The sequence below is a fragment of the Streptomyces durmitorensis genome (genome assembly GCF_023498005.1).
GTDB classification, from domain to species: domain Bacteria; phylum Actinomycetota; class Actinomycetes; order Streptomycetales; family Streptomycetaceae; genus Streptomyces; species Streptomyces durmitorensis.
In genome coordinates this window covers 2208811-2266481 of sequence record NZ_CP097289.1, presented here as the reverse complement: position 1 = coordinate 2266481, position 57671 = coordinate 2208811, and the positions used below count along the sequence as shown (strand labels likewise).

The window sequence follows — 57671 nt, the reverse complement described above, 5'->3', positions numbered from 1 at the left end:
AGCCCAAGGGCGCATCGCCCCTGCTGAACGTCGACTACAAGGACGGCAGCCTGAACTCCGGCATCCCCGGCCTGACGACGACCCACGCCAAGGCGAAGGACGCGTCATCCGTCGTCAAGTCCGGGGACGACCACGCCATCGCGCACAAGGTGACACTCGGCGACCCCGACTACGTCTCCGACGGAGCCCCGCGCAGTGAGAGCGCCACGAACGATGTCCCCGAGGGGAAGATCGAAGTGGGCGACGAGCACCGGTACGAGTTCGACGTCCTGCTGAAGGACTGGAAGACGTACGAATCGGGCGACTCGGACAGCGGCGACATCATCTTCCAGGGGAAGCACGCCGGTGGAAACAAGCCGTCCTTCTACCTGATGACGAAGCGGAACAGCATCGCTTTCCGGTCGCCGCTCCTCAACCTGCAGGCCACGGTGGTCGACGACTTCACGTCGCACGTCAACCAGTGGATGTCCTTCCGGGTGGACGTGAGTTGGACGAAGGACAAGACCGGCTATTACAAGATCTCCACCAAGATGCCGGGCGAATCGGACTTCACGCTGCGCAAGACGTACGACGACGTGCAGACCTTCCACCCCGAGAACCCGACCGAGTTCGGCTACCTCAAGTGGGGTCTCTACCGCCCCGACGAGTCGATCGAGAACGGAGACGTTCCGACGCGGGTCATCTATCACGACAACATCCGCATCGAGGACCTCTCGTGACGTAGCGCCCACCCAGGGCCGCGGCTTCCCGGGCCTCCGCACCAGCCGCTGCTGCGGAGGCAGGGGAGCGGACCCCCCGTCTGCACTCCCGTTCCGCACCGTCATCACGTCATCCACACACCGCCCCGTGTTGAGTCCGTGCTGCCGGGAAAGGCGCATGGGGTCCCTCGTGATCCCAGACCGACGAATCGGAGTGCTCGACCCTTGGCAACCATCGACCCCACGACGCCCCAGGTCCTCGGCGTCGGCCGTCCGCCGGCGCTCGCGGCCCCGGAGTTCCTGACCGACCACATCGGCACCGTGATCGGCATTCCGCTGCGCATCGCGATCATCGTCGTCGGGGCCATGATCTTCCGGGCAGTCGCCAAGAAGGCCATCACCCGTGTCGTGCAGCGCATCCTGGAGCCGGCCGAGTCGGCTGAGTCGGCCGGATCATCCGGATCATCGGGATCGGCAGGGGAAGCGGACGAGCCGCGCCGCAGCAACCGAGGCCCTGCCGTGCTGCACCGTGACCGCGCGCGGGCGAACGAACGGCGTCAGCAGCGAGCCCGCACTATCGGTTCGGTGCTCAGCAGCATCGTCACCATCGTGATCGCCGTCGTCACCACGGCCATGATCCTCGATCAGGTCGGCATAGCCCTCGGCCCGCTGCTCGCCAGTGCGGGCGTGGTCGGCCTCGCCATCGGCTTCGGCGCCCAGAGCCTCGTCGCCGACTACCTGGCCGGAATGCTGATCATGCTCGAGGACCAGTACGGCGTCGGCGACTCCGTCGACCTCGGAGAGGCCATCGGCGAGGTCGAGCACGTCGGCCTGCGGCTCACCCAGATCCGCGACCTCAACGGCGGTCTCTGGCACATCCGCAACGGAGAGATCTTGCGCGTCCGCAACGACAGCCAGGAATGGGCGCGCGCCGTCCTGGACATCTCCGTCGCGTACGAGTCCCACCTCGACACCGTGTACGAAGTCCTGGAGCGGACCGGTCACGACATGCGCCAGGACCCGCAGTTCAAGGGGGTCTTCCTCGAAGACCCGTCGGTCTGGGGGGTGCAGTCCCTCGACGCGGACGGAGTGGTCGTCCGCATGGCCGTCAAGACCGTCCCCCTCCAGCAGTGGAGCGTGACCCGAGAACTGCGCCGCCGCGCCAAGGAGGCGCTCGACGCCGCGGGCATCGACATCCCCTACCCGCAGCGCACCGTGTGGCTCCGCACCGAGGGCGACGCGAAGGCTCCCGCACCGCGCTGACCGGGAGTCCCAGCTCACCCCTGTCCGGGGGTGCCCGACACCGTCCTCCCTAGTAGGGTCGGGGGCCGCGTGATGCCTGACGGCCGCCCCTGGCCTCCCGGCCCTTGAGAGGGCCGTGCGTACGTGGCCTTCCCGGCCCCACCCGGGAAGGGCGCACCGCACGCGTGCGTACGGGAACTCCGTGCGCGCCGGGTACCGGGATGCGGCTCCTGACATCGCGCGGGCAGTGCAGCGGACCCCCGGGTCCGTACCCCCCACACAAAGAGTCGCGCGTGCGCGGCCGCAGATCAGGAGCACCAGTGCAGGGCATCCCCCACATAGCCAGCACACCCCATGACGGGCGATGGTCGTCCGTACCCCCTGCCCACGGGGCGCAGCAGTACACGGCGCCGCACATGGCGCAGTACACGGGACGGGACATGCCGCAGCGCATGCCCCACCGCACGCCGCAGGGCATGCCGCACCGGGCGGCGGAGCCTCGCGTGCCCCCGGTGGCGCGGCTTCCCCAGGCCGTCGACCCCCAACCCCCCATCTTCATCGACCAGTCGGGCTGGCGCAGGTGGACGCTGCAAGGCCTGGCGCTGGTCGTGGGTTGCACCTGCCTCGGGTATCTGGCGTTCGTCGGCACGGTGGTCAGCGACCTCTGGCAGCCCGTCGGCACGCAGCCGCCAAGCACGAACGGACCGGTCTCCACCCGCGGGGACGGGGACGGGGACGCGGACGCGGGCCGTGAGGATCACCGTCCCCCGGCGGCCGACAGAGCCGCCCCGCCGGCCGGAGGCCTCAAGCAGTGACCCGGCGCACCGCTGTCCGCCGCCCGCCGCGCGGACACTGGTTCGTCCTCCTGCTCGTCCTCCTGGTGGTAGCCGTCGCCCTCCTCTTCGAGGGCTGGACGACCCACCAGGTCGACGCCGCGCGCACCAAGCCGCCGTGCACGCGGCCGATCCCGCGCGAGGCGGACGACGGGAAGCCGCTGCTGCGGTTCGGCCCGAAGGGGGTCACCACCGCGGCCATGCCGCCGGGGACCGTCGCCCTCACCTTCGACGGCGGGCCCGACCCGGAGTGGACGCCGCGCCTGCTCGACCTGCTGCGCAGACACCACGCGCACGCGACGTTCTTCGTCTACGGGAAGGACGCGGCCCGGCACCCGGAGCTGATGCGGCGGATGCTGCGCGAGGGCCACGAGATCGGCTCGTACACCTACAGCGGCGGCGACCTCGGTGTCGCATCTCCGCTGCGCGCGCGCCTCGAACTGTCCCTCACCCAGAGCGCTCTCGCGGGTGCGTCCGGCATCAGTACCACCCTGCTGCGGCTGCCGCACACCACGGCCGCGGACACCCTCTGCGGACCGCAGTGGCCGGCCGCGCAGCGCGCGGCGGACCAGGGGTATCTGGTGGTCGCATCGGACCACAAGGACCGCAAGCCGTGGCGCGGCGTCGTGACGCAGCACAGCCAGACCGACCTCGGCTACCGCGAGGCAGAGGAGTTGCTGCAGGACCGCCGCGTGAAGTCATTCACCACCGTCAGCGGTGGCCTCGGACGCCCCTCCTTCGTCGAAAAGGTCCCGGTCGCCCAGGAGATCAAGGGCGAGGGCCTGATCTGGTCGCAGCGGCTCGGGCACGCGTTCCTCACCCTGATGGTGTGGACGCTGACCCTCACGGGCGTGCTCGGCGTCCTGCGGATGCTCCTGTTCATGGTGTTCGCCCGGCTCCACGTGCGCAGGCTGCACCGGTACCAGCCGGGTGCGCCACGCCTTCGCGAGGTGCGGGACCCGGTGACGGTCCTGGTGCCCGCGTACAACGAAGAGGCCGGCATCGCCTCCACCGTGTACTCGCTGCTCGCCTCCACCCACCCGCACCTGCAGATCATCGTCATCGACGACGGCTCGACCGACGCGACGGCCGACATCGCCGAGGACATCGACGACCCGCGGGTGGCGGTCATCCGCCAGCCCAACGGCGGCAAACCGAGCGCCCTCAACACCGGCCTTGCGCATGCCCGTCACGACATCGTCGTGATGGTCGACGCGGACACCATCTTCGAGCCCGAGGCCCTCGCCCGGCTGATCCAGCCGCTCGCCCACCCGGCGGTCGGCGCGGTCAGCGGCAACACCAAGGTCGGCAACCGGCGCCGCCTGCTGGGCAAATGGCAGCACCTGGAGTACGTACTCGGCTTCAACCTCGACCGGCGGATGTTCGAGGTCCTGGAGTGCATGCCGACGGTGCCGGGGGCGATCGGCGCCTTCCGCAGGGACGCGCTGATGGGCGTCGGCGGTGTGAGCGACGAGACGCTGGCCGAGGACACCGACCTCACGATGGCGCTCTGGCGGGCGGGCTGGCGCGTCGTGTACGAGGAGTCGGCGGTCGCCTGGACCGAAGTGCCCAGCACGGTGCGGCAGTTGTGGCGCCAGCGCTACCGCTGGTGCTACGGCACCCTCCAGTCGATGTGGAAGCACCGTCAGGCGGTGGTCGGGGTCGGCCCCGCCGGACGCTTCGGCCGCCGTGTGCTGCTCTACGTCACGCTGTTCCAGATCGTGCTGCCGCTGTGCGCACCGGTCGTGGACATGTTCGCCCTGTTCGGGGCGTTGTTCCGCGACCCGGTGGAGGCCGCCCTCGTCTGGTTCGGTTTCCTCGCCGTCCAGTTGGTCACCGCCGCGTACGCGCTGCGGCTCGACCGCGAACGGCTGCGCGTGCTGTGGGTGCTTCCGCTCCAGCAGTTCGTCTACCGGCAGTTGATGTACTTGGTGGTCATCCACTCGGTGATCACGGCGCTGCTCGGCACCCGCCTGAAGTGGCACAGCATGAAGCGCACCGGAACCGCCGACCCGTACCTGCTCGAAGCGCCGACGGGAGAGATGTCTGTCGGGGCTCCCGGCGGGGCTTCGGGAGATCCGCTCGACGAGCTGCCGCGCCCGCGCGAGCTGGACCCGGCACGTGACCAAGGGAGCCGACCATGACAGACCCGGTGCGGGTGACGGGCGAGCCGTGGCGCCCGGAGCCGGACGCGGTCCAAGGCGCGTACGGGGACCAGGGCGCGTACGGGGACCAGGGCCCGGAACCGGCCGCCGATCAGGGCGCATACGTGGCGACCCCGGAAGGCTCGGGCTCCACCACCCGTGAGCGGTTCGCCGAACGCCCCAGCTCCCGCTACGGGCCCCGGCGCGCCCACGCCCGGCAGTCGAAGAAGCGCAGGAGGCTGCGGCGGGTGGTGCTCGTCCTGCTGGGCGCCGTGATCGTCGCGGCGGGCGGCACGTACGGCTACGCCGAGACGCGGCTCCAGCGGGAGGTCGACCTCGGCGCGTACGGGGACCGCCCGCCGCCCGGCGAGGGCACCAACTACCTGATCGTGGGCTCGGACAGCCGCGACGGACTCTCCCAGGACGACGTGCAGGACCTGCGGGCCGGCGGGGGCGGCGGGCGGCGCACCGACTCGATGATGCTGCTGCACACCGGGGCCAACGGAACCAGCATGGTCAGCCTGCCGCGCGACTCCTGGATCACCGTGCCCGGCCGCCTGGACACACTGACGGGCAAGACCAAGCGCCCCGAGGGCGACAAACTCAACGCCGCCTTCGCCTACGGCGGCCCCGAACTGCTCGTGCACACCGTCGAGAAGAACACCGGACTGCGCATCGACCACTATGCGGAGATCGGCTTCGCGGGGTTCGTGAACATCGTCGACGCCATCGGCGGCGTACGGATGTGCCTCGACCGGGACATCAAGGACAAGAAGTCGGGCGCGGACCTGCGCAAGGGCTGCCACACCCTGAACGGCAAGCAGGCGCTCGCCTTCGTCCGCCAGCGGCACCAGGAGAGGGAGGGCGACCTGGGCCGCTCCAAGAACCAGCAGAAGTTCCTGTCGACCCTCGCCCACCAGGCCGCACGCCCCGACACGCTCTTCGACCCACGGGAGATAGGCCCGGCCATGCAGGCCGGGCTCGACACGCTCATCGTCGACAAGGGCATGAGCCTGCGCGACCTCAGCGCGATGTTCCGCGCGGTACAGAGCGTCGCGGGCGGCAAGGGCAAGCAGATCAACGTGCCCGTGTCCGGCATCGGCGTCCCCACATCGAAGGGCAACGTACTGAAGTGGGACGCCAAGAGGTCGGCCCGCCTCTTCGACGACTTGCGGCACGATCGGCGGGTGACGGAGACGGGGGAGACGGGCCGGTAGCGCGGCCGCTCTCAGGTAACGATCACTCCGCTGATCCGGGGTTCTTGCGCTGGTTGGCGTTGAAGCGCGCCTTCTTCTCCCGGTTCCCGCACGTGTTCATGTCGCACCATCTGCGGGTGCGGCTTCGGCTGGTGTCGAAGAAGGCGGCTCGGCAGGTCGGCGAAGCGCACAAGGCCAGTTTTCCGTCGCGCTCGCCTGAGATGACGCTGATCGCGTCGGCGGCGATCACGCCGAGGGCATCTTCCACCCCGGAAGCCGAGCCGAGCCGCCATCGCCGCTCGCCCTCGGGCGTCAGGATGGCCGCGGCCCGGCCCTGAGCGCTGCGGTCATTGATGACTTGGACCGCGGACGCGGGGAGGGCGTCCTGGGTCGCGGCCGCTGTCGCGGCGGCGTGGATCGCCTCCCTCAGTTCCCGAGCGAGGTCGAGCTGGGCGGTGGTGCAGGAGTCCACGTCGAGGCCGTTCACCGCCAGCCAGTCGACGAGGCGCTGCGGCACAGGAATGCGCTCCACGGTGTCGCCGTGACGCTCCGACAGAGTCCCCGTGAAGCTCGTCGCCAGCACGCTGCCGAGGCGGAAGTCAGGGAACCCAGTGCGCATGGAACCACCATAGCTGGTTGCACCGAGACGGGGCGGCGTAGTAGAACCGTCTTAGCCGGTTCTCGAAAGCTCACGGCCGGTTCCGCGATGGCCAGGAGGTCTCATGCCCCGTCCAACCAGCGACGTCCAAGCATTCGAAGCCCACGCGACTGACGCCGAGCTCGACGATCTGCGCGCGCGACTGGCCGCGGCGCGACTGCCGGAGGCCGAGACGGTCCATCGCGCCGCGCCCGGCCCCCGCCGGTGGGGCCAGGGCGTTCCTCTTGCCGACCTCGTCGACGTCGTGAACTACTGGCGCACGGGGTACAACTGGCGGTCGTTCGAAGAGCGCCTTGACCGGATCGGCCAGTTCCGTACGACCATTGATGATCTGGGAATCCACTTCCTGCACCGCCGATCCGCGCGCGCGGATGCCACGCCTCTGCTCCTGACGCACGGCTGGCCGGGCAGCATTGCCGAGTTCATCGACGTAGTGGACGAGCTGGCAGATCCGGAAGACGCAGACGCGCCCGCGTTCCACGTCGTGGTCCCGTCGCTGCCGGGCTTTGGCTACAGCGACAAGCCGGCCACCACCGGGTGGGGAACCGAAAAGATCGCGGCCGCATGGGTGGAGCTGATGGGAAGGCTCGGCTACAGCAAGTTCGCAGCCCACGGCGGCGACTGGGGAGGCAATATCACCACGGTTCTCGGCGGCAGGTTCCCGGCGCACGTTCTCGGCATCCACACCTTGTTCGCGGAGGCACCGCCCGGATTGACGACGGACGGGCTGACGGCGGTCGAGCGCAAATGGACCGAGGAAACCCACGATTTCTGGCACCACCGCGCGGCGTACGCGAAGCAGCAGGCGACCCGGCCGCAGACCATCGGCTACTCGCTCGTCGACTCACCGGTCGGGCTTCTCGCCTGGATCCTCGACAAGTTCGCCGAGTGGTCGGACACCGAGGACAGCCCGTTCGAGACGATTTCCATGGACAGAATCCTCGACGACGTCACCCTGTACTGGCTGACGCGGACCGGCGCATCGGCGGCCCGCATCTACTACGAGAGCCACAACTCCCTGGACCCCGAACTTCGGGTCGACGTCCCGTCGGCCATCACCATGTACCCCCGCGACATCGAGAAGTGTCCGCGCCCCTGGGCACAGGAGCGGTACCGCCGGATCGTCCGATGGAGGTCGCCCGAGAACGGGGGCCATTTCCCGTCGCTGGAGGTTCCCGAGTATTTCGTCAAGGATCTGCAAGAGGGCCTCGCGGCCGTACTGGCGTGCCGCTGAGGCTTGAAGATGAAGTACAGGCTCACGCAGACCACCGCCATCAGCAGGATCGCGAAGGGATAGCTGAACGCCCAGTTCAACTCCGGCATCGCGTCGAAGTTCATTCCGTAGACCGTGCCGACGAGGGTCGGCGCGAAGAGGATGGCGGCCCACGAGGAGATCTTCTTGAAGTCGTCGTCCGTGTGGGGCTGACCTGCAGCGATTGACCGAAACCCTGCTTTGGCCTGGGGTGCCGCTGGGCTACAAAGCACAAGGTCGAGCTGCGCTGCACCCCGACCTAGACCTCTTGGGCCAACTCCATCGAGGCCCACTTCGGACCGCTGAGGCAGTTCACCATCGCCAACTCCAACCACCCCAACCACCCCATGCAGAGATGAGCCCTGCACACAGCCACAGCGCATCATCGGTCCGCTCGTGGCCAAGCGCGGACGACCGAAGCGTTGTGAAGATGATCTCGGCTGGGCAGACCCGGAGCCCCGAACGGGGCCGGTTCAGGAGAAGGACGGCGCCAGAGGAGAGTGACTCAGGGGGCGGACGGCTCGATCTCCCCCGCGAAGACGATGACCTGGTCGATGAGGCTCCGCCGCAGATGGACGACGTCCGTTCCCGCCAGGCGGGGGCCTCCATCCGGCGTCGTGAAGACCCACTGGTACCGGGCCCACTCGTCCGGCATGTCCACCGCCGAACAGCGCACCATCGTGCCGGTCCCCGCGGGGTGGCGCCGAATGTCCAGCACGAACCGCTCGACCGCCTCGATCCCCTCACTGCGGCCCAACGGCCCCCAGAAGACCACGTCCGAGGTGAGGGCCTGGGAGAGCAGCCCAGTCACATAGCTGTCGTCCGAGGCGTTGAACGCGGAGATGAACGTGTCGATCGCGGATCGCGCGGTCTCTTCCTGCATGCACCAGTAATACCAGTTGCCTCGCGGACCGCGCTCGTCCCGTGAGCCGTCTCCCGACCACGGTGAACCATCCCGGTCACAGCACTAGCAGCGATCGCCACTGCCCGCTGTCCGAGGGGGCTGGCCACTGCGGCGGTAGAGCGTGCCCGTCTACGTGTCTCATCGGGGCAGCGGTCGGGCCGGACGGCACATGTGGGTGGGAGCGGACGACTGCGAGATTTGGCGGGAGTTGGACGGGGAGAAGGAGCCGCTTCCCGTCGCGCCGGAGCAGGAGGAGGACGACAGGATCAGTGAAGCCCGGCCCATCCGAGATCTGGGACAGCCCACGGGTGGTTTGACCCTGCCACGGATGCCGCTGCAGCGGTCTGTGAAGCCGATGCTGATCACGTCCGTCGAGCGGGCTGCTGCCTCGGCCGCGGTGTGCCGTGCCGAACCTAACGGCCGATAGCTGAGGAGGCTTCGGCTGAGAGGGGCTTGATCGAGGGTCTGGACCCAGCCCGATGGGTTGTGGATGAAGATCGTCGGGTCGGAGGTGTTCTCGTAGCCGCTGCCGGGCGAGCTGCAGGACGGCTCATGTGGATGCCACACGCCCGCCCCGACAGAGAAGGGCCGGAACCGCGTGAAACCCCGCGAAATGTAAAACTATCCCTAATCAGCGGGGGGGGGGTGCCCCCAATGGGCCCATCGCCATAACGCGGGCCTGGGCGGTCGGGCGGCTGCGGTGCACGAGCCGGTGGCGGCAGCGGCGGCCTGGGCACCGGCAGATCGATCAGGTCTCCTACCTCGGCCACCTGTTGGAGCGTCCGTGCCAGTGAATGCAGTGCCTGACGGGTGGCGTCCAGCTGGCTCCGCAGCTCGTCGGCCTCGGGCCAGGCCCGCTCGTAACTCACTGGATCCGTGCCCTCCGGCCGCAACGCCTCGTACGCCGAGAGGCGTGGATGCCACACCGTCAGCAGGGGCCGCAGCACGCGGTTGAGCGTCACCATCGCAAGGACCCCGAACGTGAGTCGGCCCGGTGGCACCGGCGGGGCAACGGCCGGGCCGTGCTCGTGGAGGATGCCGCGGGTGACGTCATAGAGCGAGTACAGCGATGTGAGCGCCTCGCGCAGTACACCCTCGTCCCGCTCCAGCGGAACTACCGCGACCCGGCTGGCCAGTTGGAAGTACAGCTCCCAGGCGGCCGTGCGCTCGGCGTCCGCCGGCTCCCACAGGCCCGTCACCTCGCCGACGAACGGAATCGTCAGTTTCGCCGTGACCTGTGAAGGTCCCGTACGCCCCCGCCGCGGCGCCTCGCCGGACTGCGTCATGATCGCCTCCCCGGTTCCCCACAGTAGGGTATGACACCGTGTGGGACGTCTTCCTCAGTTACAGCCGCCAAGACGCCGGGCACGTCCGTCGGCTCCACGAGGAGCTCATCGCGGCCGGGCTGACGGTGTTCACGGACGAGTCCGCGGTCGCCGGGTTCGCCGGCATCAGCGACACCATCCGCCGCGCCCTCGCCGACTCCCGCGTCCTCCTTGCGTACTACTCCACCGGTTACCCCGAGCGCCCGGCCTGCCAGTGGGAGCTGACCGCCGCATTCCTTGCGGGGCTCAGCGAAGGCGATCCGCGCCGCAGAGTCCTGGTGGTCAACCCCGAGCCGGACACCGCACACATCCACCCTGTGGAGCTGCGCGACACCCGGCACGGCGTACCGGAGACCCTCGTCGCGGACGTTCTCGCTCACCTGCGGCAGGTGCCCGATCCCATGCTGCTGGGCTCCGCGCCCCCGCGCGTGCACGGCCAGCTGCCCGCTGCCATCGGGGAGTTCACCGGCAGGCTGCCCGAACTGTGGCGCCTGCACAGCGCCCTGCATGTCCAGGAGGCGCCCCTCGTCACGGGCCGCACCTCGGCCCGACCTGTGCAGCTGCGCGGCATGCCGGGCATCGGTAAAACTCGGCTCGCGCGGGAGTACGCGCTGAGGTTCGGCGCCGCGTTCCCCGGCGGCGTGCACTGGGCACGCGCCGACACGCCCCAGCCGCCGCAGACGCCCGACGGCCCCTGTCTGTACGTCGTGGACGACGTGCCCCATGGCCTGTCACCCCGCGCCGTCACGGAGCTCACCTCCCCGCACCCCCTGGTTCGTACCCTGCTGATCACCCGTAGTCGCGCCTACGGAGGACATGGCGAACATCTCGACCTGGAACCGCTCCCCGAACTGGCCGCCGCCGTCCTCGCAGGCGCACCCGAGATCGCCGAGGCTGCGGCTGGGCACCCCGGGGCACTCGGACTCCTAGGCCGTGCGGTGGGCGCCGGCCAGGATGCCGCAGCCCTGGCCAGTCGGTTGTACGAACCGGGCCGTTCACTGCTCGACCTCCTCGCCGGCGACGAGCTCACGGCGGATCATGTGCGCGACGCACTGGCCGCACCCGCCGAGGCCCAGGACGTGCTGCGCTGCGCCCTGGCCCTGTCCCCCCTGCCGGTTACCGCCGAAACCGCGGCCACCGTCCTCGCCGTGGCCGATCGGCTGCCGCGGGCCGTAGCCCAGCGCCGCGCGAGCGCCGGCCTGGCCGAGCTGACCGCCCGCGGACTGCTCACGCCCTTGCCGCACCACCTGCATCCGGTCACGGCCCATTCCTGGCTCCACCACGAAGGCGACTCGGCCCGCGCCGAGACACTGCGCCGTGCGGTCCTCTCCAGCCTCGGAGCCACGGCCGCTACGCTGGATGGTCCCGGACTCCCGGTTCCCGGTGTACGGAAGGAGAGCATGCCGATGACGGTCAGCGAGGCCGAGCGGATGGCCGCCTTCGACCTGCAGGTCGAGCTGGTGAGCCGCATCGGCGTACAGCAACTCCCCGACGGCAGCGGCAGCCTGCGTGAGGCGCTCACCTCCCTGAACAGCCTGTTTCCGTTCACTCGCGACACGTTGCACCGCTATAACATCGGCCTGGAACCGAGTACGGCCCCCTCCGTCCAGTCGGTGGCGGACCATCTTCTGAACGAGATCCTCCGCCCTTTCATGACCCGCTGGCACCCCCTCCTCAAGGCTTGGGAGGCCCACCGTCTGCCCCAAACCAGCCCGCTGGACCACGAGGGCGCTTGGGATCACGCTGACACGTTCCGCACGGACCTGAACGCCTTGCGGGAGCCGCTCCGAGTGGCGACGGCTTCGCTGGCCGGGATCTCAGGGGCGGAGTTCGGGATCTCAGCCGAGGTCTGACGCTGTTCCGCAGGGGCAGTTGGGTAACGAGGGCCCGGCTGCCGCCTGGGAATTGATGCCTCCGGCATACCGGTGCTCTGTCGGCGCCCCCCAGGGGGCTCCGCAGCGCTCTCGATTTCATTCGCTTACGTGAAATCGATCAAGCGTCGCGGGTTTCCGCTACAGCCAGTCCCGCCGCTTGAAGATGAAGTACAGGCTTACGCACACCACGGCCATCAGCAGGATCGCGAAGGGATACCCCGCCGCCCATTTCAGCTCGGGCATCGTCTCGAAGTTCATGCCGTAGATCGTTCCCACCAGCGTGGGGGCGAAGAGGATGGCTGCCCACGACGAGATCTTCTTGATCTCCTCGTTCTGCTCGAATCCCGCCTCCGCCAACGCCCGCATCTCCGCGTTCTGCTGCTGCGTGACGAGGGTGGAGTTGACCGTGAGGATGTCGGTGAGGGCCTGGCGGAAGCCGTCGACGCGTTCGCTGGTGTGCGTGACGTGGTCGGCCACGTCGCGTAGGTAGCGCTGGAGTTCCTCGTCGGTGCGGTACTTCGCGAAGCCCGCCATCAAGGAGTGCAGCATGGCCACCAGGGGGCGGGTCGCACGTTGGAACTCGACCATTTCGCGGGAGAGTTCGTAGATGCGGCGTGAGGCCTCCGGGTCGCCGCTGAAGACCTCGGTCTCGATCTCGTCGATGTCGTTCTGGACGCCGGCCACGACCGGGGCGTACCCGTCGACCACCGCGTCCAGGATCGCGTACAGGACCGCTTCCGGGCCCAGCTTGAGGAGTTCGGGGCTCTCCTCCATGCGGCGGCGTACGCCGGTCAGGTCCGGGGCGGCGCCGTGGCGCACCGTGATGACGAAGTCGGGGCCCACGAACACGTGCAGCTCGCCGAAGTCGACCTCCTCGGAGGCGTCCAGGTAGCGGGCCGCGCGCAGGACGACGAAGAGGGTCTCCCCGTACCGCTCCAGCTTCGGCCGCTGGTGGGCCTCCATCGCGTCCTCGACGGCGAGCTCGTGCAGGTCGAACTCGGCGGCCAGGGAAAGGAGTTCGGACTCCGTCGGCCGGGCGAGGCCGATCCACGCCATGCCGTCGTGCTGCTCGCGCAGCTCCCGGAAGGTTTCGGCGAGGGTGGCGGGCGTCGCGACGCGGACCCCGTCGCGGTAGAGCGCGGCCTGGACGACGCTCGCGGCTTCCACCGGTGCGGGGGAGGGGGGAGCCGGCGCCGCCTCGGGGCTTCCGGAGTCGCCGTTCCCTGAGGTCGAAGCGGGCTTGGCCGGGGCGGTGCGCCGCCAGCCGTGCCTCTTCGCGCTCGGTACGGGCCGGGCCCGACGCTCCGCCATGCTGGCTGCCTCCGATGTCTGATGGTGCCGGGTGGTGTCCGGTGGTGCCTGGTTGTGTCTGGTGGGTCCTGGCGCTGTCGAACGTGCGTCTTGGTTGCTGATGGCTTCGAAGCAGGATATACGTCCCAAAAGTCGCGGGCGTGGCGACATCTCGGCGCGCTTGCGGACAGCAGATGTCCGCAACCCCCGCTAGCGTGCGGAGCATGACGAAGACGACCGGTGCGGCGGAAACGACTGGCGCCGCGGAGACGGCTGGTGCGGCCAAGGCGATGGGCGCGCGGCCGAAGGCGGCTCGGGCGCAGGCCCAGCCGCAACCCGCCCCCGTACTCAGCACCCGCGCCCTCAACCGCGCCACCCTCGACCGTCAACTCCTCCTGCGCCGCTCGGCCGACCTCTCCGTCGATGGCGCCGTCGCCCACCTCCTCGGCCTCCAGGCGCAGAACGTGAAACCGCCCTACTTCGCGCTCGCCGCCCGGCTCGAAGGGTTCGACCCGGAGGACCTGTCGGGGCCGCTGGCCGCACGCGACCTCGTACGCATCGTCACCATGCGCTCCACCATCCACCTGCACACCGCCGACGACGCCCTCACCCTGCGCCCGCTGGTGCAGGCCGCGCGCGACCGCGAGCTGCACGCCTTCCGCAAAGGGCTCACCGGAGTCGACCTGAAGGAGCTCGCCTCGCTCGCCCGCGCCGCCGTCGAGGAGGAGCCCCGGACCATGAAGCAGCTGCGCGAGGTCCTGCTGCCCCGCTGGCCCGACGCCGACCCGCAGTCGCTCGCCGTCGCCGCCCGCTGCTCGCTGCCGCTGGTCCAGGTCACCCCGCGTGGCCTGTGGCGGCGCAGCGGGCAGGTCGCGCTCACCACCGCAGAGCACTGGATCGGCCGCCCGAGCGAGCCGGTGCCCGCGCCCGACGCCACCGTCCTGCGCTACCTCGCCGCCTTCGGACCCGCGTCCGTCAAGGACATGCAGACCTGGGCGGGCCTGACGCGGCTGCGGGAGGTCTTCGAGCGGCTGCGGCCTCAACTGCGTACGTTCCGCGACGAGAACGGCGTCGAGCTCTACGACCTCCCCGACGCGCCCCGCCCCGACGCGGACACCCCGGCTCCGGCGCGCCTCCTGCCCGAGTTCGACAACCTCCTCCTGTCGCACGCCGACCGCAGCCGGGTCGTAGCGCCCGAGTACAAGGGCCGCACCTGGAAGGGGAACCTCGCCCACAGCGTCTTCCTGATCGACGGCTTCCTGGAGGGGGTGTGGCGCATGGAGGAGGGCGCGGGGGAGCGCAAGGACTCCGCCGTCCTCACCATCGAACCCTTCGGCACCCTGACCAAGGCGCAGCGCCGTGAACTGACCGATGAGGCGGAGCGGTTGCTGCGCGGCCCGCTGTGCGCGGCCACCACGTACGACGTGCGCTTCGGCACGGTCATCGAGCGCTGAGCACTGACCGGCGAAGGCCCCGGGGCCGGTCGGCCGTTGCCGAGGACTCAGGCCGCCCGCCCATCACCGAGGCCTCAGTCCGCCCGCCCCGTAGCCGCGACCGTCACGCCGAGCCCGATCATCGTGACGCCCCCAGCCCCGCCGATCAGCGAGAGCCGCCGGTCCGAGCGCGCGAACCAGGAGCGGGCCGCGGAGGCCGTCAGGCCCCACAGCGTGTCCGTGACCAGGCCGATGCTGATCGGGACGAGTCCGAGCAGCAGCATCTGCGCGGGCAGATGACCGGCCGCGTGGTCGACGAACTGGGGCAGCACCGCCGCGAAGAACACGATGCCCTTCGGGTTCGTCACGCCGACGAGCGCCCCGTCCATGACCGTGCGCAGGTCGGTGCGCGCCTCGCCGGGGGACTCCACCCCCATGGACTGCGCCCGCATCTCCTTGCGGTGCCGGAACGCCTGCACGCCGAGGAAGACCAGATACGCGGCCCCCGCCAGCTTCACCGCCATGAACACCGCGGCCGACCGCTCGACGAGCGATCCGACGCCGAACGCGACCGCGACGACCAGGGCGTACGACCCGACGACGTTGCCGAGTGCCGTCGCCACGGCAGTGCGCCGGCCATGGGCCAGGGCCCGGCCGATCACGAACAGGACGCTCGGCCCCGGGATCACGATCACCAGCAGTGACATCGCCGCGAAAGCGAGAATGCGGTCGGTGGACACCATGTCCTTCACCCCCTCCGCGGCCCATTCAATCCGCTGCCACCGCCGCCGCGTAAGTGCCCCCACCATCGCTACCGCTACCGCCACCGCGCAGGGTGCTCACGGCAGCAGCCCCGCCCGCCGCGCCGCCACCACCGCCTCAAGGCGCGTATGCGCCCCCAACTTCCGCATGGCCGCCCGCAGATACCCCTTCACCGTCTCGGGCCGCAGTCCGAGCCGCTCCGCCGCCACCGCGTTCGTCACGCCCCCGGCCACGCACGCGAGGACGTCCACCTCGCGCGGCGCGAGGGAAACCGACCGCTCGCGACCCGGCGGCAGCGTGGCCGCCGACGCCAACCGGCCGCACACCAACAGTATTTCCGCCCGCAACGCCGGGTCGGTGATCCGCGGGGCAAGACCCCGGAGCGCACCGTGCGCCTCGCGGACCTGTTCCCAGGCCTGACCGGCGCCCGTCTGCGGTTCCGGTTCCCGCGCCGCCACGAGCAGCGCGCGCACCTCGTCACGTACGACAAGGGCCTGCTCCACGTCCCGCGCCGCCGCGACGGCGGCCGACAGCGTCCGGTCGCCCAGCGGCTGGGCCGAGCGCAGGGCCCCGTACAGAACGCCTCGCACCCTGCGTCGTACCACCACCGGCACCGCGAGCACCGAGCGCAGACCCTCGGCGGCCACGGCACTGTCGTACTCATGGCTGATGTGGCGTGAGTCGTGATAATCCGTGACCGCGCACGGACGCGAGAGCGCGACCGCCTTGCCGCCGAGGCCGTTCCCGGACGACACCGCGAGCCCGCTCAGCGCACGCGTCCCGGTGCCCGTCAGCTCGCCGATCCGCACATGCCGCTGCCCCTCGACGAGGCCCCCGAAGGCCACCGGCAGCCCTGTGCCGCGCCGCAGCCGCAGCAGCGCGGCCCGCATCTCGACCGCCTCGCCTCCGTCAGCCGTCACGCGTATGACCTTTCACCTCGGGACACCCCCGTCCGGGGGTGGTGACACCCGCATCACGAATTACACGATGCTAAGTAGCGTCCGGCAATGACTCCGGCAATGACTCCGGCGAAGAGCCCGGCAAGGTGCCGGGTACCGCACCGGCGACGAGGAGAGCGCAATGACGACCACGGGCACCAGCGCCACGGAACAGTTCCGCACGGCGCGGGACTTCCTGCTGCGGCATCGGGAGGACTACGAGGCCGCGTACGAGGGTTTCAGCTGGCCCCGGTTCGAGCGGTTCAACTGGGCGCTCGACTGGTTCGACGCGATCGCGGCGGGCAATGACCGCACGGCGCTCCACATCGCCGAGGAGGGCGGTGACGAACAGCGTTTCAGCTACGCCGAGTTGTCGGCACGCTCGAACCAGGTGGCCAACTGGCTGCGGGAGCAGGGCGTGGCGGCCGGTGACCGGATCCTGGTGATGCTCGGCAACCAGGTGGAGCTGTGGGAGACGGCGCTCGCGGCGATGAAGCTGCGCGCGGTGATGATCCCGGCGACGCCGCTGCTCGGGACGGTTGATCTGCGGGACCGGATCGAGCGGGGCAGGGCGCGGCATGTGATCACTCGCGGCGAGGACGTGGAGAAGTTCGACGGTGTGCCGGGGACGTACACAAGGATCGTGGTCGGGGACGGCTCCCCGGGCGAGGGCTCCCGGGGCGAGGGCTCCCCGGGCAAGGGCTGGCTGGCGTACGCGGACACGGCATCGGCCGCGCGGGACTTCGAGCCGGACGGCCCCACGGAGGCCGGCGACCCGCTGATGCTGTACTTCACCTCGGGCACGACCTCGCAGCCGAAGCTGGTGGAGCACACCCATGTGTCGTACCCGGTCGGCCACTTGGCGACGATGTACTGGATCGGGCTGAAGCCGGGCGACGTCCATCTCAACATCTCCTCGCCGGGCTGGGCCAAGCACGCCTGGTCGAACCTCTTCGCCCCGTGGAACGCCGAGGCGACGGTCTTCATCTACAACTACACGCGCTTCGACGCGGGCGGTCTGATGGCGGTGATGGACCGCGTGGGCGTCACCAGCTTCTGCGCACCTCCCACGGTGTGGCGGATGCTGATCCAGGCGGATCTGGGGCAGTTGGGCACTCCGCCGCGCGAGATCGTGGCGGCAGGCGAGCCGTTGAACCCCGAGGTGATCGATGCGGTCAAGCGCGCCTGGGGCGTGACGATCCGGGACGGCTTCGGCCAGACGGAGACCGCGGTACAGGTGTCCAACTCCCCGGGCCAGCGCCTGATCCCCGGCTCGATGGGCCGCCCGAGCCCCGGCTACCGGGTCACGCTCCTGGACCCGGTCACCGGCGAGCCGGGAGCGGCGGAGGGGGAGATCTCCCTGGACCTGTCGGCGCGCCCGGTCGGCCTGATGACCGGCTACCACGGGGACGCGGAGCGCACCGCGGAGGCGATGGCGGGCGGCTACTACCGCACGGGCGACATCGGATCGCTCGACGTCGACGGGTACCTCACGTATGTGGGCCGGAGCGATGACGTCTTCAAGTCCTCCGACTACAAGGTTTCTCCCTTCGAGCTGGAGAGCGCGCTCCTGGAGCACGAGGCGGTGGTGGAGGCCGCGGTCGTGCCCGCGCCCGACGCGGTGCGGCTCGCTGTCCCCAAGGCGTACGTCGTACTGGCGAAGGGCTGGAAGCCGGGCGAGGAGACAGCGGAGGCGATCTTCGAGTACACCCGATCGGTGCTGGCTCCCTACAAGCGCCTCCGGCGCATCGAGTTCACGGAGGAGCTGCCCAAGACGATCTCCGGCAAGATCCGGCGGGTTGATCTGCGGGAGCGGACGGCGCAGGGGTCACTGGAGGAGTGGCTGGAGCGCGGCAGGCGGCAGTGAGGAAGTGACCTGACGAGCCACCGCACGGCGCCCCATCCCGGATCCCCCGGTCCGGGGCGCCGTCGCGTCTCGCGGCTCGACCGAACCACCCACGGGTTCACGGCGCATTCCTGGGACCTCGCCCATGCCGGTGTTCGTCGCTCTCATGCGGAGCCCGCTGGCTCCCGTGTCCGGCGCGTGCGCGTGCCGTCGGAGCGTGATCGTCCGAACGTTCGTTGGCGTGGGGTCGGGCGGGTGAACCGAGTGGCCTCGTAGCCGGTGGCAGGCTCACCGGGGGCGGTGCCGACCGCCGCCGAGTTCGGAAGGCCACAGTTCGGAAGGCCAGAGTTCGGAAGGGCCGGGTTCGGAAGGGGGGAGCCGGCGGAGGGAGCCGCCCGGGTCAGGAGGAACACCCCCGCACCCGTGACCGCCACCGCGGCCGTCGCCCCCATCGCGCTGTGCAGGCCGGCCGCGTGGTGCTGGTCGAGCAAGGTGAGCCCAACAGCCCCCGCGTAAAGGGGATTTACGAGGGTCAACGTCGCCAGCGGGGCGCCGAGGCCGAAGCGGTAGGCGTTGTGGGACAGGAGCGCTCCGGCGAGCGAGAGAACCGCCACGGCCAGTCCGGCCAGGGCGATGGCCGGCTGACGGAAACCGGACAGGCCCCGGTGCGACAGAGCCATGACCACCGTTTGCGTGAGCACGGACGCTGCCCCGAAGGACGCCCCCGCTCCCACCGCGAACCACAGGCTTGCCGCACTCCGACGTCGGCTCAGCACGGCTGCGCTGAACGACGCGGCGAGGACCAGCGCGGTGATGCCCCCGACGACGAGCAACTCCGCGAACGAGGCTTCGTCGCCAGGTCCCGTGGCCCGGGCGAACAGCAGGACCCCGATCAGCCCCGAGACGGTCAGCGCGGTCCCTGACCACTGGCGGGCGGCGACTCGTCGGCGGTGGGTCGCGGCCGACATGGGCACGGCGGCAACCAGGGTCAGGGCACCGAGGGACTGGACCATGGTGAGGGAGCCGTAGCGAAGGGCGCCCACATGGAGGGCCCCGCCGACGAGGTTGAGCGCGGCGGCCAACCACCAGGTCGACCGCCGCAACATGCTCAGGTCTCCCGGACGCGTGGTGCCGGAGGCCGCCAGCTCCTGCACGACAGCGGCCCCCGCGTACACGACAGAGGAGATGCACGCCAGGGACACCGCCAGCAGGACGCTACTCATGGTGGATCCGGCGCCGGGACTGGTGGAGAGCCCGGACTCCCGGCCGGGACCCCGACGGGGCGCCGGTGGAGGGCAGTTGGCCCTCCTCGCGGACCGCTTTCCCTCGCGGTACGGATATGAAGTCCGTCACTCCGTGGTCCCGGGGCGCAGCAGCAGCGAGACCAGGCTGTCCACGTGCTCTTCTACGGGAGGCCAGGGGAAGTAGCTCAGGCTGTGCAGCGTGACGGCGCCGTGGAGTGCCGTCCACAGGTGGATCGCGACCCGCTCGCCGTCCGCCTGGCCCACCGCGTCGGCCACCGCGTCGCACAGCAGGGCGAATGCGCCCTCGCCGATGGCCCTGCGCTCCTGCCGGCTGGAGTCCGGCTGCGAGAGCGGGGTGAACATGACCCGGTAGTTGCCTTCGTGCGACAGGCCGTACGCGACATAGGCGCGGCTCATGGCCTTGACGCGCTCGAGCGGGTCGTCCCCCGCTGCGGTCGCCGCACTGGAGAGGGCTTCGGTGAACTGCTGGAAGCGGCGCTGCTTGACCGCCGCGATCAGCTCACCGATGTCACTGAAGTGCAGATAGATCGACGTGGCCGCCACTCCCACGGTCCTGGCCACGGAACGCAGGGACAGTGAATTCACGTCGCCGGTCTCGGCGAGCATCTGGCTCGCGGCCTCGATGATCTCGCTGCGGAGCTGGCCGCCTTGGCCGCGCCGGGCCGGCTTGCGGCGATGGGGGGACTGCTCGGCCGTGTGCGACGCGTCGGACTCGAGCCTTGTCCCCACCTCCGCCTCTTCCTCTGCCGTGGCGGTCTCCTGAGCCGTTGTGGGCTGCCCGGATGTCATGGCGCGTCCTCCTCGTGTCGTCCTGCGTCCAGTTTAGGTGAACGGGCTTAGCTTGACACCTGTAGCGCTATGGGCGTACACCTATGACGCATAGGCTACACCCGTTGTGTAAAAGAGAGGAGCCAGTCGTGGCTACGACTGTCGCCGTCGGCAGGTCCCACCGGGGTTGGACATTGGCCCTGGTGTGCACCGCCGTTTTCGTGCTGCTCATGAACGTCACGATCGTGGCGGTGGCGCTGACGAGCATTCAGGACGCCATGGACGCGAACCTGTCCGACCTGACGTGGGTCGTGAACGCGTACACGCTCCCGCTCGCGGGGCTGGTGCTGACCGCAGCGACGCTGGGAGACCGCATCGGCCGCCGCAAGGTGTTCCAGGCGGGCATGGCGATCTTCACGCTCGGTTCGCTCGCCTGCGCCCTGGCGAACAACACCCTCACGCTGGACATCGCGCGGGCGGTGCAGGGCATCGGCGGAACGCTGCTGTTCGCCATGACGCTGCCGCTGATCGGCGCCGCATTCCCTGAGCCGCGGGCCAGGGCGGGGGCGATCGGGGCGTACGGAGCCTCCATCGCCGCCGCCACCGCCATCGGTCCGCTGCTCGGTGGTGTTCTGGTCGACGGGCCCGGATGGCGCTGGATCTTCCTGGTCACGGTGCCGGTGACCGCGGTCGCCTTCGTGCTCGGCTTCCGCTACCTGGACGAGTCGCGCGCCGAGAATCCCCGCGCCTCCGACTGGATCGGCACCGTTCTGCTCGTCGGTGGTCTGGTGCTCGCCCTGTTCGGTCTCATCCAGGGCAACAGCGATGGCTGGGGCTCCACCCGCATCCTGGCCTGCTTCACCGTCGGCGGTGCGCTCCTTGCCGGGTTCGTCGTCCGGCAGGCGACCGCGGCCAGCCCGATGCTGGAGCTGCGTCTGTTCAAGAACCGTCACTTCGTCGGCGTGATCCTCGCTTCCTTCGGCGTGGAGGCCGCCCTCGTCTCGAGCCTCAACTACCTGGCCGTCTATGTGCAGAACGGGCTCGGATACGACGCGGTGGAGGCGGGCCTCCGCTTCCTGCCGCTCACCCTGGCCGCGTTCGTCGCCGCACCGCTGGCGGCCCGCGTCGCCCACAAGCTTCCCGACCGGTGGCTGATCGCGATCGCCATGGTCCTTGTCGCCATCGGTGCTTGGACGATGACGGGCATCGACGGCAGCAGCAGCTGGACCCACCTGGTGCCCGGATTCATCATCGGTGGCATCGGCCTCGGTGTGATCAGCTCCTCGGCCTCCTCCGCCTCCCTCAACGCGGTCGCTCCCAGCGACGCGGGCATGGCGACGGGTGCGGTCAACACCTTCCGGCGCCTGGGCACGGCCGTGGGCGTCGCGGTACTGGGAGCCGTCTTCGAGCACCGCGTGGTCAGCGACGCAGGCGACCGGCTCGCGGCCAACCCGGACATGAAGGCGCACAGCCACGAGATCACGGAGGCGCTGCGGGCCGGCGCCGGCACCAAGGTCGCCGAGGCCGCACCCCCGCAGGGGCGCGGGGCGCTCCACGACCTGGCCCAGGCCGCCACCGCGGCGGGAGTCGACCTGATGCTGGTCGCCGGGGGAGTGCTGGCCGCAGGACTTGCTGTGGTGGTCCTCGTGCTGATGGCCGGCAAGGGGAAGGGGCGTGCGCCGCAGGCCGCCACCGCGACATCCGTGCCCGCGGGGCTCGCGCCGACCGCGCTGCAAGAAGTGGGGGCCCCGGCTCCCGCACATGAGAGTGGAACGGCTGTCTCACCTCGCTGACGCTGGGGAGACAGCCCCTGACCGGCACACAAGGGTCGACGAAGCGCTGACACCCGGGTCACACTTGGCCCGTGCTTCACAAGGCCCGCGTGGGAGGACTTCCGGTGAGTGAACAGAGTGAGCTGGGCGGACCGGGCGGACTGGGCGGACCGGGCGGGTCCGGCGAACTGTCGTACGCCCACGGTGTCAGTACGACGCCGCTGCTCGGCGACACCATCGGGCGCAACCTCGACCGGGCGATCGAGGCCTGGCCTCAGCGCGACGCGCTGGTGGACGTGGCGGCGGGGACACGCTGGACGTACGCAGAATTCGGCGCCGCCGTCGAGCAGTTGGCCCGGGGGTTCATGGGGGTCGGAGTCGCCAAGGGTGATCGCGTCGGCATCTGGGCGGTGAACTGCGCCGAGTGGGTGCTCGTGCAGTACGCCACCGCGCGGATCGGCGCGATCATGGTGAACATCAACCCGGCTTATCGTGCGCACGAGTTGGAGTACGTGCTCAAGCAGGCCGGGGTGACGGTTCTCGTCGCCTCGCAGTCGCACAAGTCGAGCGACTACCGCGCGCTGGTGGAGCAGGTGCGGCCCGGCTGCCCCGAGTTGAGGTCCGTCCACTACATCGGGGACGGCTCGTGGGACGAGCTGCTGGACGCGGCGGGGGTCGTGGGTGCGGGCGAACTCGCCGTACGCGAGGGGGAGTTGAGCTGTGACGACCCGGTCAACATCCAGTACACCTCGGGCACCACCGGCTTCCCCAAGGGGGCGACCCTCTCCCACCACAACATCCTCAACAACGGCTACTGGGTGGGCCGTACGGTCGGCTACACGGAGCAGGACCGGGTGTGCCTGCCCGTCCCCTTCTATCACTGCTTCGGCATGGTCATGGGAAACCTGGGCGCTACGTCCCACGGCGCCTGCATCGTCATCCCGGCACCGTCCTTCGACCCCGTCGCCACGCTGCACGCGGTGGAGCGCGAGCGCTGCACGTCTCTGTACGGGGTGCCGACGATGTTCATCGCGGAGCTGAACCTCTCCGACTTCCCGACGTACGACCTGAGTTCGCTGCGCACCGGCATCATGGCGGGCTCGCCCTGCCCGGTCGAGGTGATGAAGCGGGTGGTCGCCGAGATGCACATGGAGGAGGTCTCCATCTGTTACGGCATGACGGAGACGTCGCCTGTCTCGACGCAGACCCGCCGCACGGACGACCTGGAGCGGCGGACCGGCACGGTGGGGCGCGTCCTGCCGCACATCGAGGTGAAGGTCGTCGACCCGGTCAGCGGCGTGACGCTGCCGCGGGGCGCCTCCGGCGAGCTGTGCACGCGGGGCTACAGCGTGATGCTCGGCTACTGGAACGAGCCTTCGCGGACGTCGGAGGTGATCGACGCCGGGCGGTGGATGCACACGGGTGACCTGGCGGTCATGCGCGATGACGGCTACGTCCAGATCGTCGGCCGCATCAAGGACATGATCATCCGGGGCGGCGAGAACATCTACCCGCGCGAGATCGAGGAGTTCCTGTACGGCCACCCGAAGATCGCGGACGTCCAGGTGGTGGGCGTCCCCGACGAGCGCTACGGGGAGGTGCCGCTGGCCTGCGTGATCCTTCGGGACGCGGAGGATCCGCTGACCGTGGAGGAGCTGCGGGCCTTCTGCGAGGGGCAGTTGGCGCACTACAAGATCCCGGCGGGGCTGCGGATCCTGGAGAGCTTCCCCATGACGGTGTCCGGGAAGGTGCGGAAGATCGAGCTCAGGGAGCGGTACGGGGCGTAGTGCCGCCGGGGGTGAGCTCGCGGCGCATGGCCACGCGCGGCCAGCGGTCGAGGCCGAGCTCGGCCTCGTGGGCGCGGATCTTTCGGAGCCCCGGGGTGAGTTCGGCCTCGGCGAGCACGTGGAAGCCGATGCGGGCGTAGTAGGGGGCGTTCCAGGGGACGTCCGCGAAGGTGGTGAGGGTGAGGGCTTCTCGCCCCTGTTCGCGGGCGCGCTCCGCTGTGTGCTCGATCAGGGCCTGGCCGATGCGGTGGCGCGCCGCTCGGGGGTGGACGGTGACTTGCTCGATGTGCGTTGCCGTGTCCACTGGGGTGCTGAGGAGGTACGCGACGGGGGTGCCGTCGCTCTCGCTCTCGCTCTCGCCCTCGCCCTCGCCCTCGCCTGTGGCCACCCAGGCTCTGCCTGCGTGGCGGAATTCTTCCAGGAGGGCGAGGGTGGGGGGCTCGTCGTCGGCGATGGCCGCCATGCCCAGGGCGCGGAAGGGGGCGCCTGCGGCGCGTTCGATGTCCTGGAGCGTGGGGAGCTCGGCTCTCGTGGCTGGGCGGATGCGCATCTGCTGAGTATGGCCGTCTCTTGCCTGGCGGCTCCCGGTTTTTCTGTCCCGCCGCTTCGCGGCGGATGTTTCCCACCCACCCACCCGATTACCCCGTGGTGGTTCCTTGCTTGCTGACTGGGGTGGTGCGATTGCCCGGCGGTGGCTTTTTGCTCGCCGACCGGGGTGGCGATTGCCCCGTGGTGGTTTCTTGCTCGCCCACCGGGGTGGTGCGATTGCCCGGCGGTGGTTTCTTGCTCGCTGACTGGGGTGGCGATTGCCCCGTGGTGGTTTCTTGCTCGCCCACCGGGGTGGTGCGATTGCCCGGCGGTGGCTTTTTGCTCGCTGACCGGGGTGGCGATTGCCCCGTGGTGGTTCCTTGCTCGCCCACCGGGAGGGCGCGATTGCCGCACGGTGGACTCTTGCCCGGTGGCACGGGTGGGGCGGTTACCGCGCGCTGGTCTCTTGCCCGGCGGCACGGGTGGGGGCGTTTGCCGCGCAGCGGTCTTTCGTCCGGGGGCCGGGTGGGGTGGTTACCCCGTAGAGGCCGTTCGTCCGGTGGCCCGGATAGGCGGTGTGCCCGCAGCGCGGCCTCGTCCGTCGTCCCGCGAGGCGTCTAGCCCGCGGCCATCAGCTCGTCCGCCGCGTTGTTCACCGGCTGTGGCGTTCCCGTGAGGTCTATGACGAACAAGGGGATCGACAGCGCGTCCGCCCGCGCGCGGGCCGGTTCCTCGTAGCCCGCGAGGGAGAAGCAGACGCAGCTCACGGACTCGGTCATCGCGCTGAGCCATACGCACTCCACGTCACGGAGCGACGTCGGCTGCACGGACGGCTCGATCAGCGCGATCATGCCCCGCGCCGCGACCCGCACCCCGGAAGGCGCCCGCTTGACCGCTCCCCGGATCTCCCCGTACCCGAGCCACCGCAGGTACAGCGCCGCCACCGTCACCGCGTCCCGCGCCGTGCGGACCGGCACCGGCTGGAAGGCGGGCCGAGGTGTCGGAGCCGTCCGGGGCAGGGAGATGTGCGCCGGGGCTTCCGGTGCGGTCGGGACTTCGGGTGCGGTCGGAGCCTCCGGTGGTGCCGGAGGCGTCGGGTCGGCCGGTTGCGCCTCCGCCGCGGGGGCGGTCGGCTGAGCCTCCACCCCGGGGTCGGTCGGCTGCGCCTCCACCCCGGGGTCGGTCGGCTGCGCCTCCGCCGCGGAGTCGCTCGGCGGGTCCTGCGCCCCGGAGTCGTTCGGCGGGGCCTGCACCGCGGGGTCGGTCGACGGGGCCTGTACCGCCCGCACCGGAATCCGCAGCACCGCCCCGCACCCGCACCCCAGCTCGGGCTGGGGCCACTGATCGCGGCGGCCGCACATCCGGCACCGCACGGTCACCCACTCCTCCGCCCACGTCCTGTCCGTCACCGGAGTCACCGTCGCGCCGCGTGCCACCGGCGGCACCACGGGGGCGCCGCACACGCAGGGGTAGGACGGAGGGGCGTACACATGCTCGCGCCGGCAGACCGGGCACCGTACCGGGACGCCGCTGTCCGTCATCACCCTCACCCGTCACCGTAACCGTCACCGCTCGCCGGTTCGTGACCTCCATCGTCCACCAAGTGGGCCTGCCTCGGCAGCCAGTTGAGCCAAGAACAGCGTGCCCGCCAGGGTCAGGGCGCGGCGGCGGCTGCCCGGCAGGGGAAGGCCCGCCATGCGGGCGACGGTGCGTGGGGCCGGTCTGGCCGTGGGGTGCCCGGCGAGGCAGGCGGTGACGAGGGGGAGCAGCTCCCTCGGTACGCCGAGCAGCGCCGGGCCTTCAGGGGCGAAGCCGCCTTGCCCCGTCGCCGCGAAGGCGAGTACCGCGCCGAGCGAGAAGACGTCCGCGGGCGGCTTGGCCACCCCGCCCCGTGCCGCCAGGACCTCGGGCGCCGTGTACGCCGTCCACCCTCCCCGCGTCCCTCCCTGTTCTCCCGTGCCGAAGTCGACGACGCGGGGCCCGTCAGCGGCCAGGATCACCTTCGACGGCCGCAGGCCACCGTGCACGAGCCCCGCCCGGTGGATGTCGTTCAGCGCCCCGGCGAGCGCGCTCGCCAAGGCGCGCAGTTCCGGCGTACCGAGCGGCCCGCCGAGCTCCCGTACCCGCGTGGCGAGCGTCGGGCCGGGGACGTACTCCGTGGCGAGCCAGGGCACCGCACCCTGCGGGTCCGCGTCGACGAGCGCGGCGATCCGGCGCCCCCGCACCGCGCCGATCGCGTGGACCTCGCGGGCAAAGCGCGTACGGAACTCCTGGTCGCCGGCGAGAGAGGCGTGCACGACCCGGAGGGCGGCGGCGCGCCCCGCTCCGTCGTGCGCGAGGAAGACCCGCCCGAGGCTGCCCTGCCCGAGCAGCGGGCCCACCGCCCAGCGGCCGTACCTATGTCGGGTGAATGACGCCGCGTCCGGTGAACTGGCCACGCTCGACCCCCCGATGGTGTGGCCGAATTCCATGCGAATTCAACGACTGGGACGCGCCCCTCGGGCTGGCCGGTTCCCGGACGTCTCTTGACGGTCTCCACTGGACCCGCCTACATTGCTTCCATATAGCAGAACATCTTTTCCACAATGCGGAAACAGAAGCTCACCGCGGGGCGCGACGGGAGCCGGATCCGCCAGCCGTATCCGTCAGCCGAAAAGCTGATCAAGCTGTCGAAGCTGTTGTCGAAGCAGGAGAACCCCATGGCCCGTATGACCGCTGTCCGCGCGGCAGTTGAGATCCTCAAGCGCGAGGGCGTCACCAACGCGTTCGGTGTGCCCGGCGCGGCGATCAACCCGTTCTACAAGGCGCTACAGGAGGGCGGTGGCATCGACCACACGCTCGCCCGGCACGTCGAGGGCGCCTCGCACATGGCCGAGGGGTACACCCGCGCCAACCCCGGCAACATCGGCGTCTGCATCGGTACGTCGGGCCCGGCGGGCACCGACATGATCACCGGTCTGTACTCCGCGACCGGCGACTCGATCCCGATCCTCTGCATCACCGGTCAGGCGCCCACGCACCTGCTCCACAAGGAGGACTTCCAGGCCGTCGACATCGCGTCGATCGCCACGCCGGTCACGAAGATGGCCGTCACGGTCCTGGAGGCCGCGCAGGTCCCCGGCATCTTCCAGCAGGCGTTCCACCTGATGCGCTCGGGCCGCCCGGGTCCGGTCCTCATCGACCTGCCGATCGACGTCCAGCAGACCGAGATCGAGTTCGACATCGACACGTACGAGCCGCTGCCGGTCTACAAGCCGTCCGCGACCCGCGCGCAGATCGAGAAGGCGATCACGTACCTGGTCGAGTCCGAGCGCCCGCTGATCGTCGCCGGTGGCGGCATCATCAACGCCGACGCCTCCGACCTCCTGGTCGAGTTCGCCGAGATCACCAACACCCCTGTCGTGCCGACCCTGATGGGCTGGGGCACGATCCCCGACGACCACGACCTGAACGCGGGCATGGTCGGCCAGCAGACCGGCCACCGGTACGGCAACGCGACGTTCCTGGAGTCGGACTTCGTCCTCGGCATCGGCAACCGCTGGGCCAACCGTCACACCGGCTACAAGCTGGACGTGTACACCCAGGGCCGCAAGTTCGTGCACGTCGACATCGAGCCGACCCAGATCGGCAAGATCTTCGCGCCGGACTACGGGATCGCCTCCGACGCCAAGGTCGCCCTCGAACTCTTCGTCGAGGTCGCCAAGGAGCTCAAGGCCGCGGGCAAGCTCCCCGACCGTTCCGAGTGGGTCGCATCGCACCTGGAGCGCAAGGAAACCCTCCAGCGCCGCACGCACTTCGACAACATCCCCATGAAGCCGCAGCGCGTCTACGAGGAGATGAACAAGGCCTTCGGCCCGGAGACGCGGTACGTCACCACCATCGGCCTCTCGCAGATCGCGGGCGCCCAGATGCTGCACGTCTACAAGCCGCGCCACTGGATCAACTGCGGCCAGGCGGGCCCGCTCGGCTGGACGATCCCGGCCGCGCTGGGTGTCGCCACCGCGGACCCGGAGACCCCGGTCGTCGCCCTGTCCGGCGACTACGACTTCCAGTTCATGATCGAGGAGCTGGCGGTCGGCGCGCAGCACCGCATCCCGTACGTCCACGTCCTGGTGAACAACGCCTACCTCGGCCTGATCCGCCAGGCCCAGATCGGCCTGGACATCAACTTCCAGGTCAACCTGGAATTCGAGAACCAGAACAGCCCCGAGCTGGGCGTCTACGGCGTCGACCACGTCAAGGTCGCCGAGGGCCTGGGCTGCAAGGCCATCCGCGTCACCGACCCGAACGAACTGGGTACGGCCTTCGAGCAGGCCAAGAAGCTGGCCCAGGAGCACCAGGTCCCGGTCGTCGTCGAGGCGATCCTGGAGCGCATCACGAACATCTCCATGAGCCCCACGGCCGACATCAGCGCGGTCAAGGAGTTCGAGGAGATCGCCACGGAGCCGGGCCACGCGCCCACCGCCATCAGGCCGCTGAAGGTCTGACGGCAGCGCCGCACGGCGCTCTGAGGGGCGGTCCACCCGAGCGGGGTGGACCGCCCCTTTGGTGTGTGCGGACTTAGTGTGTGCGGATGGAATCGCTTGAGGGTCTGCAGGTCATCACCTGCAAGGACCGGGCGGAGCTCGACGCCTGGCTCGACGCGCACCACGTCACCGCACCTGGCCTGTGGCTGATGGTCGCCAAGAAGGCCTCGGGCGTGCCGTCGGTGACGGCGGGGGAGATCATCGACGTGGCGCTCTGCCACGGCTGGATCGACGGCCAGCGCAGGTCGTACGACGACGTGTACTACCTGCAGAAGATCACCCGGCGCCGGCCGCGCGGCCTCTGGTCGAAGGTGAACGTGCAGAAGGTGGAGGCCCTGACGGCCGCAGGGCGCATGCGCGAGGCGGGCCTGGCGGAAGTGGCGGCGGCCAAGGCGGACGGCCGCTGGGAGGCGGCCTACGAGTCCCAGCGCAACGCCACGGTCCCTGACGACCTGACGGCGGCGCTCGCGGCGAGCCCGGCGGCCCGCAAGACCTTCGAGGCCCTGGGCAAGTCGGACCAGTACGTGGTGCTGCATCGCCTGATGACGGCGAGAACCCCCGCCACACGGGCTGCCAGGCTGGAACGGATGGTGGCCAAGCTGGCGACGGGGCGCCCCGAAGGGGCGCGGGGAACTGCGCGACCAGCCACGACGGACCCGCAGACGCAAAAAGGAGCGCCGGGTAGGGGACCGTCCCTACCCGGCGCTCTGCCTGAGGAGTTGTAGCCGTCCGACCGCGCGCGACTGGCGGAACATGCATACGCGCTGCCGGACGGAGTCATATGGGTGGGCCCAAGGCCCAGGGGCCCGAAAGCGGCTGGGACCGCGGCGGCTGCGAATGGACCGGCGGTGTTCCCCTCCCTCAGGTCGAGAAGGGAGCCGCCTGACCTTTACCACCGCACTGGCTCGCAGAGCCGCCGCGGTCCTCGTCCGGCCCGTTCACCACGGGACCACCCCTCATCCGGGTCCGTGATGGTGCGGGCGCAGCACCAGTGAACTGACCTCCCGTCAATTCACCGGTGCAGTCCGGGAGTTCTTAGTCCTCGCGCAGGGCGCGGACGGCCTCCTCCACGCGCTTGCCGTACTCGGCGTCGGCGGCGTGGAAGTGGGCGAGGTTCTTCTCGATGACGTCGTCACGGGTGACCTGCGAGAGGCCGCCCGCGATGTTCGCCACCAGGCGGGCCTGCTCCTCGGCCGACATCAGGCGGTAGAGCTCACCCGCCTGGAAGAAGTGGTCGTCCTTGGTGTGCAGCGGCGCCTCGTGCGTGCCCGTGTGGCCGTTGACAGCCAGCGGGGCGGAGAGCGGCTGACCGGTCTCGGCGGGGCCGTCGTACGAGTTGGGCTCGTAGTTCTTGCGGTCACGGCCGTACGCGTTGGACGCCATCAGGCCGTCACGGCCGTAGTTGTCGGCGGTGGTCGCCTTCGGCGCGTTCACCGCGAGCAGCGTGTGGTTGACGCCCAGGCGGTAGCGGTGCGCGTCCGCGTAGGCGAACAGGCGGCCCTGGAGCATCTTGTCGGGGGACGGACCGATGCCCGGAACGAAGTTGTTCGGGGAGAAGGCGGCCTGCTCGACCTCGGCGAAGACGTTGTCGGGGTTGCGGTCGAGGACCAGACGGCCCACGCGCTGCAGCGGGTAGTCGCTGTGCGGCCACACCTTCGTCAGGTCGAAGGGGTTGAAGCGGTAGTCGGCCGCGTCGGCCGCCGGCATGATCTGCACGTGCAGCGTCCAGGACGGGTTCACGCCGCGCTCGATGGCCTGGAGGAGGTCCGTCTGGTGCGAGTTGGCGTCCTTGCCCGCGAGCTCGGCGGCCTGGTCCGACGACAGGCTGCGTACGCCCTGGTTCGTCTTGAAGTGGTACTTCACGAAGAAGGCCTCGCCCGCCGCGTTCGTCCACTGGTAGGTGTGCGAGCCGTAGCCGTTCATGTGGCGGTACGACGCGGGGATGCCGCGGTCGCCCATCAGCCACGTCACCTGGTGCGTCGCCTCGGGGGCGTGCGCCCAGAAGTCCCAGACGTTGTCCGGCTCCTGCTTGCCCGTGAAGGGGTCGCGCTTCTGGGAGTGGATGAAGTCGGGGAACTTGATCGGGTCCTTGATGAAGAACACCGGGGTGTTGTTGCCGACGAGGTCGTAGTTGCCCTCTTCGGTGTAGAACTTCAGCGCGAAGCCGCGCGGGTCACGGACCGCGTCCGCGCCGCCGAGGCTGTCCGCCACCGTGGAGAAGCGCAGGAACGTCTCGGTGCGCTTGCCGACGGTGTTCAGGAAGTCGGCCGAGGTGTACGCGGTGACGTCGTCGGTCACCTCGAAGTAGCCGTACGCGCCGGAACCGCGCGCGTGCACCACACGCTCCGGGATGCGCTCGCGGTTGAAGCGGGCGAGCTTCTCGAGGAGGTGCTGGTCCTGGAGGAGAAGCGGGCCACCGACGCCGGCGGTGGCTGAGTTCTGATTGTCGGCGACGGGGGCGCCGGACTCGGTCGTGAGCACACGCTTCGACATGGTGGCGGGGTTGACCTTCCGTACGGACTGCTGAAACTGCTGAGGTGACGTGAGCGTAAGTACGCCTGAACAGCTACGTCAACAGTTTGTTGAAGTTTTGGGTGGGGCTTGTTCGCTTGTTCGTCATGAGGCTGATCGTGCTGAGGCTTGAGTTCCGGACCGCGGCGACGCCTGGGCGCGACAGGACAGGTGTCAGCGCCGCCGCGGCCCGGAAGTTGAGGGAGCTCCTGGAGCCTTTGGAGGGCTTCTTAGAGCTCGGCGCCCGAGAGGCGCTCCACGCCGCGCAGGAGCGCGGAGTGGTCGAGGCCGCCGTCACCCTGCGTGCGCAGCGAGGCGACGAGCTGGGCCACCACGGCACCCACCGGGAGCGAGGCACCGACATTGCGGGCGGCGTCGGTGACGATGCCCATGTCCTTGTGGTGCAGGTCGATCCGGAATCCGGGCTTGAAGTCGCGGTTGAGGAAGTTGTCCTTCTTGCGGGTCAGGACGGTCGAGCCCGCAAGCCCGCCGTTCAGGACGTCGAGGGCGGCGGTCAGGTCCACCCCGGACTTCTCCAGGAAGACGACGGCCTCGGCGCACGCCTGGATGTTCACGGCGACGATGAGCTGGTTGGCGGCCTTCACGGTCTGACCCGAGCCGTGCGGACCGCACAGCACGATGGTCTTGCCGAGGGCGTCGAGGAGCGGCTTGGCCTCGTCGAAGTCGGCCTGCTCGCCGCCGACCATGATGGAGAGCACGGCCTCGATGGCGCCGGCCTCGCCGCCCGACACGGGGGCGTCCAGGACGCGGATGCCCTTGTCCTTGGCTGCCTTGGCCAGGTCCACGGAGGTCTGCGGGGTGATCGACGACATGTCGACGATCAGCGCGCCGGACCGCGCGTTCTCCAGGATGCCGTTCTCGCCGTACGCGATGGCCTCGACCTGCGGCGACGCGGGCACCATCGTGACGATGACGTCGGCGTCCTTGACGGCCTCGGCGATCGACTTGGCGGCGACGCCGCCGGCCGCGGTGAGGCGGTCCAGCTTGTCCTGCTCAAGGGTGAAGCCGGTGACGGAGTAACCAGCCTTGATCAGGTTCTCGGACATGGGGGAGCCCATGATGCCGAGTCCGATCCACGCGATCTTGGGAAGGTTGCTCATGGTGGAGCCTTTCTAGCTACGGGGTGATGCGGGGCAATCGGGTGGGTGGGCGGGAAGAATCCGCCGCGAAGCGGCGGCCTAGTCCGCAGCCGGCAGCCAGCCGAAGGCCTCGGAGCTGGGCCGGTCCCCGGCCTTGTACTCCAGGCCGACGTACCCCTCGTAACCGGCCTTCTGGAGCTGATCCAGCAGCTCCTCCAGCGGAAGCGACCCCGTGCCCGGGGCCCCCCGGCCAGGATTGTCGGCGATCTGCACGTGCGCGGTCTGAGCCACGTACCGATCGATGACGGCCGGCAGGTCCTCGCCGTTCATGGACAGGTGGTAGAGGTCCATGAGGAACTTCGCGTTGCCGAGCCCGGTGGCGGAGTTCACCTTGTCCACCACGGCGATCGCCGCGTCAGCGCTGACGATCGGGCAGCGCGGCGACTCCGGCTTGTTCAGGGCCTCGATCAGCAGCACCGCACCCACGCGGTCGGCCTCGCGGGCCGCGAGCACCAGGTTCTCCAGGGCGAGTTCGTCCTGGACGGCGGGGGTGACCCCCTCCACCCGGTTGCCGTACAGCGCGTTGAGCGCCTTGCAGTCGAGGGACTGTGCGAAGTCCGCCGCCACCGAGAGGTTCGCGCGGAACTTGTCGCTCTCCTCGCCCGGAATCGACAGGGCGCCGCGGTCCGGTCCCGGCAGCTGACCGGCGTAGAAGTTCAAGCCCACCAGCTGTACGCCGGCGTCCGTGATCGCGGCCCGGAGGGCGTCGAGCTCGGACTGCTCGGGGGTGGGGGCGTCGACCCAGGGCCACCACAGCTCGACCGCCGTGAAGCCCGCCGCGGCGGCAGCCGCGGGGCGCTCCAGGAGCGGGAGTTCCGTGAAGAGGATCGACAGGTTCACATTGAAGCGCTGGTCGGAGTATCCCATGGGGCTTCCGCGCTCCTTCCGTATTGCGGAAGTTAATTTCTGTCTGATGGAAGATTGCCGTCGAGGATCCGCCCTTGTCAAGAGGGGGCTGCCGGAAAATCACCACGCGGCAGTAGGTTGTGCGCGTGCGATTGAGAGTGGAGTTCACGACCGAACCCTTCGACCTGGACGAGGCGCCCGCCCATGCGGTGGTGGCCCGTGACGTCATCCAGGGGGCCGAGCTCGACGCCGTGGACGTCGGCCCCTTCGGCAATACCGCGGAAGGTGGCGCCGACGAGGTCCTGACCGCCGTCGACGCCCTGCTGCGCAAGGCCCTGGAGGCGGGCGCCACGCGCGTCTCGCTCCAGGTGAACGTGCTCGGAGAGTCGGGGGAGGCCATCGAATGACCGGCCCCAGAGACGACCGCGGCTCCTTTGTGGCCGCCGTCAAGCCGCTCGTGGACGCCATGGGCGGCGAGATCGTGCCGCCCGACGAGGCGGGCACCGACGACGTCGTCCTCGCCTGGCAGGGCGAGGACGTGCTCGCCGTACGCCTGCCGCAGCTCGCGGACTCCCTCGACCACATCCTGCTCGCGCTCGAGCGCAAGCGCGGGGTGCCCCTGTCCGATCTTGACCGCAAGGCCAAGCAGGAGGTCGTACGGATACTCGAGGCGCGAGGCGCCTTCGCCGTGCGGCACGGAGTGGAGACGGTGGCCGGCGCGCTGGGCGTCTCGCGCTTCACTGTCTACAACTATCTCAACCGGTCCACCTGACGTCCCAGGTCAGAGCACCCCTGAAGGCCGTCGTCCGTTAACCGGACGGCGGCCTTTGTTACCCGAAGTTTTCAACAAAGTGTTGACGTGGTGTTTCGGCTGGCGTTAGCTATCCGCAGCCCGTCCAGCACAAGGCCGTATGGCCACGGAGGCACCCGTGACTTCGAGCTCGACGCCGGGCCCAGCCCGGTTCAACGCCTTGACGGAGAGTGCGGCCACCGCCGCCCTCCACGAGGCCTGCGCCTCATCGGCCTGGGGAAGCAAACTGCTCTCCCAGCGCCCGTTCCCCACTGTCGAAGCCCTCTTCGCCGCAAGCGACGCCGCCATGGCCGAGCTGACCGACGAGGATCTGGCCGAGGCGATGGCAGGGCACCCGCCGATCGGCCGCCCGAAGCCCGGGGACCCCACGTCGTCCCGCGAACAGCGCGGCATGGCGGGGGCCTCCGAGGAGCTCAAGGCCGAGATGCTCGAACTGAACCTGGCCTACCAGGAGAAGTTCGGTCATGTCTTTCTGATCTGCGCCACCGGCGCGACCGGTGAGCAGATGCGCGATGCGGTGAAGACCCGGATCGGCAACACCGCCGAGCAGGAGCGCGAGATCGTGCGCACCGAACTCGGGAAGATCAACCGAATCCGGCTGACCCGTCTCGTAGAAGAGGACAACGACTGATGAGCACTGACACCACCGCCTCGGTGTCCACGCACATCCTGGACACCAGCGTCGGACGCCCCGCCGAGGGCGTCGCCATCTCGCTCACCGCCCGCAGTGGCCGTGACGCCGAGTGGGTGGCACTCGGCGGCTCCGCGACCGACGCGGACGGGCGCTGCAAGGACCTGCCGGCGCTGCCGGAAGGCACCACCCACGTACGACTCGACTTCGAGGTCGAGGAGTACTTCACGAAGAAGCAAGCCGAGGCGCAGCAGGACGCCCCCCGCGTAAGGGACAGCGGTGCGTTCTTCCCGGAGGTGGCGATCACGTTCGCCGTCAACCCGGGCGAGCACTATCACGTACCGCTGCTGCTCAACCCGTTCGGCTACTCCGTTTACCGAGGGAGCTAGCAGACATGCCCACGATTCTCGGCCAGAACCAGTACGGCAAAGCAGAGAACCGCGTCGTCAAGATCACGCGGGACGGCGACACCCACCACATCAAGGACCTGAACGTCTCGGTCGCCCTCTCCGGCGACATGGACGACGTGCACTACTCCGGCTCGAACGCCAACGTCCTGCCGACGGACACCACCAAGAACACGGTGTACGCGTTCGCCAAGGAGTTCGGCATCGAGTCCGCCGAGCAGTTCGGCATCCACCTCGCCCGGCACTTCGTCACCACGCAGGAGCCGATCAAGGTCGCGCGGATCCGCATCCAGGAGTACACCTGGGAGCGCATCGCGACCTCGGACAACAACTCCAGGTTCATCGGCTCGGACGAGGTCAACCACTCCTTCGCCCGCAAGGGCCAGGAACTGCGCACCACGCAGATCACCTTCGACGGCGAGAACTGGGAGATCATCTCCGGGCTCAAGGACCTCACGGTCATGAACTCCACCAACTCGGAGTTCTGGGGCTACGTCAAGGACAAGTACACGACGCTGAAGGAGGCGTACGACCGCATCCTGTGCACCGACGTCGCCGCCGCCTGGCGTTACAACTGGACCAGCGACGCCGACCGGATGCCCAACTGGGAGAAGTCGTACGACCAGGCCAAGAAGCACATCCTCCAGGCCTTCGCCGAGACGTACTCCCTCTCGCTGCAGCAGACCCTCTACCAAATGGGTTCGCGCGTCATCAACAGCCGGAGCGAGATCGACGAGATCCGCTTCTCGCTGCCGAACAACCACCACTTCCTGGTGGACCTCGAGCCCTTCGGGCTGAAGAACGACAACGAGGTCTACTTCGCGGCGGACCGCCCCTACGGCCTCATCGAGGCCACGGTTCTCAGGGACGGGGTCCAGCCGAAGATCCCGGTCGACATGACCAACCTCTGACGCGGGACGCGCGCCCCCGCCCGTCCGCAGCGGACGGGGGCGCGCCACACCGGAGGGAACAGCAGCAATGGCACAGCCTGCAAAAGGGTCTGAGAAGGGCCCGTGTTCCACCCCATCGGACATAGCCGACGGCGAGTCAACTCCCGCCTGTCATCCGGTGGATGAGAAGCTTCACCCCTCGCGGCTGGTCCCCGCCGCGCTCCAGCACATCGCCGCCATGTACGCGGGTGTCGTCACTCCGCCGCTGATCATCGGCCAGGCCGTCGGCCTGGACACGGTCGCGCAGACACGCCTCATCGCCGCGAGCCTGCTGATCGCCGGACTCGCCACGATCCTCCAGACGCTCGGCGTCAAGGGCTTCGTCGGCAACCGGCTCCCCTTCGTGAACGCCGCGTCATCCGCGGGCATCGCACCCATCCTCGCCATCGCCGAGAACAGCGCCACAGGTCATCAACTCCCGGCCATCTACGGCGCGGTGATGGTCGCGGGCGTCTTCTGCCTCGCGGTCGGCCCGTTCTTCGGGCGCCTCCTGCGCTTCTTCCCGCCGCTCGTCACCGGCGTCGTCATCACCCTCATCGGCGTGACGCTGATGCCCGTGCCCGTCACCTGGGCGCAGGGCGGCGACAAGACCGCCGCCGACTTCGGCGCCATGAAGTACCTCGCGCTCGCCGCCTTCACGCTCGTCGTGATCCTCTTCTTCCAGCGGTTCGGACGCGGCTTCCTCAAGCAAGTCGCCCTGCTCCTGGGCATGTTGATCGGCACGCTCGCCGCGATCCCGTTCGGGATGGCAGACTTCGGCGCCCTCAAGTCCGCGCCGGTCGCAGCCCTCCCCACGCCCTTCGCCTTCGGCGCCCCGGAGTTCCAGCCCGCCGCGATCCTCTCGCTCTGCATCGTGATGCTGGTCCTGATGACCGAGTCGTCGGCCGGCATGCTCGCCCTCGGCGAGATCTGCGACCGCAAGAGCGACGGAAGGACCATCACCCGCGGCCTGCGCACCGACGGCATCGCGACCCTGGTGGGCCCGGTCTTCGGCGGCTTCCCCACCTCGGCCTTCGCGCAGAACGTCGGTGTCGTCTCCTTGACACGTGTCCGCAGCCGCTATGTAGTGGCCGTCGCGGGCGGCGCCCTCATCGTGCTCGGCGCCTTCCCGATGCTCGGCGCGGTCGTCAGCCTCGTACCGATGCCGGTCCTCGGCGGCGCGGGCATCGTCCTCTTCGGCTCCATCGCCGTGAGCGGCATCCGTACGCTCTCCGAGGCGGGCCTGGACGACAGCTCCAACATCATCCTGGTGGCCGTCGCGCTCGGAGCGGGCATCATCCCGCTCGCCGCGCCCACCTTCTACGCCGAATTCCCGGCCTGGGCGCAGACCGTCCTGGGCTCCGGAATCAGTGCGGGAGCGCTGACCGCGGTCCTGCTCAACCTGTTCTTCAACCATCTCGGCACCCGCAGCCCCGCGGCCGCGGCACTCAAATCTTCCTAGGGTCATGCCGTGCCCACTTCAGCACCCGTAACAGAAGGAAGAAGCACCATGGCAGCACCGGCAGACCTGCAGCGCATCGTCATCGAGAACTGCGCGATCGCGACCGTCGACGCCGACGACACCGAGTACGCATCGGGACACGTCGTCGTCGCGGGCAACAAGATCGAGTCCATCGGCGCGGGAAAGGCCCCCGAGGGCCTTCAGAACGTCGTACGCCGCGTGGACGGGACCGGTCACCTCGTGACCCCCGGCCTGGTCAACACGCACCACCACTTCTACCAGTGGATCACCCGCGGCCTCGCCACCGACCACAACCTCTTCAACTGGCTCGTCGCGCTCTACCCGACCTGGGCGCGCATCGACGAGCAGATGGTGAAGGCGGCGGCCCAGGGTTCGCTCGGCATGATGGCCCGCGGCGGTGTCACCACCGCGATGGACCACCACTACGTCTTCCCCAAGAACTCCGGTGACCTGTCCGGTGCCATCATCGGCGCCGCGAGCGACATGGGTGTCCGCTTCACCCTCGCCCGCGGTTCGATGGACCGGAGCGAGAAGGACGGCGGCCTGCCGCCGGACTTCGCCGTCGAGACCCTCGAAGGCGCGCTCGCCGCGACCGCCGAGACCGTCGACAAGCACCACGACGCCTCCTTCGACGCGATGACCCAGGTCGCCGTCGCCCCCTGCTCCCCGTTCTCGGTCTCCACCGAACTCATGAAGCAGGGCGCCGAGTTGGCGCGCGCCAAGGGCGTACGCCTGCACACCCACGGCAGCGAGACGGTCGAGGAGGAGAAGTTCTGCCACGAGCTCTTCGGCATGGGCCCCACCGACTACTTCGAGTCGACCGGCTGGCTCGGTGACGACGTGTGGATGGCGCACTGCGTCCACATGAACGACTCCGACATCGCCGCGTTCGCCCGCACCGGAACGGGCGTCGCGCACTGCCCGTCCTCCAACGCGCGTCTGGCGGCAGGCATCGCCCGCGTCCCCGACATGCTCAAGGCGGGCGTCCCGGTCGGCCTCGGTGTCGACGGCACCGCGTCCAACGAGTCCGGCGAACTCCACACCGAGCTGCGCAACGCACTGCTCATCAACCGCCTCGGCGCACACCGCGAAGCCGCCCTGAACGCACGCCAGGCGCTGCGCCTCGGCACCTTCGGCGGCGCGCAAGTCCTGGGCCGCGCCACGCAGATCGGGTCGCTCGAGCCGGGCAAGCTCGCCGACCTGGTCCTCTGGAAGATCGACGGCATCGGGCACTCCTCGATCGCCGACCCGGTGACCGCCATCGTCTTCGGCGCGGCGGCCCCGGTCACGCTCTCCCTCGTCAACGGCAAGCCGGTCGTCGAGAACAGCCGACTGCTGAACGTCGACGAGGACGCCATCGCCCGCTCCGCGCGGGACGAGGCGCAGCGCCTCGCGCGGATCGCCGCGGAGGCCTGACCCAAGAACTCCGGTCAGGGGGGACGGCCCTTGACCGGACTTGAGCAGCCGAGCGGGTTGCTCAAGTGCCGCCCCGGAACGTGGCCCAAAGCTTCACGTTCCCGGGGCGGTCAGTACTACCTGGGCGCACCACCCACAACTTCATACCGAGCAAGTCCTTGCACCACGCACCACCTCCCAGAAGCGAAAAGTGCCGGCAATGCGGCCCGTACTGGAAAACAACCGGAGGAGCCACAGTGGCCACTCAGCCCAGGTTCACCAAGCAAGGCACCACCCCAGACCCATCAGAGGCCGACGGCGAAAGCGCCATAGCCATGCAAGAGATCCACCCCGTCGACCAGAAGCTCCCCCCGCTCAAGATGGCGACGACCGGCCTCCAGCACGTGGCGGCCATGTACGCGGGCGTCGTCGCCCCGCCGCTCATCGTGGGCGCGGCCATCGGCCTCTCCGCGAAGGAACTCACCTTCCTGACCGGCGCCTGTCTGTTCACCGCGGGCCTCGCCACGTTCCTCCAGACGCTCGGCATCTGGAAGATCGGCGCCCGACTGCCCTTCGTCAACGGCGTCACCTTCGCCGGTGTCGCCCCCATGCTCGCGGTCGTCGACTCGACCAAGGACAAGGACGACGCTCTCCCGATCATCTTCGGGGCGGTGATCGTCGCGGGTGTCCTCGGCTTCATCGCGGCCCCCTTCTTCTCCAAGCTGGTGCGCTTCTTCCCGCCGGTGGTGACCGGCACGGTCATCACGCTCATCGGCATCTCGCTCATGCCGGTCGCCTTCGGCTGGGCGCAAGGGCCCGTGCCGGGCGCCGACGACTACGGCTCGATGAAGAACCTCGGCCTTGCGGGCATCACCCTGGTGATCGTCCTGCTCCTGCGCCGCTTCACCACGGGCTTCGTCAAGCAGATCGCGGTGCTCCTCGGTCTCGTCGTCGGCACGGTCATCGCGATCCCGTTCGGCGTCACGGACTTCAGCCCGGTGGGCGACGCGGACATCGTCGGCTTCCCGACGCCGTTCCACTTCGGTGCCCCGCAGTTCGCGGCGGCGGCGATCGTCTCCCTCTGTGTCGTCATGGTCGTCTCGATGACGGAGTCGACGGCCGACATGCTCGCTCTCGGCGAGATCGTGGAGCGCCCCGCCGACGAGAAGACCATCGCGGCCGGTCTGCGCGCCGACTGCCTCGGCTCGGCGGTCAGCCCGCTCTTCAACGGCTTCATGTGCAGCGCGTTCGCGCAGAACATCGGCCTGGTCGCGATGACGAAGATCCGCAGCCGGTACGTCGTCGCCGCGGGCGGCGGTTTCCTGGTCCTGATGGGCCTGTGCCCGATGGCCGCCTCGCTCATCGCCGTCGTACCGCGTCCGGTGCTCGGCGGCGCGGGTGTCGTCCTCTTCGGCTCGGTCGCGGCGAGCGGCATCCAGACGCTGGTCAAGGCGAACCTGGAGCGGGACAACAACGTCCTGATCGTGGCCGTCTCACTGGCCGTCGGCCTCATCCCGATCGCGGCGCCGAAGTTCTACCACGCGTTCCCGGAGACCGCGAACATCATCCTCGACTCGGGCATCTCCACGGGCTGTGTCGCGGCGGTCCTCCTGAACCTCGTCTTCAACCACATCGGCAAGCGGGGTGAGGACGACGAAGTGACCAACCCGATGGAGCCCGGGGGAGAAATCGCTGAACAGAGGGTGCACGAAGGGTCTGCCGCAGCGGGGGCCCACTGACTTGAATCGTCCCCTCCCATGGGGGGATTGCTGGCTCAGGCCGCCTCCTGGAGCGCTGCTCCAGGAGGCGGCCTTCTCGCCGGTGGCCTCGTTCCACACCAAGCCGGTCGGTGTACCGGGCATGCCCCGCCTCCGCAGCCGACCTCACCTGCGTCATGGCGCCCCCTCACGGTTCCCGGCCGGACGCCATCGCATCCCCAACCCTCCGAAGGGCCATACGCACGACGGCCGCACGCACGTACTAAGGCGGTGGGGGGCGGTGGGGAGGCTTGCCTCTCGTGCGGAACATTGGCGTCGGATTCGTGCCAGACCGGGGCCGGGTGGCGCTGCTGAACTCGGACGCATGCCCGTACCTCTCACGTCCCCCTCGTCCGCCGGCGCCTCCGCCTTTGCCCGCTCGCGGTTCAGCGGCTGGCCGGCCGTCATCGCCGTGACGTTGGGGATCTTCTCCATCGTCACCACCGAGATCCTGCCGATCGGCCTTCTCACTCCCATCGGCGACACCTTCGCCATCTCGGACGGCACAGCCGGCCTGATGATGACCCTGCCCGGCATCCTCGCGGCCGTCGCCGCACCGACCGTGACGGTCACGACCGGCCGCGTCGACCGGCGCCGCATGCTCTGCGCCCTGATCCTGGTGCTCGCCCTCGCGAACTTCCTCGCGGCGCTCGCGCCCGGCTACTGGCTGATGCTCGTCTCCCGCATCCTCGTCGGACTCGTCATCGGCGCCTTCTGGTCCATCGGGTCGGGTCTCGCGGCCCGCCTGGTCCCCGAGGCGCAGGCAGGGCGGGCGACCGCCGTGATCTTCTCCGCGGTCCCGCTGGGTTCGGTACTCGGCGTACCGGCAGGCACTCTGCTGGGTCAACTCGCGGGCTGGCGCGTGGTGTTCGCGGTGATGGGCGTCCTGACGCTGGCCGTACTCGCCGCGCTGGTGGTGTCCGTGCCGTCGCTGCCGCCGAAGAGTGTCACCCGGCTGACTGTTCTCCGCGACTTGCTCGGCATGCCCCGCGTCAGGGTTGGCCTGGTCGTGACGTTCCTCATCGTGACGGCGCACTTCGGTACGTACACGTACGTCACCCCCTTCCTGGCGGACGTGACGCATGCGGGCCCGCAGCTCATCACCGTATTCCTCCTGGCATACGGCGCTGCGGGCATCGCCGGCAACTTCATCGCTGGCGCGTGGGTGAGGCGCGAGCCGCGCGTCACGTTCATGGTGGCCGCGTGCCTGCTCGCCGCCGCGACGCTGCTGATGCCCGTTCTCGGCACGGGCAAGTCCGGCGCGCTCGCGCTGCTCCTGGTCTGGGGTGTCGCGTACGGGGCCGTGCCGGTCTGCTCGCAGACGTGGTTCGTGACGGCGGCGCCGGGTGCGCCCGAGGCCGCGTCCGTGGTGTTCACGTCGTCGTTCCAGGCGACGTTCGCGTTCGGTGCGCTGGCGGGAGGCGTGGTGGTGGACGCGGTGTCCACGTCCGTGGTGATGGCCCTTGGGGGGATTGCGGCGGTGCTGGCTGCGGTGACGGTTGCTGTGCCTTTGCCTGTGCTTCGTCGGCGGCGTAGGTGGTGAAGTCCTGCCAGGCGGCGGGGGGGCGAGGGCGAGTTGGGGCCCTCGGGGTTCTTACTTCTAGGCAGTCGCCGTCGCCGCCACTGCTGTAGCTGCTCTTGAATCAGGACAGTTCGGGGGTGCTCATCATGCTCCTCGAATCCGGTGCAGCAGGCTCACTGAGTCTTCCAGCGTAAGTTCGGTGCCTCCTGTTCGAGATCTGCCCAGCGGCGGAACCACGACGCGAGGCCCCGTTGCGTTGCCTGACCTCGGCCCGGTCGACGAAGCGAGGTGGCGGAAATCGCCGGCCCTGCTCGCCCGAGGCGCCCGCCTGGCAAGGCGTCTGGTGCGATATCAACTCGACGAGTGGGGCGTGCTCTACGGCTGCGAACTCTCCGATACGGCGGCACAGATCGTCGCCGAGCTCGCGGCGAACGCGGAGACACATGGCCGGGTGTCAGGCCGGGCGGAGAGCGGCCCGCCGCTTGCCCCTCAACTGTACGACTCTGAGGGGGAGTTGGGCTCCGGTAGTGCGTGGATACGGGCGGGTGGCTTTGCTGGGCCGGTGGCTTTGACTTGTTGCCGGGGCCGCCCGGTTGTCCCGAGGTTGGCGGTTCCGGGCCGGGTGTCAAGGGCGCTCCTTCGTCGCGTCGGCTGCGCCGATTGCGCTGCGCTCCACCCTTGACACCCGTCCCTCCACCGCGCGAAGCGATATGACCGGGCGGCCACGGGGTGGGACTCTCGACCACTCCCGTCGGGCCATCACCCTTTCACTGCCGGGTGCGGACCGTCTCATTGCGGGTGCCCCTCACGCGGACAGGGGCGGGCGCCCGGTCCGCAGCCGCTCCGGTGGGGGGTGCCGATCTCGTCAAGCGGCTGCCGACCGGATCTTCCGGGGCGGCCGTCACGGGGAGAAAGGGGAGCCGCCCGGTCCGCGTCCGCTTCGGGGAGGGGCCCGGTCTCGTCAAGCGGCTGCGGCCTGGTTCTTCCGGCGTGGCCGCCAGGGGGACGGGCGGGCGCCTGGTCCGCGTCCGCTCCGGGGGTGGGTGCCGGTCTCGTCAGGCGACTGTCGACCGGATCTTCCGGGGTGGTCGTCAGGGGTGGGGTGGGCGAGGGCCTGCTGGTGGGTGCGGGGTGGTCGAGCGCCTGGCGACTGGTGGCGGTGGGGGTGTGCAGGTCGCGGCTGACGTGGGTCGGTCGGCTCCGAGGGGGTGGGGGTCCGGCACCTAATTTCGAGAAGGCGCGTTGCGCAATGCGTGCGCCCCCCTTCTGCCAGAACACAACTTTGCGAAAGTAGGTGCGCCACACCATCCGGATCGCCTTGATGAGCCTCTGCACCGAGGTATCGGTGGCGAGTGGTGAGGGCATCACGCATGGTTCCGCGGGGAGCCGACCCCGAAGGGGGGCAGGGGACGCCCCGAGCGAGCGGATTGCAGAAAATTCCCACCCATGTGCCTCCAATACACGGGCTGGCGTGGCACTTTCCTGCAATCGGCTCCCCGCCCCGCCTACAGAACCCCTTCCCAGCGCCCGGCGGCAGCCCGCTCGGCAAGAACGGCCTCACCCCCGACCGCCCGCGCGCCTCACCCCGTGACGGCCACGGGCGGAAGACCCGGTCGGCTGTCGTCTGACGAGACCGGCCCCCCTCCCCGGAAGCGGCTGCGGCCCAGGCACCCACCCGTACCGCTGACGGCCGCCCCAGGAGATCCGACCGATGGCCGCTTGACGAGCCGGTGCCGCTTCCCGGAGCGGACGCGGACCGGGCGCCCGCCCCTTCTCCGCGTGACGGCCACACCGGAGGAACCAGCCCGCAGTCGCTTGACGAGACCGGCACCCATTCCCGAAGTGGTCGCGGACCGGGCGCCGCCCTTCTCGGTGTGGCGGTCACGCCGGAAGATCCGGTCGACGGTCGCTTGACGAGCCGGTGCCGCTTCCCGGAGCGGCTGCGGACCGGGCGCCCGGCCTCTGTCCGCGTGAGGGTCACCCGCAATGAGCCGGGCCGCACCCGGCAGCGAGAGGGTGATGGCCCGACGGGAGTGGTCGAGAGTCCCGCCCCCCGGGCCGTCCGGTCGTCTTCCCTCGCGCGGTGGAGGGTTGGGTGTCAAGGGTGGAGCGAAGCGGAATCGGCGCAGCCGACGCGACGCAGGAGCGCCCTTTACTCCCGGCCCGGAACCGCCAACCTCGGGACAACCGGGCGGCCCCGGCAACAAGTCAAAGCCACCGGCCCAGCAAAGCCACCCCCCTGTTCCTCACGCCGCCGCGGCCGGCGCCCGGTCCGTGGCCAGTTTGACCGCCAGGGCGCCGAGCACCGTACCCATCACATACCGCTGCACCCGCAGCCAGGTCGGCCTGCGTGCCAGGAACACCGCGATGGTGCCCGCCGCCATGACGATGGCGAGGTTCACCCCCAGGCTGACGGAGATCTGGATGCTGCCGAGCACGAAGCCCTGCATGAGGGTGTTGCCGGACGCCGGGTCGATGAACTGCGGTATCAGCGAGACGTACATGATGGCGACCTTCGGGTTCAGGAGGTTCGTCAGGACCCCCATGGTGAAGAGACGCCGGGGCGAGTCCGGGGCCAGCTCCTGGTGGGCGAAGACCGATGTGCCGCCCGGCTTGAGCGCCTTCCAGGCCAGCCACGCCAAGTAGGCCGCACCCGCCAGCTTCACGGCCGTGTACAGCTGGGGGACCGCGAGAAAGACCAGGGACAGGCCCAGGTTGGCCGCCGTCAGATAGACGATGAAACCGACGGCGACCCCGGCCAGGGAGATCGCTCCGGCGCGCCTGCCCTGGGTGATGGTCCGCGAGACGAGGTACATCATGTTCGGTCCCGGCGTGAGCACCATGCCGAGGGAGACCACCGTGACGCCGAGTGCCGCGTTCATTCCGATCATTGACCAAGGATCGGACGGCCATACCCTTCAGCACCAGCAAAGAATTCTTCATGCATCGCGTAAGCGTTGCTACATCGGCGCGGGGTGTGGGGCCCCGCGCCGACGCGGACGGCTCAGCCGATGCGGTACGGGTCCCCGTACACCTTCCACTCCAGCGGCGTGTTCAGGTTCAGGTTGCCCTTCCGCAGGAACACCCGCTGAGCCGTGTCGACGCGGCTGGTGTCCTCGTGCGCCTCCTCCTGCTTCATCGCCCAGACGCGCGCGTCGAGGAAGGCGTTGAGGTACGTCACCTCGTCACCGCCCTGGGCCGGCGGCTTGGCCGAACGCAGCGCGCGCTTACGGATGTTGCGGAAGCTGGTGCTGTCGCCGCCGTCGCCGTGCATGACGATCGCGTCGTAGTACGCGAACTGCCCGAGGACACCGATGCCATCCGCCTTGCCCTGCTTGACGGCCGGGTTGAAGTAGACACGGTCGCGCTCGTCGTTCTGCGCCTTCTGGAACTCGGGGTCCTCGGCGGCCTTCTCCCAGTCACGCTTGTAGTTGGGGTCGAGACCCTCGTGGGAGTCGGTTCCGTCCACCTCGCGCAGTGCGGGGAGGTACTTGGCGAGGACGTTGCTCGGCTTGCGCTGGGTGTAGAGCTCGACGAGGTCCAGCATGTCGCCGGTGCCGGAGCAGAAGCCGATGATCCCGGCGGTGTAGCCGCGGCCGTCGCCTATGTCCTCGCAGTAGCGGTAGTAGTCCTTCCAGTTGAGGTCGGAGTTCTCGGCGCTGCAGACGATCTTCATGGCGATCTCCTTCTTCGCCGGATCGTCGAGCCCGCCCGCCCTGGGGGTGGGGGCGGCGCCTGCCGTCTGGGACGCGATGACCGGGCCCGCCACGAGTGAGGCGCCGATGAAGGCGAGCAGGGTGCGGCGTGAGGTGTGGATGCGGGGCGTGGGGGCGCGATGGGGGGTGGGCACGGGGCCTCCAAGGTGGGGGAGTTCGTCGATCCGGGCCGATCCGGGTCGATCCGATGACGCTTGGGTTCTTCCTCGTACTGTTAGGAAGGTTTCCTACCAGAGATTGAGGGTGACGTATACCCGTCGAGGGAGGGCGAGTTGGCGATCTTGGAGGCCCCGCGCCCGCCGACTACCGCGCCCCGGTCAGCCGTTCGCGCACCTGAACAGCGATTTTGTACGTGTCTCCGCTCGGCCGGGTCGCCAGGCGCCCCGGGTCACGAATCCACCCGTCCTCGATCTCGAACCAGTCGATGGCCTTCGGGCCGCGCCCTTCGTCGAGCGCTGCCCGCAGCTCCTTGAAGTACGTCTCCCAGCGCAGCCGGTAGAGCCCGCCGACGAGCCCGGCCCACTCCCGGTTGGCGTAGTCGCGCAGCCCCGCTTCCGCCCCGGACCGCGTGCCCCACACGGTCAGCAGCGACAGCTGGTCGTACGCGAGCCGCTCCCGTTCCGTCGCGTCGGCGCCCCACGAGCGGGCGTCGGCGACCCAACGCCCCAGGAGATGGCGGGAGTCGGTGGCCACCAGCTTGTCGAGCAGGTCCATGAGGCCGAGCCAGGTCCGTGTCAGCTCGTCGAAGCGGGCGGTGTCCCGGTCGTCGTACGCCTGCTTGATCCGCGGCAGGAGCACCCGGCTGCGGTTGGACAGGGCCTGGCGCGCCACGTCCAGTACGTCGCGGCGGTAGGCGGAGGAGCCTCGCAACTCACTTCGTACGTCGAGGAGTTCGGCGAGGGCGGGCTCGAAGTCCGACGGCTCGTACCGCATCGCCTTCGGTGACCAGGCCGCCGCCGACTTCGCCGACAGGTCGGGCCGTGCGCCGAACAGGCCGTCCGCGCCCTCGGCCCACTCGTCGGCGCGGGTCGTGCCGTACGCGGTGCGGCGCAGGATGTCCCAGGCGGCGGCCGCGTGTGGGTCGGCCGTGCCGTAGCGGGCCACGGACCAGTCGGTGAACCAGACGTCGAGGTCCAAGTCGCCGGTGCGCCAGGCCAGTTCGGAGAAGAGCTCGAAGGCGGCGGGGTTGTTGTCGGCCGCCTCCGGCATCAGGGAGATGCCGCGCTGCGTGCTGCCTTCCTTGGTGCGCCACTTCTCGTAGAGAGCCGCCCAGTCGGGGGTGTTGGCGCCGAGGGTGGTGTGCCCGCCGAAGTTCCAGATCGAGCCGAAGGTGTACGGGGTCGCGTTCCAGTCGGACTCGCGGTCGGTGACCTTCGGGAAGCGGTCGGAGAGGCCGTCGACCACCAGCATCCTCGACTTGTCGACGGCGTCGACGATGGCCTTGGGCGGATTGCTCTGCCAGCCGAGGATCACCCAGGTGGCGCCGGGGTGCGCGGCCTGGAGGGCCTTCTCCACGGCCTTCGCCGCGTCCGGCACCGGGACGTCGCCCGGCTTCCCGCCCTCGTGGAGGAGGTCCATCTTGTACATCGTCGACGCGCCGAACAGCTCGTCCTGGGCGCGGTAGAAGGCGGCGGCCACCCGGCCGAAGTGCTCGGTGCGCGGGTCGAGCCAGTCGGGCCGCGTGAAGCCGACCCAGTCGCCCTGCGGCACGGTCCTCGCGCCGGGATTCTTCGCGGTGAAGCCGGGTGGCACCGTCCCGAAGTAGCCGGGGAGGACGGGCGTCATGCCCAGATCGCGCAGCCGGTCCGCGATGCGGCGCCCCAACGCGGCCCGTCTGTCGATGAGTTGCCGCGAGACGGGGTACGGGAAGGCGGACATGTTCTGGAGCAGCCACCACGGCTGGTGGGCCGGGGCCGGTATCCACGCGCGCAACTCCCGGTCGGAGTAGCCGAACTCCTGGAACACGCGGTGGTAGAGCGCGTCGGCGCCGACGTACACCAGGACTTCGTTGTAGCCGTGCAGCGCGAGCACGTCGATCTCGCGCTCCCAGTAGGACCAGTCGTGGTACGCCCCCGTGTAGCCGTCGTTCGTGTCGTTCAGGACGAAGCGGTGCGGGGCGTTGGCGCGCCCGGTCACCGGCTTGTCGAGGCCGGGGAGCCGGTCGGGCAGGTCGAGCTGGTCACCCGCCCAGGTGATGTTCGCGTGCGCGGTGTGCTTCAAGTAGTGGCGCAGGGCGGTGAGTTGGACGGCCGGGGTCGGCCCGGCGATGGTGATGTGCCCGCGCCGCCCGGAGATCCGGAAGGTGTCGGCGGGGCCCTCGGTGGCGAACGTCAGCTGCTTCCAGTGTCCGGGCAGCAGCCGCCGGGCGGCCTTGGCCGCGGGCGATGCGGAGGTCGGGGCGCCGTCGGCGGTGGAGCCGGAGCAGGCGACGGCGGCGCCGGTCGTTCCGGCGAGAGCGGTGAGGAAGGTGCGGCGGGGCAGGGGCATGACGTAGGGATACCCTCCCGGTTCGGCGGCGCTCGGGCGGGCGCCCGAGCGGTGCTGGACGGCGCACCACGATGAACCGCCCGCGAACCATGGTCAAGAAGGCCTTCCGGGACGGACCCCGCCCGCCGTGCACGGCCCCGATGGGCGAAGCCCCGGTGTTAGCGTCGGCGGATGACCGCACCCCTGCCCGGCAAGCCGACCCGCGCCTCCACCACGGGACGCCCTCTGATGGCCGCCCTCGACCTGTTCGGGCGGCGCTGGAGCCTGCGGATCGTCTGGGAGCTGCGGGCCGAGCCGCTGGGGTTCCGCGCGCTCCAGGAGCGGTGCGACGCGATGTCGTCCAGTGTGCTGCGCCAGCGCCTGACCGAACTGCTCGAAGCCCGACTGGTGCGGCAACTGCCCGACAGCTCCTACGTCCTGACCGCGCTCGGCGGCGAGGCCCACCAGGCCCTGCGCCCGCTGGACGCCTGGGCCGAGCGCTGGGCCGCCGAGGTCAGCGCCGACTCGGCAGAGGGTCGGCGCTGAGCGCGTCGCGCATCCGGGAGACGGCGGCCGTCAGTGTGTGGAGCGGCCGGAGCAGCAGGGTCGCCTCCGTCAACTGACCGTTGGCGTCCACCTGTTGCACGAAGGTGCCGTACACGGACTCCTCGCCGACGTCGGCGGTGAAGGTCGTCACGGTCTGCCGCTCCGCCCCGTCCTTCCCGCTGCCCGTCCCGGGGTCGGTGAACTCCCGCAGCGGTTCGATCCCGGTCAGGCACTCCCCGATCTTCGGGAACAGGTGCGCCACGTCGTCCCGCCCGCTGTAGTCGGCGACAGGGCTGTGGAAGACGACGTCCCGCGCGAGCAGGAGCCGGGTCCGGTCGGGTGCGCCGGGCGCCAGTACGTCACGTACATCGAGGCTCATCGGTATCGCTCCTCCTGACTGCTTCGGTTTCCGAAGCGCTTCCCCGAGCGTAGCCCCGCCGCCGGGACTTTGTCCCGTCCTCGTGGGCCGACATCCCGTACGAGCCCGGCTCCAGATCCCGGATCCGGCGGCGGTCCATGCCCATAGCTGCGCTCGGCACGCCTGACTACTTTCGATTTCAGGAATCCGCACCTTTCCGAAATCCGCACCTTTCCGAGAAGGGCAGCACATGAAGCGCGTGCACAGGACCGCGGTCAAGGCCGAAATAGTCCGCGAACCGGGAGCCAAGGAGACCACCCACCGGAAACTCATCGACACGCCGGACGGAGCCGACCGCTTCGTCCTCACCGAATTCGAGGTGTCGCCGAACGGCTCGACCCCACCGCATTACCACGAGTGGGAGCACGAGATCTATGTGCTCGAAGGCTCGATGGGGCTCGTCATGCCCGAACTCGGCAAGACCGAGGAAGTCGGCCCCGGTGACGCCATCTTCATCCCCCGCAATGAACCCCACGGCTTCGTCACAGGCCCGGACCAGACCTGCCGGTTCCTGGTCGTCGCGCCCTGCGAGCGGCCCCCGGTACGGAACGTCTTCCTCTCCGAGGACCCGTACGAGTACACGCAGAACCCCGAGTACGTGAGCCTCCTGGAGGCCGGCAAGTGAGCGCACCGACGGACGCGGCGAGCAGCCGCGCCCTCGCTCCGTACGAGGACGCACCGGATCCCGGCCCCCTCCTCGCCCTGAACTTCGGCTTCGCCCGCGCCAGGGTGCTCGGCACGGCCCTGGACCTCGGCGTGTTCACCGGCCTCGCACGGGGCCCGCGTGACGCGCGGGGACTCGCCGCCGAGCTGGGCTGCGACCCCGTAGGGCTGCGCGCACTGCTCGCGGCCCTTGAAGAGCTGGGCCTGGTCGCGGGCGGTGACGGCGGCGGCGAGGAGAGCTGGACGCTCACCGACGCGTCCCGCGCCCATCTCGTCGAGGGCGGCCGGGGCTACCTCGGCGGTCACTTCGCCGACGTACTGGCGGAGTGGGACCAGTGGAGCGGCCTGACCGAACTGGTGCGGGCCGGCGGGCACGGCGGCGGTGAGCTGGGCGCGCCCGAGAACCGGGGGCTCTACTCGGGGATGTTCGCGGGGATCTTCCCGGTGGGGGTGCGCACCGCCTTCCGTGTGGTGCGCGAGCTCACCCGGCACGACCCCTCCCTGCCGGACGCGGGCCGCGTCCTGGACTTCGCGTCGGGCGCGGGCGAGTGGGGCATCGCCCTGGCCGCCGCCGACCCGGAGGCACGCGTGGTGGCCCACGACGCCCCGGCGCTGCTCGGCGCCGCGCGTGAGCGGGCGGCGGAGTTCGGCGTGGCGGAACGGTTCCGCTTCGTGCCCGCCGACTTCACCAGGGGCAACGCCGGTGACTTCCCCAGGGCGCCCTTCCCCGACGGCTGTTTCGACACCGTCGTCCTGGCCCACCTGAGCCGCTTCGCGGGCCCTGACGCCACGGAGCGGCTCGTCCAGGAGTGCGCACGGCTGCTGCGCCCCGGCGGCACCCTGCTGCTCGTCGACGTCATGCGCCAGGCGCCGGGGCGGCCCGCCCTGCACCGCCCGATGATCGCGCTCAGCCTCCTGGTGAACACCGAGGCGGGCGGCGTCCAGGCGGAATCCGCGTACCGCACGGTCATGGAGAAATACGGGGTGACGGCAAAGGAGTCCGTCACGCCCGGCCTCATCACCGTCCTGACAGGAGAAAGGCGTTAGTGGTTCACGTGCGAGAAGTGGTGGTCACCGGTCTGGGAGTGGTCAGCCCGGCCGGAACAGGAACAGAAGCGTTATGGGAAACCATCTCCGCGGGAAAGAGCGTGACGAAGCCCCTTTCCGACATCACGAGTTCGGCGCTCTTCAAAGACTTCGACTTCGTGTCGGACTCGATCGCCGAGGTCTCCGGATTCGAGGAGCAGATACCGGCTCTTCCGCCCGAGGTGCAACGGCTCGACCGGTACACACAGTTCGCCGTCGCGGCCGCGTACCAGGCCGTACGGGACGCCGGACTCGCCCAGGGAACGTACGACCCGGAGCGCGCCGGACTCTCGCTGTCCACGGCGGTCTGCGGCACCCCGAAGATGGAGGAGGAGTTCCTGCGGGTCACCGACGGGGGCCGGGGACCCATCGACCCGGCCAAGGCGGGCCGCGACCTCTACCTCGCGTCCATGTCGAACACCCCGGGCACCATCCTCTCGGCGCTGCTCGGCATGCAGGGCCCCTGCGTGACCCTGTCGACGGGCTGCATCGGGGGCGTCGACGCGGTCGGCCACGCCTACGAGGCGATCCGCCACGGGGACGCGGACGTGATGATCGCGGGAGCCACGGAGGCGCCCATCACCCCGGTGACGGTCGCGTCCTTCGAGATCATCAACTGCCTTTCGCGCGCCCACGCCGACCGGCCCGACGCCGCGTCCCGGCCGTACGACGCGGGCCGCGACGGCTTCGTGCTCGGCGAGGGCTGCGGCATCGTCGTCCTGGAGTCGCGCGAGCACGCCGAACGCCGGGGCGCCGCCCCCTACTTGACGATCGACGGCTTCTCGCACACCTCGAATGCCGCGCACATGACCGACCTGCTCTCCGACGGCGAGGACCTGACCCGCGCCATGACACAGGCCGTCGCGGAGGCCGGCCTGCGTCCGCGGGACATCGACCACGTCAGCTCGCACGGCAGTTCGACCCCGCAGAACGACACCTGCGAGACCAGCGCCCTCAAGCTCGCCCTCGGCGAGCGCGCCCGCGAGATCCCGGTGAACTCGGCGAAGTCGATGGTCGGCCACGCGCTGGCCGCCGCGAGCGCCATGGAGATCGTGCTCTGCGCCCTCGCGGCCAAGCACTCCTTCGTCCACCCGACCGCCAACTACGAGAACCCCGACCCGACGTGCGACCTCGACTACGTCCCGGGCGAAGGCCGCCCGTGGCACGGCGAGGCGATCCTCAAGGGCGCCAGCGGATTCGCGGGGCTGCACGCCGCGCTCGTCACGCGGGCCGTGCGGGAAGGGGCGCACCGATGAGCGTCGTCATCACCGGAATCGGCGCGGTCACACCCGCGGGCACCGGCATCGACCCCCTCTGGGACAGCGCACGCGCGGGCATCCCGCAGGTCGCCGCCATCGACCGCTTCGACGCATCGGGATACGCCACCTCGGCGGCGGGACAGGCGGACTTCGACGCGGGCGCCGAACTGCCGTCCCGCTTCGTCAAGCGCACCGACCGCTTCACGCACCTGTCCGTGCACGCCGTGCGCCAGGCACTCGCGGACGCCCGCGTCACCGTGGGCGAAGAGGTGCCCGCCGAGCGCACCGGCGTCATGGTCGGAAACATCCTGGGCGGCTGGGAGTTCGCCGAGCGCGAGCTGCGCCACCTGTGGACCGAAGGACCGCGCGCGGTCAGCCCCTACCAGGCGACCGCCTGGTTCCCCGCGGCGCCGCAGGGCAACATCTGCATCGAGCAGGGGATCAAGGGCCCGGCGCGTACGTTCGTCGCCGAGCGGGCCAGCGGTGCGTACGCCCTGATCGGCGGGGCCGAGGCGCTCCTGCGCGACCGCGCGGACGTCGTGATCGCGGGCGGCGTGGAGGCGCCCCTCTCGCCCTACGGCTGGCTCTGCATGGAGACCTCCGGCCTCGGCGCGAAGTCCCGCGGCTCGCTCGGCCCGCACGAGCTGTACCGCCCGTTCGACGCGGGCCACGGCGGCAGCGTCTTCGGCGAGGGCGCGGTGTTCCTGGTCATGGAGCGGCGCGAGCACGCCGAGAGGCGCGGGGCGCGGATCCTGGGCGAGCTCGCCGGCTGGGGCGTGAGCACCGACGGCTACATGCCGTACTACACGGTCGAGCCGACCGGACAGGTCCTGGGCCGCGCGATGCGGACCGCCACCGAACGCGCCGGGATCCGGGGCGGCGACATCGGAGCGGTCTTCGCGCACGGCTCGGGCGTCCCGTTCGAGGACGTGACGGAGGGATACGCGCTGCACGAGGCGTTCGGATCCGCCACCGCGCGCCAACTCCCCGTCACCGCGCCCAAGTCGGGCTTCGGCCACCTCCTGGGAGCGGCAGCGCCCGCCGACGCGGCACTGGCGCTGCGGGCGATGCGCGACGGGGTCCTTCCACCGACCGTGAACCTGGACCACCGGGCTCCCGGCATCGACCTCGACCTGGTCGCGGGGCAGGCGCGTCCCGCGGCCGGCTGCGAGCACACGCTGGTGGTCTCACGCGGTCTGGGAGGTGTCAACGCATGTCTGTTGCTGAGGCGTTGACCGTGCGAGGGGCCCTGCCCCAGTCGGTCGGGATCCGCGCGGTGGGCATCGACATCGTCGACGTCGAGCGCCTGCGCACCATGGTCGAGCGGCGTGGGCAGCGGCTCGTCGAGCGGCTCTTCACGGTCAATGAACGGGCCCTGTGCGAGGGCACGTCGCCGCGCCACCGGGCGTACTGCATGGCCGGCCGCATCGCCGCCAAGGAGGCCGTGCGCAAGGCGTTCGGCGGCTACGGCGAAGGCCTCGGCTGGCGGGACGTCGAGATCGGCCGCGACGCGTCGGGCGCACCCGTGCCGCGGCTGACCGGCCGGGCCGACGAGGCCTTCCGGCGCGCCGCGTACAGCGGGCTGCACGTGAGCATCTCGCACGAGGCGGGCGTGGCCGTGGCGATCGCGGTCGCCGACTGACGGCGGGCCGGAAGCCGTCTCCCTCACCAGCCGGAAACCATCTCAACCACCAGAAGGAGTACGTGAGTCACATGGACATCCGCGAGAACGTGGTCGCCGTCATGCGCGGCGCCGGATTCGAGAGCGAGGAGCTGACCGAGGACCGGCGCCTCGCCGAGGACCTCGACATCGACTCGACCGAGCTGGTCGAGGTCGTCGTCGCCCTGGAGCAGCACTTCGGCGTCAGCATCGACGCCGACGCCGAGGGCGGCTTCCGTACCTTCGGCGACCTCGTCGACTGTGTGCGGCGCCTGTTGTCGGCCGGTGTCACAGCGGTGGGGAGCTGAGACGATGCCCAGGATCGAGAACAGCGTCGTCATCGAGGCCGACGCCCGCAGTGTCTTCGCCATCACCAATGACATCGGCCGCTGGCCCCACCTCTTCGACGAGTACAGCCACGCCAAGGTGGTCTCGGAGGAGCGGGACGGCCGCTGGACCGAGATTCTCTTCGAGCTGACCAACCCCGAGGGCTCCACCTGGAGTTCCTGGCGGCTCCTTGACCACCGCGAGCTCACGGCGGTCGCGGAGCGCCGCGATCCGCTCTTCCCGTTCCGCTACATGCACCTCAGGTGGAGCTATCAGCAGGTGCCCGAGGGGACCCTGATGACCTGGGTCCAGGACTTCGAGGTCGACGACGCCTTCGATGTCCCGCTGCCGACGGTCGTGGAGCGCATGCAGCTGCACACCCGGCAGAACCAGGCGGGCATCAAACGGAAGATCGAGTCCGGGGTCTGAGTTCTCCGTGCCCATCGCCGTCACGGGGGTCATCGCGATGGACCACCTCATGACCTTCCCGGGTCGCTTCCCGAAGAGTCCGGCGCCGGACCGGCCGCACGTCGCATCCCTGGCCTTCCTCGCGGAGCGGCTGGAGATACGCCGGGGCGGCGGTGGCGCCAACGTCGCCTTCGGCCTCGGCCGGCTCGGCCTCGATCCGGTCCTGGTCGGCGCGGTCGGACCCGACTTCGCCGACTACCAGGTGTGGCTCAAGCAGCACGGGGTCGACACCGAGTCCGTGCTCGTCGTGCCGGGCGAGCACACCGCGCGGTACATGTGCACGACCGACATGGAGGGGGAGCGGGTCAGCGCGTTCCGGCCGGGCGCCCTGCGGGCCTCCTCCACCCTCTCGCTGCGTTCCGTCGCGGAGCGCACGGGCGGTCTCGGCCTCGTGGTGGTCGAGCCGGGCGATCCGGCCGCGATGCTCCGGCACACCGAGGAGTGCCGCGCGCTGGGGCTGCCGTTCGTGGTCCACCCTTCGTGGCAGATCGGAGGGCTGGGCCGCGCTGACCTCAAGTACCTGCTCAATGGGGCAAGTTGTCTCTTCACGGACGAGGTCGACGCGGAGCGGCTGAGGGAGTCCACCGGTTGGAGCGGTCCGCGGATCCTCGAACGGGTCGGGGCGTGGGTCACCACGCTCGGCGCCGCGGGGGCGCGGATCGAGCGCCACGGCCACGAGCCGTCCCTCGTCCCCGCGCTCGGGTCGGTCACCGTGGCCGAGCCGAGCGGGGCGGGGGGCGCGTTCCGGGCGGGCCTGGTCGCCGGGGCCGCCCAGGGAGCGCCGCTCGAACGGGCGGCCCAACTCGGTTGCGTGCTCGCCTCGTTCGCCCTGGAGACGACCGGCACACAGGAGTACGCGGTGGACGTGCGCCGCCTCCTGAACCGGGTCAGGGAGACCTACGGCCACACGGCGGCGGCCGCGATCCGCCGCCTGCTCACCTACGCCGCATGAGCCTGCCGGCGGAACCGGCAGAGCGTACAGAGAGAGTGAGGAGCACCCGATCCATGTACCTAGACCTGAGCATCCCCATCAGTCGCCGCGCACCCGGCGTGGAGTTCGAGCAGTGGCTCCACCGGGACGGCATCCGCCATCTGTCGCGCAGGATCAGGGCGTTGCCGGGGGACAGCCGAAAGGACCGGCGGCGCAACTACTGGCGCTGGCTGACCGGAGCGCGTCGGCTGCGCGCACGCGACCTGCCCGACGGCTGTTTCCTCTCCAACGAGTTCTACCGGATGTCCGTGCACCAGGGCACGCACGTGGACGCGCCCTTCCACTACGGCCCCGAGTGCGCGGGGGAGCCCGCCAAGAAGGTCCTCGACCTGCCGCTGGAGTGGTTCCACGGGCCCGGAGTCGTCCTCGACGTACGGAAGTGCGGGGGACGCGTCACGGCAGCCGATGTCAAGGAGGCACTCCACGCGGCCGGTGCGCGGGTGGGGCCGGGGACGGTGGTGCTCTTCCGCACCGACTCGGATCTGCGCCTGGGCACGCCCGCGTACTACACGGAGTCCACCGCCATCACGCCTGGGGCCGTCGACCATCTGCTGGATCTCGGCGTGAAGGTTCTCGGTACGGACTGCTGGAGTTTCGACGGACCAGCGCGCGCGATGGTGGAGTCGTTCTACGGAACGCGCGACCCGGCGGCTCTCTGGCCCACGCATCTCCACGGCAGGAAACGGGAGTTCATCCAGATCGAGGGACTGGCCCGGTTGCGTGACCTCCCGCAAGGCGGTGCCTTCACCTTCACGGCTTTCCCCGTCGCCTTGGCCGATGCGGGCGCCGCGTGGTGCAGGGCGGTGGCCGACGTACAAGAACGCGTGCCGCAATGATTGGGTCAATTGCACGGGCAATTGAGGCTTTTCCCCGTGCGGTGTCAGGGAGATGGCCGTCCTGTGCGTCACGGGTCCGTGGCGAGCCCTCCTTGGCGGCCCAAGGAGCGTTTCGCGTACAGGACGGTCTGGACACGGTTGGGGGTGCCCAATTTGGCGTAGATACGGCTCAGATAGTTGCGCACGGTCTTCGGGCGAATGCCCAGGGCGGTGGCGATGCAGTCGGTCTCGTGGTCGTCGGCGACCAGCGAGAGGATCTGCCGCTCGCGCTCGGTCAGCGTCGAGAGGGCCGCGTCGTCGCCGCGGTGGCGGCCCGCCACGAGTTGCAGGATCGGCCCCGCGGTGGCCGCGGTGAACGCGGCGCCGTCGCGGTGCACGGCGAGGAGCGTCCCGCGCAGTTCGTCCGCGTCGATGCTGCGGGAGAGGTACGCGTTGGCACCGGCCACGAAGGCCTCGCGCATGTAGACCGGCTGCTGGTTGGAGGAGAGGATGACGATGCGTACGTGGCCGGACTCCCGGCGAATGGCCCGGATCGCGTCGACGCCGCCCGTTCCGGGCACGCCGAGTCCCATCACGACGATCTGCGGGCGGCGCCCCCGTAAGTGCTCCAACGCCGCTGCGGCATCATGGGCGATGGACACCACGGAGAATTCCGTAAACCCGTCGAGAAGCTTACGGAAACCTTCGAGCACCAGTTGTTCGCTGTCGACGAGCAGGACCTTTATCGATGACATTGATGTGT

50 protein-coding genes and 3 pseudogenes (1 of these 53 running past the window's edge) are annotated in these 57671 nt (G+C 69.9%); 34 read left to right on the top strand and 19 right to left on the bottom strand.

Annotation, left to right across the window (positions count from 1 at the left end):
- The 5 genes from M4V62_RS10375 to M4V62_RS10355 all read left to right on the top strand — a co-directional run.
- Positions 1-719, top strand: the 3' portion of a protein-coding gene (locus tag M4V62_RS10375) for a heparin lyase I family protein (protein ID WP_249586952.1). 160 nt of this gene lie to the left of the window's left edge; only the last 719 of its 879 coding nucleotides appear in the window; its start codon lies off the left edge, out of view; it ends in the stop codon at positions 717-719.
- A gap of 204 nt (positions 720-923) precedes the next feature.
- On the top strand, positions 924-1961 hold the full coding sequence (locus tag M4V62_RS10370; RefSeq protein ID WP_249586951.1) for a mechanosensitive ion channel family protein: 1038 nt from the start codon (positions 924-926) through the stop codon (positions 1959-1961).
- Between the two features lie 395 nt (positions 1962-2356).
- Positions 2357-2755 carry a hypothetical protein gene (locus M4V62_RS10365; RefSeq protein WP_249586950.1) on the top strand — a complete coding sequence of 133 codons (399 nt, stop codon included), beginning with the start codon at positions 2357-2359 and terminating at the stop codon, positions 2753-2755.
- Positions 2752-4917: a bifunctional polysaccharide deacetylase/glycosyltransferase family 2 protein gene (locus M4V62_RS10360; protein ID WP_249586949.1), complete on the top strand. Its 2166-nt coding sequence runs from the start codon at positions 2752-2754 to the stop codon at positions 4915-4917. Before M4V62_RS10365 ends, M4V62_RS10360 begins: the two co-directional genes overlap by 4 nt.
- Positions 4914-6134, top strand: a complete 1221-nt coding sequence (locus M4V62_RS10355) for an LCP family protein (RefSeq protein ID WP_249586948.1) — start codon at positions 4914-4916, stop codon at positions 6132-6134. The genes M4V62_RS10360 and M4V62_RS10355 overlap by 4 nt, the downstream gene beginning before the upstream one ends.
- A gap of 22 nt (positions 6135-6156) precedes the next feature.
- Here M4V62_RS10355 and M4V62_RS10350 read toward each other — a convergent pair whose 3' ends face one another.
- The gene (locus tag M4V62_RS10350) at positions 6157-6732 is read right to left on the bottom strand and encodes a CGNR zinc finger domain-containing protein (RefSeq protein WP_249586947.1); all 576 of its coding nucleotides are present in this window, start codon (positions 6730-6732) and stop codon (positions 6157-6159) included.
- A 103-nt stretch (positions 6733-6835) separates the two neighbouring features.
- Here M4V62_RS10350 and M4V62_RS10345 point away from each other — a divergent pair, with 103 nt between their 5' ends.
- Entirely contained in the window at positions 6836-8005 is a 1170-nt protein-coding gene (locus M4V62_RS10345; RefSeq protein WP_249586946.1) for an epoxide hydrolase family protein, read from the top strand.
- Positions 8006-8007: 2 nt separating this feature from the next.
- On the opposite strand, the pseudogene M4V62_RS10340 reads toward M4V62_RS10345, so the two are convergent.
- A pseudogene (locus M4V62_RS10340) lies at positions 8008-8175 on the bottom strand (CorA family divalent cation transporter); the annotation flags it as partial.
- Positions 8176-8238: 63 nt separating this feature from the next.
- On the opposite strand from M4V62_RS10340, the pseudogene M4V62_RS10335 reads away from it, so the two are divergent.
- A pseudogene (locus M4V62_RS10335) lies at positions 8239-8376 on the top strand (IS630 family transposase); the annotation flags it as partial.
- A 152-nt stretch (positions 8377-8528) separates the two neighbouring features.
- Here M4V62_RS10335 and M4V62_RS10330 read toward each other — a convergent pair.
- The gene (locus tag M4V62_RS10330) at positions 8529-8906 is read right to left on the bottom strand and encodes a nuclear transport factor 2 family protein (protein WP_249586945.1); all 378 of its coding nucleotides are present in this window, start codon (positions 8904-8906) and stop codon (positions 8529-8531) included.
- A gap of 1345 nt (positions 8907-10251) precedes the next feature.
- Here M4V62_RS10330 and M4V62_RS10325 point away from each other — a divergent pair.
- Complete coding sequence (locus M4V62_RS10325) at positions 10252-12105, top strand: toll/interleukin-1 receptor domain-containing protein (protein ID WP_249586944.1); 1854 nt, start codon at positions 10252-10254, stop codon at positions 12103-12105.
- A gap of 159 nt (positions 12106-12264) precedes the next feature.
- On the opposite strand, the gene M4V62_RS10320 is transcribed toward M4V62_RS10325, so the two are convergent.
- On the bottom strand, positions 12265-13437 hold the full coding sequence (locus tag M4V62_RS10320; protein ID WP_249586943.1) for a magnesium and cobalt transport protein CorA: 1173 nt from the start codon (positions 13435-13437) through the stop codon (positions 12265-12267).
- Between the two features lie 269 nt (positions 13438-13706).
- Here M4V62_RS10320 and M4V62_RS10315 point away from each other — a divergent pair, with 269 nt between their 5' ends.
- A complete protein-coding gene (locus tag M4V62_RS10315) occupies positions 13707-14870 on the top strand; it encodes a winged helix DNA-binding domain-containing protein (RefSeq protein ID WP_249592773.1) in 1164 nt (387 codons plus the stop codon).
- A 74-nt stretch (positions 14871-14944) separates the two neighbouring features.
- Here M4V62_RS10315 and M4V62_RS10310 read toward each other — a convergent pair whose 3' ends face one another.
- Both M4V62_RS10310 and M4V62_RS10305 read right to left on the bottom strand, forming a co-directional pair.
- Positions 14945-15592, bottom strand: a complete 648-nt coding sequence (locus M4V62_RS10310; RefSeq protein WP_249586942.1) for a LysE family translocator — start codon at positions 15590-15592, stop codon at positions 14945-14947.
- Between the two features lie 96 nt (positions 15593-15688).
- On the bottom strand, positions 15689-16501 hold the full coding sequence (locus M4V62_RS10305; RefSeq protein ID WP_249592772.1) for a helix-turn-helix transcriptional regulator: 813 nt from the start codon (positions 16499-16501) through the stop codon (positions 15689-15691).
- Between the two features lie 190 nt (positions 16502-16691).
- Here M4V62_RS10305 and M4V62_RS10300 point away from each other — a divergent pair, with 190 nt between their 5' ends.
- Entirely contained in the window at positions 16692-18416 is a 1725-nt protein-coding gene (locus M4V62_RS10300) for an AMP-binding protein (protein ID WP_249586941.1), read from the top strand.
- Between the two features lie 143 nt (positions 18417-18559).
- On the opposite strand, the gene M4V62_RS10295 is transcribed toward M4V62_RS10300, so the two are convergent.
- Together M4V62_RS10295 and M4V62_RS10290 are read right to left on the bottom strand one after the other, a co-directional pair.
- On the bottom strand, positions 18560-19618 hold the full coding sequence (locus M4V62_RS10295) for a DMT family transporter (protein WP_249586940.1): 1059 nt from the start codon (positions 19616-19618) through the stop codon (positions 18560-18562).
- Positions 19619-19744: 126 nt separating this feature from the next.
- Positions 19745-20449 carry a TetR/AcrR family transcriptional regulator gene (locus M4V62_RS10290; protein WP_249586939.1) on the bottom strand — a complete coding sequence of 235 codons (705 nt, stop codon included), beginning with the start codon at positions 20447-20449 and terminating at the stop codon, positions 19745-19747.
- Positions 20450-20577: 128 nt separating this feature from the next.
- Here M4V62_RS10290 and M4V62_RS10285 point away from each other — a divergent pair, with 128 nt between their 5' ends.
- Positions 20578-22221 carry an MFS transporter gene (locus M4V62_RS10285; protein ID WP_249586938.1) on the top strand — a complete coding sequence of 548 codons (1644 nt, stop codon included), beginning with the start codon at positions 20578-20580 and terminating at the stop codon, positions 22219-22221.
- 104 nt (positions 22222-22325) lie between these two features.
- Positions 22326-23987 carry an AMP-binding protein gene (locus M4V62_RS10280; RefSeq protein ID WP_425575008.1) on the top strand — a complete coding sequence of 554 codons (1662 nt, stop codon included), beginning with the start codon at positions 22326-22328 and terminating at the stop codon, positions 23985-23987.
- Here M4V62_RS10280 and M4V62_RS10275 read toward each other — a convergent pair.
- The 3 genes from M4V62_RS10275 to M4V62_RS10265 form a co-directional block, all read right to left on the bottom strand.
- Complete coding sequence (locus M4V62_RS10275) at positions 23965-24537, bottom strand: GNAT family N-acetyltransferase (RefSeq protein ID WP_249586937.1); 573 nt, start codon at positions 24535-24537, stop codon at positions 23965-23967. The two genes, M4V62_RS10280 and M4V62_RS10275, sit on opposite strands and share 23 nt — an antisense overlap.
- A 595-nt stretch (positions 24538-25132) precedes the next feature.
- Positions 25133-25924 (bottom strand): hypothetical protein, encoded by a 792-nt coding sequence (locus M4V62_RS10270; protein ID WP_249586936.1) that lies wholly within the window; start codon positions 25922-25924, stop codon positions 25133-25135.
- Positions 25925-26080: 156 nt separating this feature from the next.
- Positions 26081-26953, bottom strand: a complete 873-nt coding sequence (locus M4V62_RS10265) for a protein kinase domain-containing protein (RefSeq protein WP_249586935.1) — start codon at positions 26951-26953, stop codon at positions 26081-26083.
- 261 nt (positions 26954-27214) lie between these two features.
- Between M4V62_RS10265 and gcl the strand changes: the two genes are divergently transcribed.
- Positions 27215-29002, top strand: a complete 1788-nt coding sequence (gene gcl / locus M4V62_RS10260; protein WP_249592770.1) for a glyoxylate carboligase — start codon at positions 27215-27217, stop codon at positions 29000-29002.
- An 86-nt stretch (positions 29003-29088) separates the two neighbouring features.
- Entirely contained in the window at positions 29089-29766 is a 678-nt protein-coding gene (locus M4V62_RS10255; RefSeq protein ID WP_249586934.1) for a YdeI/OmpD-associated family protein, read from the top strand.
- Between the two features lie 310 nt (positions 29767-30076).
- Here M4V62_RS10255 and M4V62_RS10250 read toward each other — a convergent pair whose 3' ends face one another.
- From M4V62_RS10250 to M4V62_RS10240, 3 genes are all read right to left on the bottom strand, one after another.
- Positions 30077-31534: a catalase gene (locus tag M4V62_RS10250; RefSeq protein ID WP_249586933.1), complete on the bottom strand. Its 1458-nt coding sequence runs from the start codon at positions 31532-31534 to the stop codon at positions 30077-30079.
- 248 nt (positions 31535-31782) lie between these two features.
- Entirely contained in the window at positions 31783-32673 is an 891-nt protein-coding gene (locus M4V62_RS10245) for a 2-hydroxy-3-oxopropionate reductase (RefSeq protein WP_249586932.1), read from the bottom strand.
- 78 nt (positions 32674-32751) lie between these two features.
- A complete protein-coding gene (locus M4V62_RS10240) occupies positions 32752-33579 on the bottom strand; it encodes a TIM barrel protein (protein WP_249586931.1) in 828 nt (275 codons plus the stop codon).
- Between the two features lie 125 nt (positions 33580-33704).
- Here M4V62_RS10240 and M4V62_RS10235 point away from each other — a divergent pair, with 125 nt between their 5' ends.
- The 10 genes and pseudogenes from M4V62_RS10235 to M4V62_RS10185 form a co-directional block, all read left to right on the top strand.
- Positions 33705-33965 (top strand): YkoF family thiamine-binding protein, encoded by a 261-nt coding sequence (locus tag M4V62_RS10235; RefSeq protein WP_249586930.1) that lies wholly within the window; start codon positions 33705-33707, stop codon positions 33963-33965.
- Positions 33962-34330, top strand: a complete 369-nt coding sequence (locus M4V62_RS10230) for a helix-turn-helix domain-containing protein (RefSeq protein WP_249586929.1) — start codon at positions 33962-33964, stop codon at positions 34328-34330. Before M4V62_RS10235 ends, M4V62_RS10230 begins: the two co-directional genes overlap by 4 nt.
- Before the next feature lie 157 nt (positions 34331-34487).
- Positions 34488-35000 (top strand): 2-oxo-4-hydroxy-4-carboxy-5-ureidoimidazoline decarboxylase, encoded by a 513-nt coding sequence (gene uraD, locus M4V62_RS10225; RefSeq protein ID WP_249586928.1) that lies wholly within the window; start codon positions 34488-34490, stop codon positions 34998-35000.
- Entirely contained in the window at positions 35000-35389 is a 390-nt protein-coding gene (uraH, locus tag M4V62_RS10220; protein WP_249586927.1) for a hydroxyisourate hydrolase, read from the top strand. The genes uraD and uraH overlap by 1 nt, the downstream gene beginning before the upstream one ends.
- A 5-nt stretch (positions 35390-35394) precedes the next feature.
- Entirely contained in the window at positions 35395-36318 is a 924-nt protein-coding gene (gene pucL / locus M4V62_RS10215; protein ID WP_249586926.1) for a factor-independent urate hydroxylase, read from the top strand.
- Positions 36319-36385: 67 nt separating this feature from the next.
- Complete coding sequence (locus M4V62_RS10210) at positions 36386-37798, top strand: nucleobase:cation symporter-2 family protein (RefSeq protein WP_249586925.1); 1413 nt, start codon at positions 36386-36388, stop codon at positions 37796-37798.
- Between the two features lie 48 nt (positions 37799-37846).
- Positions 37847-39235 carry an 8-oxoguanine deaminase gene (locus M4V62_RS10205; RefSeq protein ID WP_249586924.1) on the top strand — a complete coding sequence of 463 codons (1389 nt, stop codon included), beginning with the start codon at positions 37847-37849 and terminating at the stop codon, positions 39233-39235.
- Between the two features lie 314 nt (positions 39236-39549).
- Positions 39550-40953 carry a nucleobase:cation symporter-2 family protein gene (locus tag M4V62_RS10200; RefSeq protein ID WP_249586923.1) on the top strand — a complete coding sequence of 468 codons (1404 nt, stop codon included), beginning with the start codon at positions 39550-39552 and terminating at the stop codon, positions 40951-40953.
- Positions 40954-41296: 343 nt separating this feature from the next.
- On the top strand, positions 41297-42514 hold the full coding sequence (locus M4V62_RS10195; protein ID WP_249586922.1) for an MFS transporter: 1218 nt from the start codon (positions 41297-41299) through the stop codon (positions 42512-42514).
- A gap of 235 nt (positions 42515-42749) precedes the next feature.
- Positions 42750-42956 (top strand): annotated as a pseudogene (locus M4V62_RS10185) (hypothetical protein); the annotation flags it as partial.
- A gap of 1783 nt (positions 42957-44739) precedes the next feature.
- On the opposite strand, the gene M4V62_RS10180 reads toward M4V62_RS10185, so the two are convergent.
- From M4V62_RS10180 to M4V62_RS10170, 3 genes are all read right to left on the bottom strand, one after another.
- The gene (locus tag M4V62_RS10180) at positions 44740-45384 is read right to left on the bottom strand and encodes a LysE family translocator (protein ID WP_249586921.1); all 645 of its coding nucleotides are present in this window, start codon (positions 45382-45384) and stop codon (positions 44740-44742) included.
- Between the two features lie 113 nt (positions 45385-45497).
- On the bottom strand, positions 45498-46343 hold the full coding sequence (locus tag M4V62_RS10175; RefSeq protein WP_249586920.1) for a chitosanase: 846 nt from the start codon (positions 46341-46343) through the stop codon (positions 45498-45500).
- Between the two features lie 169 nt (positions 46344-46512).
- Positions 46513-48696, bottom strand: a complete 2184-nt coding sequence (locus M4V62_RS10170) for an alpha-N-acetylglucosaminidase (protein WP_249586919.1) — start codon at positions 48694-48696, stop codon at positions 46513-46515.
- Positions 48697-48867: 171 nt separating this feature from the next.
- Here M4V62_RS10170 and M4V62_RS10165 point away from each other — a divergent pair, with 171 nt between their 5' ends.
- Complete coding sequence (locus M4V62_RS10165; RefSeq protein ID WP_249586918.1) at positions 48868-49221, top strand: winged helix-turn-helix transcriptional regulator; 354 nt, start codon at positions 48868-48870, stop codon at positions 49219-49221.
- Here M4V62_RS10165 and M4V62_RS10160 read toward each other — a convergent pair.
- Complete coding sequence (locus M4V62_RS10160) at positions 49190-49600, bottom strand: hypothetical protein (RefSeq protein WP_249586917.1); 411 nt, start codon at positions 49598-49600, stop codon at positions 49190-49192. The two genes, M4V62_RS10165 and M4V62_RS10160, sit on opposite strands and share 32 nt — an antisense overlap.
- Positions 49601-49829: 229 nt before the next feature.
- On the opposite strand from M4V62_RS10160, the gene M4V62_RS10155 reads away from it, so the two are divergent.
- From M4V62_RS10155 to M4V62_RS10115, 9 genes are all read left to right on the top strand, one after another.
- Positions 49830-50264, top strand: coding sequence for a cupin domain-containing protein (locus M4V62_RS10155; RefSeq protein WP_249586916.1), 435 nt, complete (start codon positions 49830-49832; stop codon positions 50262-50264).
- Positions 50261-51349, top strand: coding sequence for a class I SAM-dependent methyltransferase (locus tag M4V62_RS10150; RefSeq protein WP_249586915.1), 1089 nt, complete (start codon positions 50261-50263; stop codon positions 51347-51349). Before M4V62_RS10155 ends, M4V62_RS10150 begins: the two co-directional genes overlap by 4 nt.
- A complete protein-coding gene (locus M4V62_RS10145) occupies positions 51349-52644 on the top strand; it encodes a beta-ketoacyl-[acyl-carrier-protein] synthase family protein (protein ID WP_347277050.1) in 1296 nt (431 codons plus the stop codon). The genes M4V62_RS10150 and M4V62_RS10145 overlap by 1 nt, the downstream gene beginning before the upstream one ends.
- On the top strand, positions 52641-53882 hold the full coding sequence (locus M4V62_RS10140) for a beta-ketoacyl-[acyl-carrier-protein] synthase family protein (RefSeq protein WP_249586914.1): 1242 nt from the start codon (positions 52641-52643) through the stop codon (positions 53880-53882). Before M4V62_RS10145 ends, M4V62_RS10140 begins: the two co-directional genes overlap by 4 nt.
- Complete coding sequence (gene acpS, locus M4V62_RS10135; RefSeq protein ID WP_249586913.1) at positions 53861-54289, top strand: holo-ACP synthase; 429 nt, start codon at positions 53861-53863, stop codon at positions 54287-54289. Before M4V62_RS10140 ends, acpS begins: the two co-directional genes overlap by 22 nt.
- A gap of 71 nt (positions 54290-54360) precedes the next feature.
- Positions 54361-54615 (top strand): acyl carrier protein, encoded by a 255-nt coding sequence (locus M4V62_RS10130; protein ID WP_249586912.1) that lies wholly within the window; start codon positions 54361-54363, stop codon positions 54613-54615.
- 4 nt (positions 54616-54619) lie between these two features.
- Entirely contained in the window at positions 54620-55063 is a 444-nt protein-coding gene (locus tag M4V62_RS10125; RefSeq protein ID WP_249586911.1) for an SRPBCC family protein, read from the top strand.
- Positions 55064-55112: 49 nt separating this feature from the next.
- Entirely contained in the window at positions 55113-56054 is a 942-nt protein-coding gene (locus M4V62_RS10120) for a PfkB family carbohydrate kinase (RefSeq protein ID WP_249586910.1), read from the top strand.
- Positions 56055-56107: 53 nt separating this feature from the next.
- Complete coding sequence (locus M4V62_RS10115) at positions 56108-56929, top strand: cyclase family protein (RefSeq protein WP_249586909.1); 822 nt, start codon at positions 56108-56110, stop codon at positions 56927-56929.
- Positions 56930-56997: 68 nt separating this feature from the next.
- On the opposite strand, the gene M4V62_RS10110 is transcribed toward M4V62_RS10115, so the two are convergent.
- A complete protein-coding gene (locus tag M4V62_RS10110) occupies positions 56998-57663 on the bottom strand; it encodes a response regulator transcription factor (RefSeq protein ID WP_249586908.1) in 666 nt (221 codons plus the stop codon).
- Between the last annotated feature and the right edge of the window lie 8 nt (positions 57664-57671).

Coding starts and splice junctions, on each gene's coding strand:
- M4V62_RS10120 (WP_249586910.1), top strand. CDS start 55,113: ATGACCTTCCCGGGTCGCTTCCCGAAGAGTCCGGCGCCGGACCGGCCG.
- M4V62_RS10125 (WP_249586911.1), top strand. CDS start 54,620: ATGCCCAGGATCGAGAACAGCGTCGTCATCGAGGCCGACGCCCGCAGT.
- M4V62_RS10345 (WP_249586946.1), top strand. CDS start 6,836: ATGCCCCGTCCAACCAGCGACGTCCAAGCATTCGAAGCCCACGCGACT.
- acpS (WP_249586913.1), top strand. CDS start 53,861: ATGTCTGTTGCTGAGGCGTTGACCGTGCGAGGGGCCCTGCCCCAGTCG.
- M4V62_RS10290 (WP_249586939.1), bottom strand. CDS start 20,449: ATGACATCCGGGCAGCCCACAACGGCTCAGGAGACCGCCACGGCAGAG.
- M4V62_RS10210 (WP_249586925.1), top strand. CDS start 36,386: ATGGCACAGCCTGCAAAAGGGTCTGAGAAGGGCCCGTGTTCCACCCCA.
- M4V62_RS10355 (WP_249586948.1), top strand. CDS start 4,914: ATGACAGACCCGGTGCGGGTGACGGGCGAGCCGTGGCGCCCGGAGCCG.
- M4V62_RS10240 (WP_249586931.1), bottom strand. CDS start 33,579: ATGGGATACTCCGACCAGCGCTTCAATGTGAACCTGTCGATCCTCTTC.
- gcl (WP_249592770.1), top strand. CDS start 27,215: ATGGCCCGTATGACCGCTGTCCGCGCGGCAGTTGAGATCCTCAAGCGC.
- pucL (WP_249586926.1), top strand. CDS start 35,395: ATGCCCACGATTCTCGGCCAGAACCAGTACGGCAAAGCAGAGAACCGC.
- M4V62_RS10305 (WP_249592772.1), bottom strand. CDS start 16,501: ATGCGGGCCGCGCTGCTGCGGCTGCGGCGCGGCACAGGGCTGCCGGTG.
- M4V62_RS10365 (WP_249586950.1), top strand. CDS start 2,357: ATGGCGCAGTACACGGGACGGGACATGCCGCAGCGCATGCCCCACCGC.
- M4V62_RS10320 (WP_249586943.1), bottom strand. CDS start 13,437: ATGGCGGAGCGTCGGGCCCGGCCCGTACCGAGCGCGAAGAGGCACGGC.
- M4V62_RS10250 (WP_249586933.1), bottom strand. CDS start 31,534: ATGTCGAAGCGTGTGCTCACGACCGAGTCCGGCGCCCCCGTCGCCGAC.
- M4V62_RS10310 (WP_249586942.1), bottom strand. CDS start 15,592: ATGGTGTCCACCGACCGCATTCTCGCTTTCGCGGCGATGTCACTGCTG.
- M4V62_RS10315 (WP_249592773.1), top strand. CDS start 13,707: ATGGGCGCGCGGCCGAAGGCGGCTCGGGCGCAGGCCCAGCCGCAACCC.
- M4V62_RS10180 (WP_249586921.1), bottom strand. CDS start 45,384: ATGATCGGAATGAACGCGGCACTCGGCGTCACGGTGGTCTCCCTCGGC.
- M4V62_RS10350 (WP_249586947.1), bottom strand. CDS start 6,732: ATGCGCACTGGGTTCCCTGACTTCCGCCTCGGCAGCGTGCTGGCGACG.
- M4V62_RS10330 (WP_249586945.1), bottom strand. CDS start 8,906: ATGCAGGAAGAGACCGCGCGATCCGCGATCGACACGTTCATCTCCGCG.
- M4V62_RS10170 (WP_249586919.1), bottom strand. CDS start 48,696: ATGCCCCTGCCCCGCCGCACCTTCCTCACCGCTCTCGCCGGAACGACC.
- M4V62_RS10130 (WP_249586912.1), top strand. CDS start 54,361: ATGGACATCCGCGAGAACGTGGTCGCCGTCATGCGCGGCGCCGGATTC.
- M4V62_RS10155 (WP_249586916.1), top strand. CDS start 49,830: ATGAAGCGCGTGCACAGGACCGCGGTCAAGGCCGAAATAGTCCGCGAA.
- M4V62_RS10275 (WP_249586937.1), bottom strand. CDS start 24,537: ATGCGCATCCGCCCAGCCACGAGAGCCGAGCTCCCCACGCTCCAGGAC.
- M4V62_RS10230 (WP_249586929.1), top strand. CDS start 33,962: ATGACCGGCCCCAGAGACGACCGCGGCTCCTTTGTGGCCGCCGTCAAG.
- M4V62_RS10160 (WP_249586917.1), bottom strand. CDS start 49,600: ATGAGCCTCGATGTACGTGACGTACTGGCGCCCGGCGCACCCGACCGG.
- M4V62_RS10140 (WP_249586914.1), top strand. CDS start 52,641: ATGAGCGTCGTCATCACCGGAATCGGCGCGGTCACACCCGCGGGCACC.
- M4V62_RS10115 (WP_249586909.1), top strand. CDS start 56,108: ATGTACCTAGACCTGAGCATCCCCATCAGTCGCCGCGCACCCGGCGTG.
- M4V62_RS10200 (WP_249586923.1), top strand. CDS start 39,550: ATGCAAGAGATCCACCCCGTCGACCAGAAGCTCCCCCCGCTCAAGATG.
- M4V62_RS10165 (WP_249586918.1), top strand. CDS start 48,868: ATGACCGCACCCCTGCCCGGCAAGCCGACCCGCGCCTCCACCACGGGA.
- M4V62_RS10245 (WP_249586932.1), bottom strand. CDS start 32,673: ATGAGCAACCTTCCCAAGATCGCGTGGATCGGACTCGGCATCATGGGC.
- M4V62_RS10110 (WP_249586908.1), bottom strand. CDS start 57,663: ATGTCATCGATAAAGGTCCTGCTCGTCGACAGCGAACAACTGGTGCTC.
- M4V62_RS10205 (WP_249586924.1), top strand. CDS start 37,847: ATGGCAGCACCGGCAGACCTGCAGCGCATCGTCATCGAGAACTGCGCG.
- M4V62_RS10195 (WP_249586922.1), top strand. CDS start 41,297: ATGCCCGTACCTCTCACGTCCCCCTCGTCCGCCGGCGCCTCCGCCTTT.
- uraH (WP_249586927.1), top strand. CDS start 35,000: ATGAGCACTGACACCACCGCCTCGGTGTCCACGCACATCCTGGACACC.
- M4V62_RS10295 (WP_249586940.1), bottom strand. CDS start 19,618: ATGAGTAGCGTCCTGCTGGCGGTGTCCCTGGCGTGCATCTCCTCTGTC.
- M4V62_RS10300 (WP_249586941.1), top strand. CDS start 16,692: ATGACGACCACGGGCACCAGCGCCACGGAACAGTTCCGCACGGCGCGG.
- M4V62_RS10255 (WP_249586934.1), top strand. CDS start 29,089: ATGGAATCGCTTGAGGGTCTGCAGGTCATCACCTGCAAGGACCGGGCG.